The organism is Pseudophaeobacter sp. 1A16562, from assembly GCF_041008785.1.
GTDB lineage: Bacteria > Pseudomonadota > Alphaproteobacteria > Rhodobacterales > Rhodobacteraceae > Phycobacter > Phycobacter gallaeciensis_A.
The window spans coordinates 167,728-222,718 of sequence record NZ_JAXGFT010000008.1 but is presented as its reverse complement, the minus strand read 5'-3'; the positions used below and the strand labels follow the sequence as shown (position 1 = coordinate 222,718).

The window sequence follows — 54,991 nt, the reverse complement described above, 5'->3', positions numbered from 1 at the left end:
GGGTGATCCGGGTGCCGAACCGTCTGGTGAAATCCACCACCGCTGCCCGTCCCAAGGCCGAAGCGGGCAACCCCGACCACATCGGCGCGCCGATGCCCGGCGTCGTCGCCTCGGTCGCGGTACAGGTTGGCCAGCAGGTGCATGAGGGCGACATGCTGCTGACCATCGAAGCGATGAAGATGGAAACCGGCCTGCACGCCGAACGCGACGCGGTGGTCAAGGCCGTGCACGTCCAGCCCGGCGGCCAGATCGATGCAAAGGACCTCCTCATCGAACTGGAATAAGACACAAGGCCCAGACCACAAAAAAACCACAAGCCGCAGCCCCAAAAGGCTGCGGCTTTTTTCGTGCCGCACGCAGGCCGGATCCACTGCCCCGCGAATACGCGACAACGGGGAAAATTCGGCAAGCCTCCTCATTTCGCTGCTGTCAATCTTGATCCTTTGCGGGACCAGCCCAAAATAGCTGCCAGTTTTTATCCAGTTTTCGAGGTTTCCAATGTCTTCAGCGAAATTGACAGCTCCTGTCGGTCAGTCCCCACGCTCCAGTTCCGGGGATGAGGTCAAGAACAAACCAGACGACGTGCTGTTGGTGCGCAGGATGCTGGAGGCCAATAAGATCGGGCCGCTTGGCGCCTCCAAGAAGATGGATACCGGCCTGCTGAAGGCCATCGGCACCTTTCAGAAGAAAAGCGGCTTCAAGAATCCCGACAAGGTCGTCGATCCCGGCGGGCGCACCTTCAAGGCGCTGCTGCCAGCCTACAAGAAGATGAAGGCCGAAGAGGAAAAGGCCGCCAAACAACCCATGATGGAGGTCACCTTCCGCGGCAAGAAGATCCGCTGCACGCCCAAGGAATACGAGAAGGTCAAGCTGGACGTCCTCAAACGGCTGACGCCCTATATGAAATCGGTCCTGCGCAACCATGAAACCGCGCTGGAGACCTATCAGCACTATCTGGACGTGGCTCAGCTGAAAGATGGCGTGCTGAACGCCGTCGCGCAGGTCATCATCATCGAGGCCGGATCGGTCAAGATGCCCGATAACAAGCTCTGTGGCCGCTCCATCCGTGCCAGTGGCAAGCTGGAGCGGGCGATCATGACGAAGGACCTCAAGCTGATCGATGAGGCCCTGCCCGAGGCAGAAAAGGCGATTGGCGCCTTCAACGCGGATCTTTTGCGGTTTCTGAAGGAATTCACCGGCTCTGCCCGGACTACGGCCACAGTTCTGTCCGTCTCCTCGGCCGCCTGTTTTGCCGTCGTAGGGGCGCTGGCCGCCCCGGTTCTGGTGACCGGAGCGGGCATGACGGCTGGCGGCGCGGCTGTCACCTCTGGTGCCGGTGTCGGCCTTTTGCAAAGCGCCAGTCAGGAGCTTGGCAAACATGCCAGCGGTCAGAAGGTGACCGTCTGGGGTTCGATCCAGGCCATGGTGATCGATGGCACCGTCGGCGGGTTGACCGGCGGGATCGGCAGCAAGGTACCGCTCGGCTTTTGCGATGACGCGGCAAAATGGGTCGCACCCAAGCTGGCGTCCAAGGTCGCCTTCCTGTCCACCAAACAGCTTGAGAAATTCATCGCCAATTACATCGCCGGCTCCGGACAAGAGGTGATCAAAACCGTTCTGGGTGAAGCCGTGAAGGAAGTCGGCCGGATCATGAAGACCGGCAAGCCCCCGACCGAAAAGGAATTCCAGGCCATCGTAACCTCACTTCTTTATTCGGCACTTCTTGGCGGGATGGTGAAGAACCTCGGCAGCTTCCAGAAAAAATGGGCCTATAAGAACAAGGATCTTCTGCAGGGCACGATCCTGCCGGAGAGGCTGGCGAAACTGGCCAAGACCAACAACATCCCAAATACGCTCAAGGCCAAGCTCTGGGCTGAGGTGTTGAACAAGGTCAGCGATGAAAGCCTGAAGGTCGGCTATGGCGTGATTCTGTCCCGCGCCACCGGCAAGGAAAGCGAGGCACAGATGACCGATATGGCTGCCAAGGCCGCCGCCAAGGACAAGGCGCTGATGAAACTGGTCGACAACGAACTGGCCAAGGCGCTGAAAAAGCACAAGATCCCGGTCAAATAATCACCTCAACGGATACGCCCCTGGAGCAGTGGGGACCACTCCCCCTGCCCTCGGCATCCCGCCCGCGCTTCCGCGGCGCGCATTACCTCGCGTGAACCCGCTCTGAATCGGCTTCAAAAGCCCCGCAGGATTGTTCAGTATTAAGTTCCAAAAACGAACCCACTTATCACACTGCAATTCCTATGGGGAGGATAGGCCGATGCTTCCGATTACATCACTTTATGCCGGCGGGGCGGCGCTCTTGTTTGTCTACCTGTCGCTTGGCGTCAGTCGCCAGCGGCTGAAACACAAGATTTCCGTCGGAGATGGCGGCAATCGCGCATTACTGATGGCCATCCGCGCGCAGGGAAATTTCGTGGAATATACTGCGCTTGGCCTGGTTCTTCTGGCGCTGAGCGAAGCACAGGGCGCACCTGCACTGGCCACGCATGCGCTGGGGGTGATGTTGCTGGGCGGACGGCTGATGCACGCGGTCGGTTTTACCGCGCGCCCGCAGATCCTGATCCTGCGTCAGGCCGGGATCGTGCTGAACCTTCTGATGCTGCTCGTCGCAGGGCTGGGTTTGATCGCGCACGCGCTTTTCTAAGGTGAAGAGTGGCTGAGCCTAAACGTCGTGCCCCTGCACCGGGGCCGTGACCTCGGGGGCGCTGATCGTTTTAACATAGACCGGCGCGGGCCGGATCGCGCCCGGGTCAACCTCAGATGCGGTTTCCGGGCTCTGTCCCCCCGCGGGCGACAGCGCCTTGGCCAGCGCTATGGTCGCGATCAGCGCGCCAATACGGGCATAGTCGGCAGGTTTCATCTTAGACAGCTCCCCTCTGTTTCTTTTCATCTGTATGAAACGCAGCAGCCCGCAGGTTCCGTCGCAGAAAATGAGAGTTTTTTCCGGGGCGGCACGATTTTCCACTTGCAGCCCCGCGGCGGAATGAATATTTCACCCCTCACCGAATGGCAGCGCGGGCGTAGCTCAGGGGTAGAGCATAACCTTGCCAAGGTTAGGGTCGGGCGTTCGAATCGCCTCGCCCGCTCCATTTGGACCACTAAAAGGCCGCCGCTCTGGCGGCCTTTCGTGTTTTCGGATCCTGGTGTTTTTGGGCCTTGCCAGTTCCTGTCGCCGCAGGGGAAGACGCCGCGAGAGACTTGCGCGGAATCGCCTTTGCGGCTACCACTTCTGCGCAAGGAACAGAGCAAGAACGACAAACGGGGCTGACAGGCAGGATGCTGACATCGGTTGAATTATGCGCAGGTGCAGGCGGCCAGGCCCTTGGGCTGGAGCGCGCGGGCTTTGATCACACCGCGCTCGTCGAGATCGACAAACACTGCTGCGCCACCCTGCGCCACAACCGCCCCACATGGAACGTGCTGGAAGAGGACGTGCGCCGGTTCAAGGAAGAAGCCAGTGATTACAAGGGCATCGACCTGCTGGCCGGCGGCCTGCCCTGCCCGCCGTTTTCCGTCGCCGGCAAACAGCTGGGCGAACAGGACGAGCGCAACCTCTTTGACGATGCCATCGATATCGTCGATGCCACCCGCCCCCGCGCGGTGATGATCGAAAACGTGCGCGGGTTTCTGGACGCGGTGTTCCACGACTACCGCGAGAAACTGAAAGGCCAGCTGTCGAAACTGGGCTATGAAACCGACTGGCGGCTGCTGAACGCCTCGGACTTTGGTGTGCCGCAGCTGCGCCCGCGGGTTGCCATCGTGGCCCTGCGCAAGGAATTCGCCGGGCAGTTCAACTGGCCCGATCCGCTGCCGCACAACCCACCCACGGTGGGCGCCACCCTGCTGGACCTGATGCAGGAACGTGGTTGGCGCGGCGCCGAAGACTGGGCCGCCAAGGCAGATGAAATCGCCCCAACCATCGTTGGTGGCTCCAAGAAACACGGCGGACCGGATCTGGGCCCCACCCGCGCACGCCGCGCCTGGGCCGCGCTTGGCGTCGAGGGGCGCACCATCGCCAACGAGGCGCCCGATCCCTTTCACAACGACATGCCGCGCCTGACCGTCCGCATGGTGGCGCGCATCCAGGGCTTTCCCGACGCCTGGCATTTCACCGGCGCCAAGACCAACGCCTACCGTCAGGTCGGCAATGCCTTCCCGCCGCCGGTGGCCGAAGCGGTGGCCCGCCAGTTGCGCGCCGCGATTGCCAAGCCGAATCTTCATGCCGTGCGGGCCTAAAGCCGCCTTGCCCAATCTGAGCCAAGAGCTGGGCCCGGCGGCCGGGCGGAGCCCAGGATGAAACAGACCCTTCCCGACAGCCTGATTCTGCCCGGACACCCGGATTATGATCTCCTGACCGAGATCGCAGGCGAGATCACCGCCCGCGCAGGTGGCGCGATGGAACTGGCGAGCCGGTTTCCAGCCATGCTGCGCACCTGCATCGACGATGTGATCATGACGCCGAAAACCGGGCGCCGCGCCTATGAGGAACTGGAAAAGACCGAAAAGACCTATATCGGCACCCGCGTCGAGATCGAGCTTCGCGCTCTCTTGCGGCTGCCCCGGGGCCGCCTGGATACCGAGGTTCTGGGCCGCGACATGGATATCAAGAACACCATGGGCAGCAATTGGATGATCCCGACCGAAGCGCTGGATCAAGTCTGCCTGCTGGTGGCCGCGGACGAGGCTCGCGCGCGCTGTTACCTTGGCCTGATCCTGGCGCGGCCCGACTACCTTACTGCCGGGCAGAACAAGGACGCCAAACGCTCGGTCTCGGCCATGGGGTTCGGCCATATCCTGTGGCTGCTGAGGGATCATCCCTACCCAGCGAATTTCTGGCGCAGCCTGCCCGAGGAGACCGTCACCCGGATCTTCTCCGGCGCCACCGGCAACGAACGCATGGCGCGGCTGTTCCGGCTTGTTCAGGGCCGCCCGGTCGACCGCGACGTGGTCGAGGCGGTGGCCCAGCAAAAGGACTTCATGCGCCGGATACGCTCGGACAAAGGACGCGGCACCCGCGACATTCTGGAGCGCGAGGGGATCCTGCTGTTGTCGGGACAATACGATGGCCAGCTGATCCGCGCGCTGGATCTGCCCGCCTGCCCCGCCAGCGCCTTTGTCTCTTGCCAGCCTGAAACAGAGCAGCATCGGCGCATGGCGCTGCAGGCCGGGTTCGATCTGCCCAGGGCGTGAATGCCAACCTCCCCCAGCCATCGGGCGGCTCTGCTTTTTCTGTACCGGCGGGCATAATTTTCCTCTTGCACAGTCTCCGTGAAGCTCCTAAATACCCGCTCATCGAATGGTAGCGCGGGCGTAGCTCAGGGGTAGAGCATAACCTTGCCAAGGTTAGGGTCGGGCGTTCGAATCGCCTCGCCCGCTCCATTCGGATCAAAACAGCCGCCCTCCGGGGTGGCTTTTTGTTTTCCGCTTTCCCGCATTTGACCAGTCATAGAAATCCCCGCAGAGGCGGCATTTTTCCCTTGCAGCCCCCCGCATGATTTCCTAAACACCGCTCACCGAATGGCAGCGCGGGCGTAGCTCAGGGGTAGAGCATAACCTTGCCAAGGTTAGGGTCGGGCGTTCGAATCGCCTCGCCCGCTCCATTTGGACACAAGAGGCCGCCCTTCGGGGCGGTTTTTGTGTTTTTGGCCCTTTCCTCCCTCCCCCTATCTCATAGGCCAATCCCCCCGCTGCCACCTTTTGATCAAATTCCTTTTGACGCCACCTACAAAACGCGCCAATGCTTGCCGCATCCCTGCCCCGTGCAGTCCGCCGTTCCAGCCCGCCCCGCGCGTTTTTCTTCAAAGGAGTTCAGTCATGGCACCTGTCATCTATCCCACCACCAACCTGACCGCGACCGAGCAGATGTGCATTGACCACGCCCAGGGGATCTATGTCTACGACACCGACGGCAAGGAATATATCGAAGGTCTGGCAGGTCTGTGGTGCACCTCGCTGGGCTATGGCAACACCGAGCTGATCGAGGCGATCACCGAGCAGCTGACCAAACTGTCCTTTTCCCACACCTTTGGCGGCAAGACCCACGCGCCGATCCAGGAACTGGCGGAAAAACTGAAGACTATGGTGCCAATCGAGGATGCTTATTTCTTCTTCGGCAACTCCGGCTCGGATGCCAATGACACCCATTACAAGATGCTGCGTTACTACTTCAATGCCATCGGAAAACCGGAAAAACGCAAGATCATCACCCGCGAGCGTGGCTATCATGGTGTGACCGTCGCCGCCGGATCGCTGACCTCCCTGCCCGCAAACCTGGCGCATTTCGACGCGCCCGTTGAGGCTCTGCACATCCTGCGCTCGGACGCACCGCATTACTACACGGGCCGCAAGGGGAACGAGACCGAAGCACAATTTGTCGACCGTATCATCGACAATCTGGAGCAGCAGATCCTTGCCGAGGATCCCGACACCATCGCCGCCATGATCATGGAGCCGATCACCGGCGCCTCTGGCGTGATTGTCCCGCCCGAAGGCTATTACGAAAAACTGCAGGCGGTTCTGCGCAAATATGGCATCCTGGTCTGGGCGGATGAAGTCATCACCGGCTTTGGCCGCACCGGCGCCGATTTCGGCTGCACCACCATGGGCATCAAACCCGACCTGATGACCTTCGCCAAACAGCTCTCCTCGGCCTATTTCCCGATCTCCGCCTCCGTGATCCCCGGCTGGATGTACAAGGAAATGGTTGCGCCCTCGAACGAGGTCGGCGTCTTTGGCCACGGCTACACCTATTCCGGCCACCCTGCCGCCTGCGCCGCCGCCCTCAAAACGCTGGAAATCTATGAGCGTGACAACCTGTTTGATCATGCGGCCGAGGTCGGCGATTACATGCAGGCGCAACTTCGCGAAATCTTCACTGATCACCCGCTGGTGGGCGAGGTCCGCGGCAAGGGGCTGATCGCGGCGCTGGAACTGGTGTCGAACAAGACCACGGGCGCAACCGTGCCCGGCGGCAAGGGCGGCGCCCTTGCAGTCAAGGCCTGCCAGGACGAAGGCCTGATCCTGCGCGCCGTGGCGGGCAACGCGCTCGCCTTCTGCCCGCCGCTGATCATCACAAAGGCGGAAGTGGACGAAATGCTGAAACGCGCCAAATCCGCCGTGGACAGCACCTATGAAGCGCTGAAGGCCGAAGGGCTGATCGACGGCTAAGCCCACCCTCGCGCCCCGGACTGCCCAAAGACCGGGGCGCGATCTCGGCCCTGCCGATCTGCGTCTCTTCTGCTGTATTTTCCCCTTACTCCCGCCAGCGCTTTAACCTGTAACTGAAACCGGTTTGGTATCAGTAATTGCAGGAGACATGCATATGGTTGAGTTGATCTATGAAGGCACGGAACGCTACGTGATGACCCAGAGCGGCATCGGCTGGTTCAGTTTTCATTTCAACCTGAAGGCCGAAGTCACGGACGCATCATCCACCGGGTTTACCCTGATGCGAAATACCGATCTTGGCATTCCCGGCTTTGATCCGATCCCCGACACCTCTCCCGATGTCTACAACGGGACTGGCCTGCAATTCCAAAGCATCACCCGCGACGGCCACAGTATCCTGACGCCGTATTCCGGATTGATCGAGGGCGTCACCGAAACCGGCACCAATTTCACCACAACGGTCACCAATCTCAACATTGATGCAGAAGATTTCTTCCGCGTGTCTGAAACAGACCGCAATCGGGACAATGTGAAATTGTTCAAACAGGTCTTTTCCGGCGATGACTTCTTCGATCTGGGGTCCCGCGGAGACAAGGTCAAAGGCTACAATGGCAATGATGAAATGCTGGGCCGGGGCGGCGGTGACAAGCTTTGGGGCGGGCGTGGCAATGATACCCTCAAGGGCGGCGGCGGCCGTGACCTTTTGCAGGGCGATCAGGGCGATGACATGCTGGTGGGGGGCCGCGGCGCCGACACCTTCAAGTTCAAGGGGCGCAACATCGGCGATGATACGATCGAGGACTGGCGCGATGGGACTGACCTCATCGCCATCAAACACCGCAGCGTTGATGATTTTTCTGACCTGACGCTGACCCAGAATGGCAACGATGCCGTGATTTCCTATCGCGCGGGCAGCATTACCCTGGCCGATACCAATATTTCCGATCTGGACGGGTCGGATTTCCTGTTCTGATTTAAGTCTGCTTCAGGCGCATCGGCACAGGAACGAAAAACGCCTGATCTCCGGCAGGGGATCAGGCGTTTTGCATCAGCAATGCGGACGGCTCAGAAAACCTTGTAGGTCATCGTGGTTAGCGAGCGTTCGATATTCGGGATCACCAGCAGGTGGTCGTTGATGTATTTCCCGACATCCGCGTCCTTGGGGATGTAAAGCTTCATCAGCAGGTCGTATTCGCCGCTAGTGGAGTAGAGCTCGGAATGAATTTCGCGCAGGGCGATATCTTCGGCCACCTTGTAGGTGGTGCCGGGTTTACAGCGGATCTGGATGAAAACGCAGGTCGACATGGGCGCCCCTTCATTGGGTTTTCTTGAGTAACGATTTGGCCGCTAAGCTGGCACGGCGCGCAGGCAGGCGCAATCCCACAGATGCAGCTGCAACAGGGTCTGAGTTTCGACTTACGCGCTCTTGAGTGAGACAGCCCCAGCACCCTATAAGCGCAGCACCAGCCCATGGGCGCCATATGGCCCAAGGGGCAGTTTGACGAAGGATGGCCCGCAGATGCGCAGCGCTCAGATCACCCGCTCCACCGCCGAGACCGAGATTTCGGTGGAGATCAACCTCGATGGTACCGGGGCATATGACAACCAGACCGGTGTCGGCTTTTTCGATCACATGCTGGACCAGCTGGCGCGGCACTCGCTGATCGACATGACCATTCGTGCCAAGGGTGATTACCACATCGACGATCACCACACGGTCGAGGATACGGGCATTGCGCTGGGTCAGGCGCTGGTCGCCGCGCTTGGCGACAAGAAGGGCATCCGCCGCTATGGCGAATGCCACCTGCCGATGGACGATGCCCAGGTGCGCTGCGCGCTGGACCTGTCGGCGCGCCCCTTCCTGATCTGGAACGTAACTCTGCCGACGCCCAAGATCGGCACCTTCGACACCGAACTGGTGCGCGAATTCTTTCAGGCGCTCAGCACCCATGGCGGCATCACCCTGCATATCGACCAGATCCACGGGTTCAACAGCCACCACATCGCCGAAGCGGCGTTCAAGGCCGTGGCCCGCGCCCTGCGCGATGCGGTCGAAACCGACCCGCGCAAGGCAGACGCCATCCCGTCGACCAAGGGCGCGCTCTGACGTCTTTTCAGACCGCAATCAGACCGTGGCGCCCAGCGGCGCGCCACGGCCCCGGCGCAGGATCCATTCCGCGAGCAGCAGATTGGGCACCCAGGCCAGCCAGCAGATGATTGGATAGCTGGCCTCAAACCCCACGGTCGCGACCCCGACGGGCAGGTAAACCCGCAGCGTCACAGCCGCCAACGTCAGTGCGGCAGAGCGGATCATCCAGACCCGGTGCTGCGCAATACGGCGGTTCATCGCATGCCAGATCGCCGTGCCCGTCACCCACAGCCAGAGCAGCGACAACACCCCCAGGCCCGCCGCGGCCACCGGCCCCTCCTCGGTTGTATAGGCCAGCCAGATACCGCTGATCCCGGCCAGCAGGATCGCGACGCCGTATAGACGCCCCAGCCAGCAGTGCAGCCCACGGCGTCGCTGACGGATCCTCGTGGAGAACTGCACCGGCAGCAGTGCCAGCGAGATCGGCGCAAGGCCGATGTGCAGGTAGAGCATCAACGGCCGCTCCGACGCGTGATGCAGCATCGCGGGCATCACCAGCGCGATATCGGCAATCAGGAACCGGTAAGATCCCACCGCGATCAGCACCGCAGACACCCACATCGTCATGACAACCCATCTGGGATAGCCCATCGCCCGGGTTTCACTCGACATCTCATCCCTCCTTGCGCCCTTGGGCGGCTCAAACTTTACACTGTCAAGTTAACATCTGGCAGGTAAACTTGACGCCGTCAAGATGAAGGGCGATACCTGCCGCATGACAAAAGAAGACGTGAAAAGCCGCCACCACCACGGCGACCTGAAGGCCGCTCTGATCAAAGCAGGTATCGATCTCCTGGAGGAAGGCGGCCTCAGCGCGCTGTCTTTGCGCAAATGCGCTGCACGCGCCGGGGTGTCGCACGCGGCGCCCGCGCATCATTTCGACGGGCTGGCGGGGTTGAAACAAGCCATCGCCGAGGAAGGCTTCCGTCTGTTTTCCTCCTACCTGCAAAGCGCCTGCGACAGCGGCGCACAGGATCCCCACGGGCGGGTCCACTCGCTGTGCCGGGGCTATCTGCAATTCGGGCTGGATCATCCCGGCATCCTCGCGGTGATCTTTGGCGACCAGGGACTTGCGGGTCTGGTCCATGGCGGCGGCAAGGAAGAGGCCGACGCCTATCTGACCTTACGCGCGGTGGCCGCGCCCTTTGTGGCGCCCGGTCAGGACCGGTTGGTGGTGGAAACCCAGATCTGGTCGCTGATCCACGGGTTTACCCTGCTCTACCTCGCCGGGGAGTTCGGCAACCCGCCCCCCCCCATCGACGACGGCCCTTTGACGCAGGTGATCGCCCTTCTGGACCGACTGTAGCCTGTAGCGCCCTCTTGACCCCGGGACGGTTTCCGGCCACTTCAAAGACGCAAGACAGGAAGGACCAGGCCCCATGCTGACGGCGATCATCGATTACGAAAGCGGCAATCTCCACTCTGCCGAAAAAGCCTTTCAGCGCATGGCGCGCGAAATGGACGCGGGTGAGGTTGTGGTCACATCCGACGCCGATGTGGTGGCCCGCGCAGACCGTCTGGTGCTGCCCGGCGATGGTGCCTTTCCCGCCTGCGCCGCCGAGCTGCGCGGTCACAAGGGCATCTATGATGCCATGGTCCACGCGGTCGAGGACAAGGGACGTCCTTTCCTTGGAATCTGCGTCGGCATGCAGCTGATGGCCACCACCGGCCATGAATACGAAGACACCCCCGGCCTGGACTGGGTGGGCGGCGACGTTGTGAAGATCACCCCCGAGGATCCCGCCCTGAAGGTGCCGCATATGGGATGGAACGATCTGGTGATCGACCACGATCACCCAGTTTTTGCGGGCATTTCATCTGGCGATCACTGCTACTTCGTGCACTCCTACCATTTCCGCGTCGCCGATCCGACCGAGCGGCTGGCGCATGTGGACTATGGCGGCGATGTCACCGCTGTCATCGGCAAGGGCACCATGCTGGGCATGCAGTTCCACCCGGAAAAAAGCCAGCACGTCGGCCTTCGCATGATCGGCAATTTCCTGACCTGGGCGCCCTGAGCCTCCTGCCCCCGTCATTTTGCCTGCAGCCTAGGCTGCGCTTTTGCGCAAAGACACCGGAGCGCAGCCATAGGCCTTGCGAAAGGCGCGGGTGAAGCCTTCGGGGGAATCATAGGCATAGCGGCGTGCCACCGCCTCGACCCGGTCGCCGCGCAGCATGTCCTGACGCGCCAGCGTCAGCCGCCAGCGCCGCAGATAGTGGATCGGGCTTTCCCCGACCTGCTGGGAAAACAACTCGGAAAACCGTGACAGGGATAGGCCCGCCTCGGTCGCTAGATCTTGCGTGGTCCAGACCCGGCCCGGATGGTCATGCATCGCCACGATGGCGCGGGCCAGCCGCGCATCAGAAAGCCCCGCCAACAGGCCCGGCTCCGCCGTGCCCACCTCGATTAGGTGCCGCAACAGCCGCACCATGGCCGCCTGGCCAAGGCTGGCCAGAATACTCTCAGCCCCGCAGCGGTGCACGGCCAGTTCCTGCTGCATTAGATCGAGCACCGCGCACAGCCCTGTCGCGTCAGCCAAAGCCACATCGACCCGCACCGGCAATGCAGCCACCAGAGGATTATGCTCTCCAGCCCAGTCCACCCGCAGCGCGAGGCTGGGTCCGTCTTCTGCCTGCGGCACCGCCCCACCGGCAAAGAACACCAGTCGCGCCAACGCCCCGTCCGAGTCGGTATAGACACGCAGGTTTGCCGCCTCCGGCGCTGCCACCTCGACCGTCATGCGAAACCGCGCCATCAGGCTCGACAATCTGTCCATCATCTCTCTCCCGTGCAGAGTTCCGGTGTTTTTGTCAGATTTTTCGGATTTTTCAAGCACAAATCCGTTGCACAAGGCCACCACCATCACTCACGGCCGCTTATGCGGCAGCAACATTCATACTCGGAGACCTGCTATGCTGATCCCCCGCCAGAAAACCCCGAACCTGTCCCTGCCGCTGCTCGGCGGCGGCACCTTTGATCTGTCCAAGGCAGACAGCGAACGCGGCACCGTCATCTGTTTTTACCGGGGCCTGCACTGCCCGATCTGCGCCAACTACCTGAAAGAGCTGGAAAAGAAGACCGCCGATTTCGCTGAGCGCGGCGTTGCCACCATCGCCATCAGCGCCGATGGCGAAGAGCGCACCCAGGCGATGGCCGACAAGATCGAAGCCAAATCCCTGCGCTTTGCCTATGATCTGCCGCTGGACGTGGCAAAGGAATGGGGCCTTTACATCTCGACCTCGCGTGGCACTACCTCGATCGGTCTGGAAGAGCCCGCGCTGTTCTCTGAACCCGGCCTGTTCATGGTGACCCCCGAGCAGACCCTCTACTACGGCTCGGTTCAGACCATGCCCTTCGTGCGTCCGCATTTCTCGGAACTGGTGTCGGCCCTCGATTTCGCCATCGCCAACGACTATCCGGCGCGCGGCGAATACACCGGCGCCGTCTGATCGGCCTGCCTGATAGGCCTACCTGATAGTCCGGTCTGACGGAGCAGTCGGACCGGTCCCAGAGATCAACGCGCCGCGGGTGAAGCTTCCAATCTGGCGCGTTGTTCCCGCCGGGCTGCCCTCCCGCAGTCCGGCACCGGCGTTTGCGCTAGGCGAACCGACGCCTTCCCACGCACAACCGCAATTTCCAGCCACCTTTTCTTGACAATTTTTATCTGCCTTTGTAGCACAGCCCTGCCAGGTACCGGACTCTGTGGCCCAATGCCCAGTCACCATGCAGCAGCTCTGCCGCATCCCCGACCCAGCAAATCATTTGAATTTTGCAACGCGAACACGGTCACGCCCGGCCCCATCTGACGCTTGTCATGCGATCAGCGGAAGGTCGGCACAGGAGATGCCATGACGATCACCATCACAACCGGCAACAGCCAGGTTACCGACTTCACCGCCTATATCGAAGACTTCAGCGCCAGTTTCGAATCCGCCGGGCGCGGGGTCTTCTCCAACGGTCTGGGCGGCGATTACGCCGGTGCCGAAGCGCAGATCACCGACACCGCCACCCCGGATGCACAGGCTTATATCCTGCGCGACGACATTGTTTACAGCATGAGCACCCACACGCTCAGCGGGACAGTCAGCGGAATTGAACTGGGTTATGGCGCCACCGCAACCGACGCCGAGAACGGCACTCAGGACATCGCGCTGGAGCAGCTGGATTATTCCATCAAATTCGCCCCCGCTGTCGATGGCGCCGATGCTTCGGCGGCGCTGATCTACGGCATGCTGGACGCGGATTTCGAACCGCTGATCGACCAGTTGAAAGCGCAGAACATCCGCTTCTTCGGCTCCGGTGGCGATGACAGCTTCAGCGGCTATGCCAATGACGATCGGTTGAAGGGCGGCGCGGGCAATGACAACCTGCAGGGCAACCGCGGCGAGGATGTGCTGATCGGCGCCAAGGGCCGTGACACCCTCCTTGGCGGCGGACATGACGACAAGCTGAAAGGCGGTGTTGGCCGCGACGCTCTGAAAGGCGGCAAAGGCGAGGATACTCTGCTGGGCGGCGCCCATAACGACAAACTGTTCGGCGGCTCGCATAACGACGTGCTGAACGGCGGCGGCGGCCGCGACAAGCTGGTCGGTGGCGGCGGCGAGGATACCTTTATCTTCAAAGGCGACTTTGGCCGCGACGTGGTCCGGGACTTCACCATTGGTGAGGACGTGCTGGACCTCTCTGCTCTCACGGGTGAGGCGACCAGCCTCGACGCCTTTGTCGATTCCGCGACCGACACGGGCAGCCGCGTGATCTACGATATGGGCGATGATGGGCAGAACGTCATCATCCTGAACGGCGTCAGCCTGGATGACCTCACGGCGGATGATTTCCTCTTCTGATCACTCCCACCTCTCCGCCAGCTCCCGAATAAGGGGGCTGGCCCCAGCCAATGCTGCACAGCAATCAAACATACGGCAATTGTGACGGCACGGCGATGGACAGGGCGCCCGCTTCGCGGCATATGGAACCGGTGTGAAACCCGTTCAGGCCCCTCCACTTTGCAGATCAGACTGGAAAAATTCGACCATATCGAAGGCCGCCACCGCTATTGCGTGCTGCGGCTAAGCCAGACCCTGTTTGGCGACTGGTGCGTCGAACAGGCCCTGGGTCCGATCGCCGCCCCCGGAGGTCAGGAACGGCGCGCCTATTTCAACCAGCACGCCGAGGCGATGCATCTGTTCGAAACGGTGCGGGACCGGCAAGTCCGCCGTGGTTTTGTGCCGATCCCGGTTCAGCTTGGGCTGCTATGATCCACGTCCCGGCGCATCCATGCGGCGGGAGATCACTTCACCCGTTTCTCAGTTGACCCGGTTCCAGGTCTGTCCCCGGCAGATCAGCCCGCCTGCGACGCACCCCTTGACGGTCAGGCGGTTGCCGTCCAGCGACATCTTGGACTTGTAGGTCTTGTCCGCATCGGGCGCCCAGATCTTACCCCCCGAATAGCTGCCGCCACCATCGGCCTTCATATCCCAGATCAGCTTTTTGCCCAGATGCTCGTAATCCGCCGACACGCCGCCATTTGCGTCATAGGCGGTGGCGATGGTGCCGCAAATACTGGCTCCGCAGGGCGCGATATCCACGTGCAAATAACCACCCTCATCACCCTCTTCGGTCTTCCATTTGCCGGCGACCTGATCGGCCAGCGCACCCGTGGCCAGCGACATGGCCAGCGCCAGACCCAATGTAACTGTCTTCATCTCAAAACCTCCCTGTTTGCCCCACCTTGGCGCGGCATGTGGTTTTCAGGCAAGCTTGACTTTGGGTCGCGTTGCAATCCCGGCGCCGACCGTGCCATAGAACCGGCAAAACCCTGCCGCCAGCCCGGCGGCGCCCATTGATGACAAAGGCCAGCGACATGATCCTTTATCCCGCCATTGACCTCAAGGACGGCCAGGCCGTGCGCCTTCTGCATGGCGACATGGACAAGACCACAGTGTTCAACGACAACCCCGCCGCCCAGGCCCTGGAGTTCGTCGAAAAGGGCTGCGAATGGCTGCACCTCGTCGATCTGAACGGTGCCTTTGCAGGTGAGCCGGTGAATGCCGCCCCGGTCGAGGAAATCCTCAAGCAATGCAAGGTGCCCGCACAGCTGGGCGGCGGCATCCGCGACATGAAGACCATCGAAAACTGGATCGACAAGGGGCTGGCCCGGGTGATCCTTGGCACTGTAGCGGTGGAAAACCCCGATCTGGTGCGCGACGCAGCGCGCGAATTCCCCGGCAAGGTCGCCGTCGGCATCGATGCCCGCAACGGCAAGGTCGCAACCAAAGGCTGGGCCGAGGAAACCGACGTGATGGTCACCGATCTTGCACGATCCTTCGAGGACGCAGGCGTTGCCGCCATCATCTACACCGACATCATGCGCGATGGCGCGATGAAGGGCCCCAACGTGCAGGCCACTGCCGATCTGGCCAATGCGGTCTCGATCCCGGTGATCGCCTCCGGCGGGGTCTCCTCGCTTGAGGACCTTCGAGCGCTGAAATCCTGCGGTGCACCGCTCAATGGCGCCATCTCGGGCCGCGCGCTTTATGACGGCGCCATCGACCTCGCTGAGGCGCTGGCCATCCTGAAAGGCTGATCCCATGGCGCAGGAGCCGGGACAAGGACCAGCCATCGGACGAAATGCGCATCGCATCCTTGCGCTGCTGACCCTTGGCCCCATCCTGCTCTGGGCGCTGGCCTTTGGCGCGGTCTTGTTCCTCAGCACGGTTCTTGGCTGCTCCATCAACGAAGGCTTTGCCGCGCCCTGCCTCCTCCTTGGCCGCGATATCAGCGACACGGCCTATGCGCTGGGAATATTCGCGGCTTGGGGGCCACTTGTCTTTGCCCCCTTTGTCATGGGCGCTGGTCTTTCCTGGGCCATTCTGGCATTGATCGGCGCACTCCGGAAAAGAAAGAGCTGAAGATGCTGAAAACCCGCATCATCCCCTGTCTCGATGTCGCTGATGGCCGCGTGGTCAAGGGCGTGAACTTCGTCGGCCTGCGCGATGCGGGCGATCCCGTGGAGGCGGCCAAGGCCTATGATGCGGCGGGCGCTGACGAGATCTGTTTCCTCGACATCCACGCCACCCATGAAAACCGCGGCACCATGTTCGACATGGTGCGCCGCACCGCCGAGCAGTGCTTCGTACCGCTCACCGTGGGCGGCGGAGTACGCACCAAGGAAGACGTGCGCGCGCTTCTGCTGGCCGGGGCCGACAAGGTCTCCTTCAACTCCGCCGCCGTCGCCAACCCCGATGTGGTGGCCGAGGCAGCCGCGCAATTCGGCAGCCAGTGCATCGTGGTGGCGATCGACGCAAAGACCGTCGCCCCCGGCAAATGGGAGATCTTCACCCATGGCGGGCGCCGCGAAACCGGTATCGACGCGGTGGAGTTTGCCAAGACCGTTGTGGCCAGGGGCGCAGGCGAGATCCTGCTGACCTCGATGGACCGGGACGGCACCAAATCCGGCTTCAACCTGCCCCTGACTCGCGCGATCTCGGACGCGGTGGATGTGCCGGTGATCGCCTCGGGCGGGGTCGGCACACTTGACCACCTTGTCGAAGGTGTCACCAAGGGCGGCGCCTCGGCGGTGCTGGCCGCTTCGATCTTCCACTTCGGCGAATATACCATTCAGGAGGCCAAGGAGCACATGGCCGCCGCCGGTATCCCGATGCGCCTCGGCTGAGAAAGGCCCACCGCCATGACCCTGCTGCACGACCTCGAAACCACCATCCAATCCCGCAAGGGCGCGGACCCTAGCAGCTCCTGGACCGCAAAACTCCTGTCCAAGGGGCCCGAGAAATGCGCCGAGAAGTTCGGTGAGGAAGCCATCGAGGCGATTATCGAAGCGGTGAAGGACGACAAGGCGAAACTCGCCAGTGAAGGCGCCGATGTGCTTTATCATTTCCTGGTGATGCTGGCCGCCCGAGATGTGGCACTGGACGAGGTCCTTGCCGTTCTGGCCGAACGTCAGGGCCTCAGCGGCATCGCAGAAAAGGCCGCTCGCCCCAAGGGCTGACAACACCATCAAAGCAAATGCCCGATCTGATCCGGGTCAAGGGCCGCGCCAGCGGCCGCGCAAGGCGCGGTTCACCCTTGAGGCGGAACAGATCGGATAACACTCGCCATGGCGCTTCAGGGCAGTGCTGCCCCTGAAGCGTTTCTCAGCAGAAAACCGCCGCGCGTCAGCGCGGCGCCCGGCCCAACGGGAGCCTTTATATCTTTGATGTGACGCGCGACGGGCGGGAGCCCCCCAGCGCCCTACAGTTTCGAGGAAATGATACCAGTGGCGAACCCGCCCATGCGGAGTTCACCGAACAGGCGCTGGTATTCGATCTTGGGGCAGCGGTTCTGAATCACGTCGACGCCGCGCGCCTCGGCCTTGGCGGCGGCCTCGGCGTTCTCGACGCCGATCTGCATCCAGATGGTCTGAAGATCCGGGAACAGCTCGAGCGCCTCATCCACAATGGGTGGTACCGCTTCAGAGCGGCGGAAGATATCGACCATATGTACCGGTTCATCGATCTCTGCCAGGCTGGCGCGCACGGTGGCGCCGAACAGCCGCTTGCCCGCGTGGCCGGGATTGACCGGAATCACCCGGTAGCCCTTGAGGCCAAGGTAGCGTGCCACATAGTAGCTGGGGCGCACAGAATTCATCGACACCCCCACCACCGCGATGGTCCGGGTCCGTTTCAAAATCTTGCGCAAAAGGTCGTCGCTATAGCTGGTCATGGCCAGACCCTACTGTGCTGCCGCCGCGTGGAAAAGCCAAATTCGCGGCATTGGGCGACGGAAAACCGACGGCAATAACGAACCGGCCGATGAGCACATCGGCATCCCCAAAAAGAAAAAAGCGCCCGGAAGGGATCCCGGGCGCGAGGTATGGAACGAGGGACAGTGAAAAAGGTCTACGGATGTTCCGTTCCGCAGCCCTGAATTATATGTGGGTCTTCGGGATAGGCTTTTAAAGGGGCTCGATGTTCGGAAGGGTTTTGCAGGGGCTTTGAAGGGCTTACGTCACCAATTGTCGCCGCAGATCCCTTTACTCGGGGTGCAAGGCAGCGGGCCAATGGGCGTCGGCTTCGGCGATCAGCTGCGCCGCCTGTGCCCGCCACCGCGTCAACGCCCCCTCATTGTTCAAAAGGAACAGCCGCCCGTCAACAATCACCCACAGCTGCGGGTCCCCGGCCTTCAACACGCCCCGCGCCATGGCAGAGGCGCAATAGCCACCGAACATCGGTGCATAGGCACGCGGGTTCATTTCAAACCGGATCTGATTGCTTTGAGACGCGAAACGCCAGATGACACCTTTCCACACAACGGAATAGCGTGCCTGCCCCGCCACGGCCTCTCCGACGTCGAAAAAGGCCACCGTGTCATAACCGCCAAGCGCCACCCCTTCGCGCGCCGCAAACAGGGGCGAATCCGCCAGCGCGCCCCGGGGCGGGACGGACAACAGGACGGCAGCAACCAGAACGAACAGGCGCAGAAACAAGAGACGACTCCACAGGATCAATTTGAGATGACCCAATTCTGCCTCATGCGTATCAGGCTGAACAGGCGTGTTACGAATAAGTGAACGCCGTGTGTCTGCGGCCACAGGGCCGGTCTGATCTCATTCGGAAAGGCGTCCGGTAAACCCCACCAGCCTGCCTCAGTCGAAAATATCCTCGATCACGTCAAAGGCCTCAGACAACACCTTTTGAAACATGCTTTTGCGTTTCTTGCGCGGCTTGCTCTTCTTCGGCTTATAGGCGGGTTTCACCGGCGCAGGCTGGTGCGAAATCTTGGACCGCGACGCGGGCACAGCCGTCGCCGGGGTTTTGGCCCCCTTGCCCGGCGCCAGAGGCCGGGCCTTTTGCGCCGAAAGCGGCGCCCCGCAGGTTCCGCATATCAGCGTGGACATGCCACGCCCACCCGGCACAAAGGCCGATTGAACGCCGCAGTAACAACAACTGAGGATCTTACCTCCGGAAATGCTGGAATGTGCGATGCCTACCTCCTGTCCGCTTAGGATCTTTCTCTGGAAGCATATAGGGCGATTGCCGCAGCATTTGAGACGTTGAGCGATCCGAATCCCCCGGCAAAGTCGATTTTCACCAGCTGATCCACGGTTTCCTTGGTCTTTTGCCGCAGACCCGGTCCCTCGGCTCCCAGCACCAGCGCCACCGGGCGGTCCTTGCGCCCTTCCAGCGCCTGTTCGATGGTCTGCTCTGCCTCGCCATCGAGGCCCAGCACGAGAAAGCCCATATTCTGCAGCTCGGTGATGGTATCCGAGAGGTTGCGCATCCGCAGATAGGGCTGACGTTCCAGCGCGCCGCTGGCGGTTTTCGCCAGAGCGCCGGTTTCGGGCGCCGAGTGATGGCGGGTGCCGATCACGGCGCTGGCACCCAGCACCTCGGCCGAACGTAGAATCGCGCCAACGTTATGCGGGTCAGTCACCCGGTCCAGCAGCAGAACCCGCGGCACTTCGGCGCCGATGCAGTTTTCCGCAAGACTGCCCCAGTTGAGCGGTTTCACCTCCAGCGCCGCGCCCTGGTGCACCGAATTGGGATCCAGCGGCGCGTTGAACTTGCGCGGATCGACCACCTCGGGTTCGATCCCGGCGGCAGCGATGGCCTCTTCCAGCTTGTTCTGGGCATTCAGCGTCACGATCAGCCGCAGTTTCTCCCGGCGCGGGTTCATCAGCGCATCGCGCACCGCGTGCAGGCCAAACAGCCAGACGGTTTCGCTCGCGCCTGCCTTCTTGGCCTGTTCCTTTTCGATGACCCACTGGGGTTTCTTGGTGGGTTTCTTCGACATTGCTCTCTCCGACAAAAGGAATTTCAGGCCAGCGCAGAAAACTTGGTATTTTCCTGTTGACGCCCGTTGGTGCCGCTAGTAATCACGCCTCCACGTTAGGTGCAACACTCACCTGACAGTGGGCGACAGGCCGCAAGGTGTGGCAGGGGACTGTAACTCCCTCGCGGAGACGCACGCCTGGTTCGATTCCAGGGTCGCCCACCATCTTCCTCCTTGAAATGATTGATATTTTCATCGGGAACGATGGTGGCATCCGCCCGTATCGGGTCTAGGCCTCCCAATACAGCACTGCCCATCGCTTCAGCTCTGGCAGCCGGTTTTGCCCCGTTTCCAGCCTCATATTCCCCTTCCCCTGCCCCCATAACGGGCATCGGTTTCGGGTCAGATTCCCCTAAAGGCCCCGCCCCCGGCAGGATGAAAAAAGACCCGGTACAGGACCGGGTCAATCTTCAAAAACCACTGATATTCGGCAGTGGGGACCGCGCCCTGAGGCGTCACTCTGCCGGGGTTTTGACCGCCTGCATCACCCAGGCCTCCAGCGCATCAAGATCGGCCTCAGCCGCCTCTGCCATACCGCCGGAGAAATCCTTGAAAGCCTCCACATTCATACGATTGACGCCAGAAACGACCGGGATACCCATGGCGAGCGCCTCGCCAATGACCGGGCGCATGCCGCGGCCATCGGCCTCGTGCTTGCCGAACTTGTTGACCAGCAGCACCTGCGGTGCGGGCGTCTGAGCAAGGCTCTCGGTGACCTGCCCTACCGCCTGCTCCAGCGCACCGGGGTTCAAGCGGCAGCCGCGGGCCTCTGGCCCCAGAGACTGGGAAATGCGGATCACCTCATCCCCCGGCAGCACCCGCACATCCATGTCGCAGAGCTTGTCATCATAGCATTCGGTATTGGTCTGAACGATTCCCGCCAGACGCAGCCCGCGCGTCTGCAAACGCTCGGCCAGCGCGGTCAGCAGCCGGTCGGTGGCGCCGCGTTCAGTGGTCATGACATAGGCCAGGCTCATCGGGAGACCTCACTTGGTTGTGGTTCTGTTCAGCGAAACAGATCCTAGCGCGGTTTCAGGGAGTGGGCCAGAGGGGCATTTGCCGCGCCACCAGAGGGGCAGCGCGGCAAGAAAGGTGGCTTAGAGACCCAGCGCGTGGCGGCGTTCCTCGGCAAAGCCTTGCACGATCCGGTCAGCAATCAGCGCCAGAATCGCCATCGCCGCGCCAGCAGAGATGCCCAGCCCCACATCCGCCTGCCCCAGCGCGAGGTAGATCGACTGGCCCAGTCCGGTGGTGCCGATCAGCGCTGCGATCACCAGCATGGCAAAGGCATAAAGGATGGTCTGATTGAGCCCCAGAAGGATGGTCGGCGCCGCGTAGGGCACCCGCACATCGCGCATCATCTGCCAGCGGGTCGCGCCCGAAGCGGTCGCGGCCTCGATCATCTCGGCGGGTGTCTCGGTCAGACCATGCCGGGTGTAGCGGATCATCGGAACGATGGCATAGGCCATGATGGCGAGAAAGGCCGAGAACTCGCCAATCTGGAACACCATCAGCACCGGGATCAGGAAGACAAACAGCGGGATCGTCTGCAGCATGTCACAAATGGGACGCACTACGCGCCAGACCATGGGTGAGACTGCCGAGGCAAGCCCGATGGCGCCGCCCAGCACCGCGCAGGCAAAGACCGAAGCCCCCGACAGGTACAGGGACAGCAGCGCCCGTTCCCACAGGCCAGACAGCAGGACCGTTATCAGGAGAACCACAGACAGCGCCGCCAGACGCACGCCGCCTGCAACAAAGGACAAAGCCCCTACCCCGACCAGCACAAAGGGCCAGGGAAGCTGCGAAATTCCCGTTTCCAGCATGCCCGTGGCGATCAGGATCACCACACCCAGCGTCAGCTTGCCGCGATAGGCACAGTACAATCCTGCAACGGCGCCTGCAGCAAAGAGCGCAAGGCTCATCCCCGCGGTCCAGACAAAGCCCCAGGTGAAAGGCAGCACCGCCTGGTCAAGCCCGATCCGCAGCGGCAGCAGCACGTAGAACATCACGCCGTTCTTGACGCTGGTCAGCAGCTCGGCATTGGCGCTGGTAAAGGCCGACAGCCCTGCGTCGACACGATCCGCCGTACTGTCGAACAGCGCATAGTCGCCCGGATGCTGCAGCTGGCCGTAAAAGGCCAAACTGACGATTGCGCCCAGCACAAGGATCGCCAGCGACACGCGCCCGTCATAGCTGCGGCGCCTTTCATCGGCGAGCGTGCCGCTCATCCGGTCGATCAGGATGGCAAAGATCACGATCACAAAACCGGCCAGCAGGCTGGCGCCGAACTGCGCCTTGCGCATGGTCAGCAGCACTTCCCAGCCAATATCGTCAAAACCGCCTATGACAGCAGCGATGATCACCATCGACAGGGCCGCCATCAGGCATTGATTGACGCCCACCATGATCTGCGTCGCCGCGGCGGGGATCTCGACCTGGAACAGCTGTTGCATGCGGGTGCCGCCTGCCATGACAGCGGCTTCCTTGATCTCCGGTTCGATCCGCTCCAGCCCCAACATCACGTTGCGAGCCATCGGCGGTGCCGCATAGATGGCCGAGGCGATCAGCCCCACAACCGGGCCAAAGCCGAAAAGCACCAAGAGGGGCGTAAGATAGGCAAAGGTCGGCACCGTCTGCATCACGTCCAGGAGCGCCTGAACCGGCGCCCGCACTCGGGGGTATTCATTGGCCAGCACGCCAATGGCACCGCCGACCAGCAGCGCCAGCGGCACCGAGACCGAGACCAGCGCCAGCGTGTTCATGCTTTCGGGCCAGTAACCCGAAGCGAGCACCGCACCCAGCCCCACCGCAGCCATCAGCGCCATCGCCAGCCCCCCGAGGCGCCAGCCCAGCGCCACCGTGGCCGCGATCAGCAATGGCCAGGGCGTTTCGCTCAAGATCCAGCCTGCGGCCTCCATCGGATAGGCCATCAGAGCAGAAAACATTCGGGCTGCCGGTTTGATCAGGGCCAGAAAGCTCTCCATCCCGCTGCCGACCCAATCGGTCGCGGGCAGCACCCAGCCTTTGGGGAATGAAACAAGCCAAGGCGCGACGCCTTCCAGCGCCAGACACAGAATACCCACCACCAGCGCGCTCAGCGCGGCGCGGCTGCCTTTGCTGAGCGTCATCATGCCGCCGGATCCACCTGCAGGGCCGCCGCCAGATCTGCCGGATTCACCACGCCCAGCAGCGCGCCATTTTCGTCACGCACCGGCACGGGTTCATACAGCTCCATGCAGCGCGCCAGCGCCGCATCCAGCGTCATGTCGCGGCGCAAACCCGGATCGTCGGGGCCATGGGACAGATCCCCGCCGGTTTGCATGACCGAGGCCACATGAGCGTGCTGCCCCTTGGCGACATCCTTGGAGAATTCACGCACGTAGTCATCCACCGGGTTCAGCACGATGTCCGAAGGCGTACCGATCTGCACGATCTTGCCATCGCGCATGATGGCGATGCGGTCGGCCAGCTTCAGCGCCTCATTGATATCATGGGTGATAAAGACGATTGTGGTTTTCAGCTTGGCCTGAATGTCGAGGAATTCATCCTGCAACTGGCGACGGATCAACGGATCCAGAGCCGAAAACGGCTCATCCAGAAACCAGACGGAACAATCCGCCACGAGGGAGCGCGCGATGCCGACCCGCTGGCGCTGCCCGCCGGACAGTTCACGTGGGAAATTCTTTTCGCGCCCGCCAAGGCCGACCAGTTCGATCACCTGCTGCGCCTTCGCCAGCCGGTCTTTCTTGCGCATCCCCTGCACCCTCAGCGGATAGGCGACATTTTCGGCCACGCTCATATGCGGGAACAGGCCGAAGTGCTGGAACACCATGCCCAGCTTGTTTCGGCGCAGCTCGATCAGCCGTTTCGGGCTGGCGGTGCGGATGTTTTCGCCGTCGATCAGAATATCGCCGCCGGTGCCCGGCAAGAGCTGCGAGATACAGCGGATCAGCGTCGATTTTCCCGACCCGCTGAGCCCCATAATGACGAACAACTCGCCCTCTTTCACGTCTAATGTGGCGTCCTGCACCGCGGGCGTCAGCCCCTTGGCGCGCAGCGCCGCGGCAGCCTCTTCGGCAGTTTGAGTTTCAGACAGCGCCTGCTTCAGAGCACTGTCCGCATGGGCGCCGAACACCTGCCAGACATTCTGGCAGGTGATGGCTGGTGTCGACGTGTCACTCACGGCGCTTTGGCTCACTTCAGCGCGGCGTCCACGACCGGACGCCACTTGTCCTCATTGGCCGCCATCCAGTCGGCAACCACTTCCTCGACGCTGCCACCATCAACGTCGATGGCGCCCATCATCGGCTGCTGGTCTTCAACGGCCAACGTGTAGGACGACAGGATCTCATGCGCTGCGGGCCAGGTTTCGGCCAGACCGGACCAACCCGCCTTGAAGATGCGCGAGGGGGCAAAATCGCAATCGTTGACCGCGTTGGGATTCGGGCCCCATGCCGGATCGGTAAAGCAGGCCTCTTCGCCCTCGGGCAGGTCGACGAACTTCACGTCATAGGCGGACATCGCCCAATGGGGTTGCCAGAAGGTGATCAGCAGCGGCGTCTTGCGCTCGGTCGCGGCGCGCAGCTCGACGATCAGCGCGGCCTCGGAACCCGCGGGAACCGCCTTGAAGGGCAGGTCAAGACCGGCCATGCGGTCGGCGCCGGGGGTACCCCAGTCGGCCGGGTAATCCACCAGACGGCCCTGCGGCAGGGTTTCGGCGGTGGCGAACTGCGGCGCGCAGGCCTTCAGCGCCTCCCATGCGGGCAGACCCGGGCACAGCTCAGCCACGTGGGCGGGGTACGCGATGCCTTCCTTGGCGTCGAGTTCCAGATCACCCAGTTCCTCGACGGTGCCTTCGGCGACCTTCTTGGCGTATTCGTCCGACACGTTGGAGGACCAGATTTCCAGCGTCGCGTGGATGTCACCATCCGCGATCGCCTGGAACTGGTTCATCATGCCGGCCGAGACATATTCGACCTTGTAGCCCGCAGCCTTCAGCATCTCACCAGCGATATGAGTGGTGACGTGCTGGCCAGTCCATTCGTTGACCGCCAGTTTGATCGGCGTGTCCACCGCACCCAGATCAGCCGCTGCCGCGGCACCGGAAAGCATGGCAGAAGCGCCCAGCGCCAGTGCAAAAGAAGTTGATTTCATGGATGTCATCCCCGTTCTGTGGGCGCATCAGGCGGACCCGAAGTCCCGCGCCCTTATGTGATTGTGGTCGTCTGGTGTCGCGGACTGCGCAGCCCATCGGCCGCCATCTGCCGTTTCGCCACCGCCGGTCCAAGCCGTTCATCTCAGCGTATTGATGATCCAGTGTGACCGGCTACAGGACAAGGTTTTGCCTTTAATACGACCATTTGTCGAGCATTCACGGCGCTGCCGGCGCATTTTCTTGATTTTCCATTTAAATTTTTGGATGGAAATTCAATTTTGAGACCGGATAACCCGTACCTCCGCCTAGCGATGCGCGCCTCAGAAAGAATCAGGGGCGGCACAGATGATCGGCCGCACCTTTCTAGTTTCAGGTTGTTACAGCACCCGCGCAAGCCGCAGCATCGCTGCGGTCACCGCGCTCAGCTGTTCTGGCGTGCTGATAAATGGCGGCATCGTATAGATGTTATGACCAAAGGGACGCAGGAACACGCCGGTGTCCGGCGCCAGCGCATGGGCGTCATCGGCGGATACCGGATGATCCATCTCGATCACGCCAATCGCCCCCAGCACCCGCACATCCCGCACCCCTGGCAGGTCGCGCGCCGGGGCCAGCTCTGCCTGCATCTGCGCCGCGATATCTGCAATGCGCCCCCGCCAATCCTGCCCGGTCAGCTCATCGATCGCCGCGCAGGCAGCAGCGCAGGCCAGCGGATTGGCCATATAGGTCGGTCCGTGCATGAAGATACCGGGATTGCCGCCACCGATGCCTTCCGCCACCCGGTCATTGGTCAGCGTCACCGCAAAGGAAATATGCCCACCTGTCAGCCCCTTACCGAGGCACAGGATATCCGGCTCAACCGAACAGAAATCGGTGGCGAACATCTGTCCGGTGCGGGCAAAGCCAGTGGCGATCTCATCAAAGATCAGCAAGACGCCGAATTCATCGCAGAGCGCCCGCGCCTGATTGAGGTACTCGGGGTGGTAGAAATACATGCCCCCCGTGCCCTGCACCACCGGTTCCAGGATAAACCCGGCGATGCGGTCCTGCCCGGCCTCCAGCACCCGGCGCAATTCGCCGAGGCCGTTTTGCTCGGGGTCCGGGTTCCAGTCCCGCCCCATCGCCACCGGCGGGCGAGAGACGAAATGCTGAACGCTGAGCGCGCCCTGAAACAGGTGGTGCATGCCGGTGTCGGGATCGCAGACGCTCATCGCCTTCCAGGTGTCACCGTGATAACCCGAGCGCACCGTGGCAAATTCGCTGCGCCCCGGTTGCTCCATGGCGTGCTGGTATTGCACCGCCATCTTCATCGCCACCTCGACCGAGACCGAGCCGCTGTCGCAGTAGAAGATCCGCTGCAGGCTGTCCGGCGTGATCTCCAGCAGCCGCCGTCCCAGCTCCACCGCCGGCTCATGGGTTAACCCGCCGAACATCACATGTGGCAGGGTGTCGATCTGTGCCTTCATGGCCGCCGTGATCACCGGATGCCGGTGCCCGTGCATCATGCACCACCACGAGGACATGGCGTCGATCAGACGGGTGCCGTCCTCCAGCGTGATATGGACGCCTTCCGCTTCCTTTACCAGAAAGGTCCGGCCGGGTTTGGTGACATTGGTATAGGGGTGCCAGAGGTGTTTCTGGTCAAACTCCAGCGGGGTCAGCGGCGGGTTCATCGGGATGTCCTTCCTTCAGGTCAGCGCCATGCGGATGGTGGCAAGGTCGACATACGCGGCGCAGGCCTCGGCCAGCGTCACCGGGGTCAGCGGATCCAGGTGCGGAAGCCGTCCCAGATGCGGCACCTGGCCGAACTGACAGATGGTGTCCTCCACCTCGGGTTCGGGATCGCCACTGAACAGCACGCCGACGACAGGGCATCCCAGATCCTTGAGCGCCATCAGCGAGAGCAGCGAATGGTTGATCGTGCCGAGCCGTGTCGCCGCGCAAAGCACCACAGGCGCACGCCAATGGGCAAAGAGATCGAGAAACAGCTCACGCCGGTTCAGCGGCACCATGACGCCGCCGGCGCCCTCGACGACCAGGGTGCCCGCGCCTTCGGGCAATGCAAACTCGGCCAGCGAGATCTCGCCCCCCTCAGCCTCGGCCGACAGATGCGGCGAAGCAGGCAGCTGCAGCCGGTATGCTTCGGGCAGAACCTTGCGCCCGGTCATGCGCGCCACGAACGCGCTGTCGGTTTCCTCCTCAAGACCGGACTGAACCGGTTTCCAGTAGGTCGCGCCCAGCGCCTGCACCAGTGCAGCGGAAATCACCGTCTTGCCGATGCCGGTGTCGGTTCCGGTCACCACCAATGTGCGGCTCATGGGCGCTGCTCCAGCACCTGTGCCAGATCGGTGAACATTTCCGTCACCACCGATTTTGAAGTGTTGAGCGTGATCGACACCCTGAGCCGCGAGGTGCCCGCAGGGACCGTCGGCGGGCGAATGCCGCGAATGTCATATCCAAGCGCCTGCAGATCCGAGGCCAGCTGCATCGTGCGCCCGTCCCCGCCTGTGATCACTGGTAGGATCTGACAGGCAAAGCCGGTCAGACCGCACAGGCGCGCAGCCTCGGCATGGGCATGATCAATCACCTCCCAGGCACGGTCGATGCGCGACGCATCCTGCTGCAGCAAGGCCAGCGATGCCCGCACCAGCGCGGCATTGAGCGGTGATGGCGCGGTGGCAAAGATGAAAATCCGCCCCTTGTTGATCAGCATGTCGATCAGCACCTTCGGCGCGCAGATCAGCGCGCCCGAGGCACCCAGCGCCTTGCCGCAGGTGTGCAGGCTGATGACGTTGGGCCGATGCGCGATGTCATACGCCAGCCCGCGGCCCTGCGGTCCGAACAGGCCGGTGGCATGAGCCTCGTCCACCACCAGAACTCCGCCGGACGCGTCGGCCAGCGCCATCAGCTCGGTCAGTGGCGCCAGATCGCCATCCATGGAATAGACCGCCTCGACCGCGATCCAGACCTGCCCGATGCCGCCCGCCGCGCGCCAGTCAGAGATCACCCGCGCCGCATCAGCCACATCGTTATGGGCAAAGTTTTGCGTTTCGGCCCGGCCCAGCCGCATCCCTTCTCGGACGCTGGCGTGAATCAGATCGTCATATAGCACCAGATCGCCGCGCTGTGGCAGGGTCGCGAAGATCGCCACATTGGCGTTGAAACCGCCGCCCATGAAGAGCGCCGCCTCACTGCCAAAGAAGGCCGCCGCCTCTTCCTCAAGCTGTTGGTGTTCGCTGTCATTGCCGCGCAGCAGGCGGGAGCCGCCGGCACCGACGGGCACACCCCGCTGCAACGCCGCCATCGCGGCGGCGCGCATTTCATCGCTGGCCGCAAGCCCAAGATAATCGTTCGATGAAAAATCATGCCCCGCCCGGGGGATCAGGCGGCGATAGCGGTCCTGATCCGCAAGAGATGTGAGCAGCGCCTGTTGACGCGGAAACAGAGCCGCGGCGGGATCGGCGGTGGGGTCGGCTGCGGCGATATTCATTCGCCCGCCTCGCCAATCCGCCCTTCGCAATGGGCAGCCATGGCCACCAGACCCAGCCGGTCGAACAACTGCTGATCCTTGTCTTCTTCGGGGTTGTCCGCTGTCAGCAACGTTTCCCCGACAAAGATCGAATTGGCCCCAGCAAAGAAACACATCGCCTGCAGCTCATCGCTCATGTCGGTGCGGCCTGCCGACAGGCGCACATGGCTGTTCGGCATCAGGATCCGCGCCAGCGCGATGGTGCGCACGAATTCGATCGGGTCGAGTTTCTGGACGTCTGCCAGTGGCGTGTCGGCAATCGGGATCAGCATGTTAACCGGCACCGAATCCGGGTGTTCATCCAGCGTTGCCAGAGCCAGCAGCATGTCGATCCGGTCCATCTGCTCTTCGCCCATGCCGACGATGCCGCCCGCGCAGACCTTGATCCCCGCCTCGCGCACCCGATTCAGGGTCTCGATCCGGTCGGCGAATGTGCGGGTGGTGATGATCTCGGAATAGTAACGCTCCGAGGTGTCGATATTGTGGTTGTAGTAATCCAGCCCCGCATCGCGCAGGCGGAACACCTGATCCTCCTCCAGCATGCCCAAGGTCATGCAGGTCTCCATCCCCAGCTCCCGGACCCCATGGATCATCGCCTCCAGCGCCGCCATGTCGCGCTCTTTCGGGCTGCGCCAGGCCGCCCCCATGCAATAGCGCGTGGCGCCTGCGTCCCGGGCCTTTTTCGCCTCGGCGATCACCCGCTCCACCTCGATCAGCTTGCTGGCAGAGAGTTTTGCACCATTGCGCGCGGATTGGCTGCAATAGGCGCAATCCTCGGGGCAGCCGCCGGTCTTGATGCTCAAAAGCTTGGATTTCTGCACTTGATTGGGGTCAAAGGCCTGCCGGTGCACGGACTGCGCCTGAAACAACAAATCCATGAAGGGCTGATTATAGATTTTCTCAGCTTCGGCACGTGTCCAGTCGGTTCTGATCGGCGCAGCATCCAGCATCTGGGACCTCCCATTTCCATTTATAGATTAATTATTCAAGGCTACCGCCTCACTTAACTTTTTTATAGATAATTTAGACCAGCAAATACAAGCCCCGGACTATTAATTTTCAGAACGGTTTTGTTTCCTTACATTTCAGTAACTTAACAAACCCCACCTAACGAAAGACGCGACTGAAGAAACCCTCTTGACGGCGCGGGGGCAGCTCCCCTAGGTGTGAAAGCACGCAGGGGAGTCCCGCCACGGGGACTGAGAGGCTGACAGGACGGGAACACTTCCGGCCGGTGACGCGACCCTTAGAACCTGACCCAGTTGACACTGGCGTAGGAAGCTAGGATGCGCGTCGTTGCGGCCCCGTACAGGTCCAATTCCGCGCTGCCCGAACCGAACGGTAGGTACGACCGTTCCGCGTTTCCCCGTCCAAACCTCATCTGGTGTCTTTTCCGAGTTTTGGCTTCGAGGAGCACCGCATGACCCATCAGAATTCCACGATCGCGCCCAGCGTGACCATCGGCCCGCTGCCCGCATCGCGCAAGATCTACGTGTCCGGCGACATCCACCCTGAGATCCGCGTGCCAATGCGCGAAATCGCCACCCACCCCACCGCGGGCGAGGCGCCCCTGCCAGTCTACGACAGCTCCGGCCCCTATACCGATCCCGATCACACCACCGACATCCGCCAAGGCCTGCCCGCCCTGCGCCGGGACTGGATCCTGACCCGCGCCGATGTGGAGGAATACCAGGGCCGCGATGTGAAGCCCGAGGACAACGGCTTTGTCGAAGGGGACCGGCTGACGCCGGAATTCCCCCAACGCCCGGCCCCGCTGCGCGCCACGGGCGACAGGGCGGTAACGCAGCTGGCCTATGCCCGCGCCGGGATCATCACGCCCGAGATGGAATATATCGCCATCCGCGAGAACCAGTTGCGCGAGACCTCGCCCTGTCATCGTGATGGCAATGATTTCGGCGCCAATATTCCCGACTACGTGACGCCCGAATTCGTCCGCCAGGAGGTCGCCGAAGGCCGCGCCATCATTCCAGCGAACATCAACCACCCCGAGCTGGAGCCGATGATCATCGGCCGTAATTTCAAGGTGAAAATCAACGCCAATATGGGCACCTCAGCGGTGACCTCCTCGATGGAGGAGGAAGTGGACAAGCTGGTCTGGGCGATCCGCTGGGGCGCCGATACGGTGATGGACCTGTCCACCGGCCGCAACATCCACAACACCCGCGAATGGATCATCCGCAACTCTCCCGTGCCCATCGGCACCGTGCCGATCTATCAGGCGCTGGAAAAGGTGAACGGCATTGCCGAGGACCTGACCTGGGAGGTGTTCCGCGACACGCTGATCGAACAGGCCGAACAGGGCGTCGATTATTTCACCATCCACGCCGGTGTGCGGCTGCACATGGTGCCGATGACCGTCAACCGCGTGACCGGGATCGTGTCGCGCGGCGGCTCGATCATGGCGAAATGGTGCCTGCATCATCACAAAGAAAGCTTCCTTTATGAGCATTTTGAGGAGATCTGCGACATCTGCCGCCGGTATGACGTCTCCTTCTCCCTGGGCGACGGGCTGCGCCCCGGGTCGATTGCCGATGCCAATGACGAGGCGCAATTTGCCGAGCTGGAAACCCTGGGCGAGTTGACCAAGATCGCCTGGGCCAAGGATTGCCAGGTGATGATCGAGGGGCCGGGGCATGTGGCCATGCACAAGATCAAGGAGAACATGGACAAGCAGCTGGAGTGCTGCCACGAGGCGCCGTTTTACACGCTCGGCCCGCTCACCACAGATATCGCACCGGGCTATGACCACATCACCTCTGGCATTGGCGCCGCGATGATCGGCTGGTTCGGCTGCGCCATGCTCTGCTATGTGACGCCCAAGGAACACCTGGGCCTGCCGGACCGCGATGACGTGAAGACCGGAGTAATCACCTACAAGATCGCCGCCCATGCCGCCGATCTGGCAAAGGGCCTTCCCGGCGCCCAGCGGCGCGATGATGCTCTGTCCCGCGCCCGGTTCGAATTCCGCTGGGAGGATCAGTTCAACCTCTCGCTCGACCCGGAAACCGCGCGGGATTTCCATGACGCAACCCTGCCGAAACAGGCGCATAAGGTGGCGCATTTCTGCTCCATGTGCGGGCCGAAGTTCTGCTCCATGCGGATCAGTCACGACATCCGTGCCGAGGCGCAGAAGGAAGGCATGGAGGCGATGGCCGCCAAGTTCCGAGAAGGCGGCGACCTATACGTGCCGGTGCAAGACACCGTGGATGCGGAGGACGCGGGGGCATGATCACCATCGCAGGCGCGGGCCTTGCCGGGCTCGCCGCCGCGCATGAGCTGGCCCGGCGCGGGGCCGAGGTGACGCTTTATGAACGCAGCGCCCACATCGGTGACAAAAGCGCCTCCCGCTATGCCGGCGGCATGTTGGCGCCCTGGTGCGAGGGCGAAAGCGCCGAGGAGGAAGTGATCACCCTCGGCAGCCGCGCCCTCGACTGGTGGGCCCAGATCACCCCGGTGGTCCGGCGCGGCACGCTGGTGCTGGCCCCCGCCCGCGACCGGGCCGAGCTGACCCGTTTTGCCCGGCGCACCCGCGCCCATGTGGCGGTCGATGAGACGCAGATCGCCGCGTTGGAGCCGGAACTGGCGGGCCGGTTCCGCGCCGGGCTGCATTTCACGGAAGAGGGCCATCTGGACCCGCGCCGCGCGATCCGGGATCTGGCAGCCCGGGTACAGGAGATAGGCGTGACCCTGCACTGCGGCACACCGGCGCCGTCGCGGGTCACGCTGGATTGCACCGGGATGGCTGCGCCCCTGCCGGGCCTGCGCCCGGTGCGTGGCGAGATGGCGATCCTGCACGCGCCCGGGGTGGAGATCAGCCGCACACTGCGGCTTTTGCACCCGCGCAGCCCCATCTACCTGGTGCCGCGCGCCGATCACCATTTCATGCTGGGCGCCACCATGGTCGAAAGCAGCGCCAGCGGCCCACCCACCCTGCGCGCCCTCAGCGAGCTGATGAATGCGGCCTATACGCTGCACCCCGGCCTGGCCGAAGCGGCGGTGGTGGAGATCGGCGCAGGACTGCGCCCAGCCTTTGCCGACAACCTGCCGGATCTGATCTGGCAGGACGGCACCCTGTACCTCAACGGCCTGTACCGACACGGCTTTCTTCTGGCGCCCGCCATGGCCGCGCGCGCCGCAGACATTCTGATTCCGGAGACTAGTGATGCAGATCATCGTGAACGCAGATCCGCGTGACATCCGCGCCACCACCCTCGCTGCCGCGCTGGAGGAGCTGGGCTTTACCAGTCCGGCGATTGCTACCGCGCTCAACGGGCAATTTATCTCGCGCGCCAAACGCGATGATACAAGGTTAACGGCAGGCGACCGGCTGGAAGTCCTCGCCCCGATGCAGGGGGGCTGAGCGATGCGGCTATATGATGTCGACCTTTCCTCGCGGCTCTTACTGGGCACCGCGCAATACCCCTCGCCGCAGGTCCTGACCGACGCAGTGCAGGCCAGTGGCAGCGAGGTTCTGACCGTCTCCCTGCGCCGTGAAACCGCGGCGGGATCGGGCGCAGGGTTCTGGGACATGCTGCGCCAGACCGGCGCGCGCATTCTGCCCAACACCGCGGGCTGCCACACCGTGCAGGACGCCGTTACAACTGCGCAGATGGCGCGGGAAATCTTCGACACCCCCTGGATCAAGCTGGAGGTGATCGGCCATGGCGATACGCTGCAACCGGATGTCTTTGCCCTGGTCGAGGCCGCGCGGATCCTGTCCGAGGATGGCTTTCAGGTCTTCCCCTACACAACAGAGGATCTGGTTGTCGCCGAACGGCTTGTCGAGGCGGGCTGCGAGGTGCTGATGCCGTGGGGGGCGCCGATCGGTTCCGGTCAGGGGCTGCGCAATCCAGACGGGCTGCGTGCCATGAGGGCGCATTTCCCGGAGGTGCCGCTGATCGTCGATGCCGGGATCGGGCGGCCATCGGATGCGGCGGAAGCCATGGAACTGGGCATGGATGCGGTCCTCTTGAACACCGCGGTTGCCAAGGCGGGCGACCCTGTGGCTATGGCCCGCGCCATGGATCTGGCCATTCGGGCCGGGCGGGCTGGGTTCGAAGCGCAGCCAATGGAGCCGCGTGACATGGCGGTGCCTTCGACGCCGGTCCTTGGTCTTGCAGAGTTGATGTGATGGAACGTTTTTACCTGATTGTCAGCCACGTCGGCCGACTAGAGCTACTGGTGCCCCATGGGGTGAAACTGGTGCAGCTACGCATAAAGGACCAGCCGGATGCAGAAGTGCGCCGCCAGATCGCCCGCGCCCGCGACATCTGCGCCGTACATGGCGCGCAGCTGGTGGTCAACGATTACTGGCAGGCAGCGCTGGATCTCAACTGCTCCTTTGTGCACCTCGGACAAGAGGACATGGAGACGGCCGATTTTGCCGCCCTGCGCCGCGCGGGCGTGCACTATGGGCTTTCAACCCATGACGAGGCAGAGCTGGATCGCGCCCTGTCGCATGACCCGGCCTATGTGGCGCTGGGACCAGTCTATCCGACCCTGCTGAAACAGATGAAATGGGATCCGCAGGGGCTGGAGCAAGTGACCCGCTGGAAGCGCCTTGCCGGTGATACTCCGCTGGTGGCCATCGGCGGGCTGACGCCCGAGCGTCTGCCGGGTGTCTTTGCCGCGGGGGCCGACAGCGCCGCCGTGGTCACCGATATCCAACAGGCCCCTGACCCCGAAGCCCGCACCCGGGAATGGATCAGGGCATGCGCATCATGAGCCAGACCGCAAGATATGCCCGCCAGATCGCCCTGCCCGAGGTCGGCGCCGAGGGACAGGCGCGGCTTTCGGCGGCGCATGTGCTGGTGGTGGGCGCCGGGGGGCTTGGCTGCCCGGTGCTGAGCTATCTGGCCGGGGCTGGTGTGGGCGAAATCACCCTAATGGACCCCGATGTGGTGGAGGAAAGCAACCTGCACCGCCAACCGCTGTTCGATATGGGGGATCTCGGTACGCCAAAGGTAGAGGCAGCCCGCCACCACCTACTACGGGCGCATCCGGATCTGCGGCTGCATGCAGATCCGCACGCACTCGACCCGCTCAATGCGCCTGCCGCCGTGGCACAGGCCGATCTGGTGGTAGATGCCGCCGACAGTGTCGCCGCCTCCTATATCCTGTCCGATTGCTGCAAGGCGCAGAGTACGCCGCTGATTTCCGCCTCGGCGCTGGGACAATCCGGCTATGTCGGTGGTTTTTGCGGCGACGCGCCATCCCTGCGGGCGGTCTTTCCCGATCCCCCGGCCAGCGGCGCCACCTGCGCCAGCGCCGGGATCATGGGGCCGGTGGTGGGCAGCATTGGCGCACTTCAGGCGCAGATGACGTTGAAGGCGCTCTTGGGACATGGGCCCTCACCACTGGGGCAGTTGATCACGCTAGACATGGCGACGCTGACCCCCGGCGGCTTCCGCTTTGACGAAGCGGAAGAGCCGGAAATCGCCCTGCCCTTCATCGCCGCAGCCAACATCCAGCCAGAGGATCAAGTGGTCGAGCTGCGCGATCCGTCCGAGGCATCAGCGCCGGTGACACCGCAGGCCCTGCGCCTGCTGCCACAGGATATTCTGAGTGCCGACCTGCCAGACGACTGCCGGATCGTCCTGTGCTGTCACAGCGGGTTTCGGGCCTGGAGCGCCGCCCGCTGCCTGCAACAGCGCGGCTACAAAAATCTAGCGCTGCTGGCAGCGGGTGCCACGTGATCGAGCCGGGAACTCCGCGCATTCTGGTGATTGCAGGCACGGATTCCAGTGGCGGCGCGGGCCTCACCCGGGACACGGCAATGGCGCAGCGGCTGGGCTGCAGCGTGGCGCCGGTGGTCACAGCCGTCACCGCCCAGACCAGCACCGCACTCACGTCGCTTTGGCCCGTACCGCCCGAAGATATCGCAGCGCAAATCACCGCTGCGCTGCGTGAGGCTCCTGTTCAGGCGATCAAGATCGGCATGCTGGGCACACCCGAAGCTGCCCGCGCGGTCGCCGAGTTACTACCGCCAGAGATGCCGGTGGTTTTGGACCCGGTACTGAAGACGTCTTCCGGAGGGACGCTCGGCGACCTGATCAGCCTAACGCCGTTGCTCCGACGGGTGACGCTGCTGACCCCAAACCTGCAGGAAAGCGCATCCCTGTCCGGGCAGCCCGTGAGCGGGGCGCTACCTGATCTGCAACTACAAGCGAAGATCCTGATGGGCTGGAATGGAAAAACGGATCCAACCGGATCCTCAGTGCAGGTCGCCCATACTTCGGGGCCAAACGCAGTTCTAATTAAGGGTGGCCACGCGAAGGGAGCAATCAGCACCGACCATCTGTTTCAACCGGGGCGGCACAATGCATATCACGCCCCGCGCCTGCCCCACGGGCACCGGGGCACCGGCTGCGCGCTGGCTACAGCCATCTCCTGCCAGCTGGCGCAGGGGCACGCGCTGGAGGAAGCCTGCGCACGGGCCAAGACAGCGCTGACCGAATGGCTGGTTCAGCAGCAAATCGATTAAGACCAGGGGCAGTGGCGACCCGATCCGGCGCTATCCGACCCGCACTTCTTCGGCCTCCGGCATGCGGGCCATCTGCAAAGTGGCCAGCGTCTGGAGAAGGACAGCCTTGCGGATCGGTTTCTGCAGGAAATGATCCATTCCCGCGTCAAGACATTCGGTGCGGTGGCTGTCAAAGGCATTGGCAGTCAGCGCGACGATCACCGGTTGCGAGCCGTCCAGAGCGCGGATTTCCCTTGTCGCCTCGACCCCGTCCAGTTCCGGCATGGACATGTCCATCAGCACGAAATCCGGCATTTGCTCCCGGCAGAGATCAACCGCTTTACGGCCATTTTCGGCCTCCACGCACTCAACAGGAAGGGCGGCGAGGTATTTCTGGATCAGCAACCGGTTGGTGCGGTTATCCTCGGCCAGAACGATCCGGGCGCCGGTCAGGACCTCAGTTGCCACCACAGGTACGGTTTCCGTTTGTGGTTGCTCAGCCGGAGCCTGTTCCGGTTCCAGTTGCACTTCGAGCCGGAAACAAGATCCCTGCTCGGCGGATTGTTTCGGCTGCAGCGAGATTGTGCCGCCCATCCGCTCGGCCAGAATGCTGGAGATGGTCAGGCCAAGCCCGGTGCCGCCAAAGGCGCGGGTCGTGGCCGCATCGGCCTGCGCAAAACGGTCAAAGATATGCTCGGCCTGGCTTTCGGAAATGCCGATCCCGGTGTCCTCGACCTCAACCACGAGCCGGTAGGGCGCCTCCGGATCACTGGTGACCCGCACGACAACCCCACCCTGCGCCGTGAACTTAACCGCGTTGCCCACCAGATTGACCAGAATCTGACGCAAGCGGCCATCGTCCCCGCGCATGCGCTGCGGCAGGCCTTCGTCGATCTCCACCACAACCGTCAGCCCCTTACCGTTGGCCTTGGGCCGCAGAAGGTTCACCGCCTGCACGATACAGGAGCGCAGATCGAAATCCGTCGGGGTGATGTCGAGTTTCCCGGCCTCAAGGCGCGAGAGGTCCAGAATGTCGTTGATGATCTTCAGCAGGGCATTGGAGGAATCGCGGATGGTTTCCACATAAAGCTGCTCTTCATCTGGCAGTTCCGCCTCGGCCAGAAGATCCGCCATGCCAAGGATACCATTCATCGGTGTGCGGATTTCATGGCTCATATTGGCGAGGAATTCCGATTTCGCCCGGTCCGCCTGTTCGGCGTTGAGCTTGGCCTCGTGTAGCTCGCTGTTGCGCTGGGTCAGAGCCCGGTTGGCACGGATCAGCTCTTCGCGCAGGTGCACATCGCCAGAGACATCCCAATCGACCCCGATCATGCGCAGTCTCCCAGAGGCATCGGAGAAGGCGCAGCCCAGCGCCCGGATATGCTTTTGCTCGCCGTTCTCTAGCAAGATGCGGTATTCCGAGAGGTAATTCTTGCCATCGTGCGTAGCGCGCCAGAAGGTTTCCACGGCTTGCTGGCAATCGTCCGGATGCAGGCACTTCTTCCACTCGGAGAAATTGATTTTCCCGTTCAGCGCCTCGATCCCATAAAGGTCGGACATGCGCCGATCCCAGATCAGTTCACCGGTCTCCGCGTCCAGCTCCCAGATGCCGATCTTGGAGGTCTCAACGGCAATCTCCAGACGCCGGGAAAGGGTTTCCAGATCCCGTTCGCGGCGTTTGAGTTTCTCGATCGCGTGGCTGCGGGCATCGGCCATGCGGGTGGCAAGCGCGGTGGGCACAAGGACCAGCAGCCCGCCTGCGAGCAGCAGCAACCGCAAGGTCCAGAGGTTGTCCGGCATCACCTCCCAACCGCCCTTCGGCGTGGCGGCCAGCACCCAATTGCCTTCGGCCAGCGACACATCGGTGCGCACCGGGTTGTTTTCCATCACCTCTTCGGAGCCAAAGAACTGACCGCCAGCCGCGCCCTTGCCGTCTTTTCCAAGGATCGCGATATCGAGGCCCAGATCCGGGTCGGTTAGACCAACGGTCTCGTATAACCCATCGGCACTGATGACTGCTGACAAAATACCCCAAAAGCGCAAGGGACCGTCCTGCGAGGTAAAAATAGGGAAGCGCGCCACGAAGGCCTCGCCGCCCTGTACCAATTTGACCGGTCCGGCCAGAACGATTTTGCCAGTATCGCGGGCCTGCTCAGCGGCCGCGCGCTGCGCCTTGTGCTGGTTGTAATCAAGACCTAGTGCAGCCTCGTTGCCCTTCAGCGGGTGAATGAGGGAGATCACCAGATCGGGCGCGGCGGCAAGATGGGTAATCTGCCCGTCCCGCCCGATCATCTGCGCACTCAGATCGGAAAACCGCTGCTGTGTCATGTCCGGCTCGGTCGACATCACTGCAACCAGGCCCTGCACCAACTGAATATCGGCATTGAGCGCGCCCTCAAGCCGGGATCGGATCAACCCGACCTCGCTTTGCACATCCGCGCGCAGACGCTGGCTGTAGATGGTGGAGTTCTGCTGCTCGGCAAATATCGAGGCGCCGACTAGTACCACAATGGTCACAAGCACCGACAGGTAAGAGCGATTGGACACTCCCCTGGCCACACGGCGCAAATCTGCACGTGTATTGGAACTCACGACCATCAAAAGCCTCTTAAAATTGCAATGGGTGCCGCAAAACAACCGGCAATTCCCCTTATGGCCTTAAGTGGTTCAATAGCTCTTAACGGTAGAAATATAAACATCCCCGTTGCACCTTCACCCTACCCAACGGACGTCCGCTCTCCTTTTGGCGGTACGCCATCTGGCCGCCGCAACAGCACAGCCGCCCCCTGGGAGCAAGGACAATATGGCTGAACACGCGCTCCCATGCCGATAAAACCTGTGCAAAGTGACCCAAGGGAAACACCGACAAAAAATACAGTCCGCGGTCGCGTGCCGGAAGGAACGGTATTCCCGTAGTTGAATCAAATCCTTACCCGAGCGTTATCCATCCCTTTGCGAAAAACAACATATATGATTTTGAAAATTTGTACTTCCCCGCCTAACATATTCAAGAACCTGCAGGAGGAAGCGGGTTCGGAACTGTCGCAAGACAGGTTTAGGGAGGAAAAAAATCATGTCAAAAATCGTAACGCGCCGCGGCGCGCTGACAGGTCTTGCCGGTCTGGGTGCAGCGGGACTGGCCGCACCCCATATCGCAACGGCGGCGAGTCACACAAAAACCTGGAAGGTGCAGACATCCTGGCCGGGCGGTGCAGGTCTGCAGATCTTCAAGGACTGGTGCGGTAGCATCGTCGAAAAGACCGGCGGTGAGCTGGCCTTTCAACCCTTTGGCGCCAATGACGTCGTCGGGGACTTTCAGCTCTATGACGCGGTGAAGAATGGGGTTCTGGACGCGGTGAACCCCTTTACCATCTATGCCCAGGGCATCATCCCGGCGGCGGTGTTCCTGTCGTCCTTCCCGCTGGGGCTGCGCAACCCGCATGAATATGACGTGTTCTACTATGGGCTTGGCGGCCTTGATATGGCGCGCGAGCTCTACAAGGCGCAGGGCATGCATTTCGTCGGCCCGATCCACCACGGCCCGAATATCATCCACTCCAAGGTTCCGATCCGCTCGATCGACGACTTCCGTGGCCGCAAGATGCGCCTGCCCGGTGGCATGGTCGCCGAGATCTTTACCGAGATCGGCGCCGAAACCACGGTTCTGCCCGGTTCGGAAATCTTCCCGGCGCTGGAGAAGGGTACCATCGACGTGGCCGACTACGTGGGCCCCGCAGTGAACTACTCGCTCGGCTTCAGCCAGGTGACCGACTATATCGTCATGGGTCCTCCGGGCTTCATGTCGCTCTACCAGCCGGTGGACATCATGGACCTGACCGTGGGCATGGAGAGCTGGAACGCGCTGTCGCCGCAGATGCAGCAGTTCGTCGAAATGGAGACCCACGTCTATTCCGACATGCACCACGCCGCGATCCAGGCCGCCGACCAGGAAGCCTGGAAAAAGTTCGAGGCCGACGGAACCGAGGTTACCCGCCTCAGCCAGGACGATGTGGAGCTGATGACCGAAGTCGCCGTCCCGGTCTGGTACAAATACGCCAACCGCGACAAATCCAGCGCCCGCATTTTCAAGACCATCCTCGACTACATGCAGTCCGGCTCGCTTGGATATGTGGACCCGGCCCTGACCGAAGGCATGTCGCTGGATCTGTAATCAGACCCCAGGCGACGCTGACCAATGCGGACCCGCACATCGCGTGCGGGTCCGTTGCTCTGACCTCAAACAATCAAAAATAACGGGGGACCCCATGCCCAGCCTCGATGTCACCTTGCCCCATTGGGCCTATTGGGTGGGACTGATCGTCTTTCCGCTGGTGGCCATGGTCCTGGCCAGGAGGCCACGGACCGGCCCCAGCAAATATACCAACGCGCTTGGCTATTTCATTCTCGTGACCGGCGGCATGCTGGGTCTGCACCGCTTCTATCTGCGCAGCCTGATGGGCCTGGCCTTCATCCCGGTCTTCATTCTGATCCTGATCTCGAACTCCAACGGCCAGGAAGCCCGCAGCGTACTGTCGGATGCCTCCAACGTGGTGCGTCAGGCGGAACGGACGCTGGAGCGCGAAACCGGCCGGATCGAAGCCGCCGAGGCGGACCTGCCCAAGATGCGCGCGGATCTGGCCGAGGCCGAAGAAGGCACCTTTGCCAAACGCCGCGCTGAAAAGAACATCGCCCGCGCCGAACAGCGGCTGAGTGACGGGCGCGAAAGGATCGCGCAGGCAACCGAGGATCTGAAAACCGCCACCCCCGCGCTGGAAGTGGCAGGCGACAATCTGGCCTTCTGGAACAAGGTCGGCGCCTATGCGCTTTATGTGCTGCTGGCGGCGATGCTGGTCGATGCGGTGCTGATGCCGGGGCTGGTGCGCCGCGCCAATCAGAACCTGCCCGAGGAAGAACCCGAAAGCGAAGCAGAAAAGGCCCTGCGGGAGCTGGAAGAATCTGAGCGGGTCGAGGATTCCAGCCATGTGTCGACGGGCTGGACCGGCTGGATCGACCGGACATCCCTGATGGCGGGTGAATTCGTCAGCTATTGGGCGGTAATCGCGGTCTTCGTCTATTACTTCGAAGTGATCAGCCGCTATGTCTTCGGCTCGCCCACCAACTGGGCGCATGAGGCGATGTATCTGATGTTCGGCATGCAGTACCTGATTGCCGGCTCTTATGCGATGCTGACCGAGGCGCATGTACGCGTCGACATCTTCTATGCGCCACTCAGCCGTCCGAAACGGGCCTGGGCGGATCTGTTTACCTCGATCTTCTTCTTCATCTTCGCCTTCACCCTGCTCTTCACCGGCTACAAGTTCGCGCTGGACGCGAACGCGGTGGCGACCGGCAACGGGGTCATCTCGGAATGGGCGCGCGGCAATATCGGATTTGGTGAAATGCTGGGCAGCATGAACCTGGCGCAGTGGACCGATCCGAATATCCGCTGGGGCGAAATCAGCTTCAATGAATGGGAAATCCCGCTGTGGCCGATGAAATGGGTCATGGTGATCGGCGGCCTGCTGTTGGTTCTGCAGGGTATTTCCAAGCTTGCGCAGGACGTGCGCGCAATCGTGAAGGGGGCCTAAGACATGGGTCTGGAAATCGGAATTGAGTGGCTGACACTCATCATGTTCGGCTCGCTGCTGGCGCTCTTGCTGGCGGGGCTACCGCTGGCCTTTGTCACCGGCGGTCTGGCCTGCGTGTTCCTCTATGTGCTTGGCGATGAGAGGGCACTAAATATCGTGCCCAGCCGGATCTTCCCGCTGATGACCAATTATCAGCTCTCGGCGATCCCACTCTTTATCTTCATGGCCTCGATGCTGGAACGGGCCGGGATCATCAACGACATGTTCGATGTGATCTACAAGGTGCTGGGCGGCGTCAAAGGCGGCCTTGCCGCCGCGACCATCATCGCCTCAACCGTTCTGGCGGCCATGGTGGGCGTCATCGGCGCCGCAGTGGTGACCATGGGCATCATCGCCCTGCCCGCGATGCTGAAACGCGGCTATGATCCGAAGATCGCGATGGGGTCTATCATGGCGGGCGGTACGCTCGGCATCCTGATCCCACCGTCGATCCTGGCGATCATCTATGCCGTGGTGGCCGAGCAATCGGTGGGTGAGCTGTTCATCGGCGCGGTGTTTCCGGGGCTGATGCTGTCGGGCACATATGTGCTCTATGTGATCCTGCGCTCTACGATCAATCCCAAGCTTGGCCCGCCGATCCCGGTGGAAGAACGCGTCAGCTTTGCAGAGAAGATGCGCCTGATGGGCAATATGTCGGCGCCTATCGCTCTGATCGTCATCGTTCTGGGGGTGATCTTTACCGGTGTTGCTACCCCGGTTGAGGCGGCCGGCATCGGCACCTTCGGTGCCTTCATAGTCGCCGCCATCCACCGAAAGCTGGACTGGCAGACCGTGCGCGAGGCTTCGATCGGCACGCTCAAGGCCAGCGCCATGGTGATCTGGATCATGTTCGGCGCCACCATCTTTGTCGGTCTCTACGTCCTCGAAGGCGGCCAGCAGTTCGTGCAATCGGCGCTGGAGGCAACCGGCTTTGGTCCCTGGGGTATCCTGATCATCATGATGATCGTCCTGGTGGTACTTGGCATGTTCCTTGACTGGGTGGGTATCCTGCTGCTCTGCGTGCCGATCTTTGTGCCGATCATCAAGGCGATGGGGCCTGAACCCTTTGGCCTCACCTCCGAGGCGGATCTGGTGCTGTGGTTCGGGGTGCTCTACCTCGTCAACATGCAGATGAGCTTCCTGTCACCGCCCTTTGGCTATGCGCTGTTCTACCTGCGCGGCGTGGCTCCGGCAGAAATCCCGATGACGGATATCTTCAAATCGGCGCTGCCTTTCCTTGGCCTGCAGATCCTCGGCCTGATCCTCTGCATGGTCTTCCCCGAGATCATCACATGGCTGCCGCGCCTGGTTTACGGCTAAGCAAGACTGCCGCCCAACCGGCCAAGACACCCAACCATGAGCCGCTCCGCCCCGGGGCGGCTCATATTTTTGTGACTTTGTGCCCTTGCGGCGCATTGTCTCTGCCAATCCCCGGCCCAGCAGAGAAGCACGACCTGCTTTATCCCTCAAAATCAGCTGGTTGAATGTGTTCTTGGCCAGATTTCACGCCGCAAAAGCGCCCGCACAGACCATGACCGCAGTTCCTGTTCCAGCAAAGGAGTTTCAAATTTCGCTTGCCATACCCATCTGCTAGGGTATCGGGACAATCAAGAAGCAATAATACAGCAGGCGCATGACCGACACGACCGACCTACAAAGCACCCCCCGGGGTGCAACTCCTGCACGCGACTGGGTGAAAACCCTTGCCGGCTACCGGGATCCCAACCAGCTGCGCAGCGCCTTTGAACTGGGTGCAACCGTCATTCCCTTCGTGATTCTCTGGGCGCTGGCCTGGTGGAGCCTGTCGGTCAGCTACTGGCTGGCCTTCGGCATTTCCCTTTTCAACGCCGCCTTCCTGCTGCGGCTCTTCGCCATTCAGCACGACTGCGGCCATGGCGCCTTCTTCCCCAACCGGACCTTCAGCGACTGGATCGGGCGCGTCATGGGGGTTGTCACATTGACGCCCTATGATGTCTGGCGCCGCACCCATTCGGTGCACCACAGCGCCACCGGCAACCTCGACAAACGCGGCATGGGCGACGTCCACACGCTGACCGTCGCCGAATACCGCGCGCTTGGTCCGTTTCAGCGCCTTGTCTACCGGCTGTATCGCAATCCACTGGTGCTGTTCGGCCTTGGCCCCAGCTATCTGTTCCTGCTGCAAAACCGGGTGCCGTTGGGACTGATGGACAGTGCGAAATACTGGGTCAGCGCCATGCTCACCAATCTGGCCATTGCGGCGGCGCTGCTGACGATCTGGTATTTCGGCGGCTGGCAACCGTTGCTGCTGATCTTCCTGCCGACCACCCTGCTGGCGGCCACCATCGGCGTCTGGCTGTTCTACGTGCAGCACCAGTTCGAACATACCAACTGGGACAGCAACGAAGACTGGCAGCTGCATGACTCCGCCCTGCACGGCAGTTCCTACTACCAGCTGCCCGCCGTGCTACAGTGGTTCAGCGCCAATATCGGCATCCACCACGTGCATCACCTTTACAGCCGCATCCCGTTCTACCGGCTGACCGAAGTGCTGCGCGACCATCAGGAACTGGCCGAAAGCAACCGCATGACCATCCGCGAAAGCCTGGCCAATGCGCGGCTGCACCTCTGGGACGAAGACAGCCGCCGCCTGTTGTCCTTTGCCCAGGCCCGCCCTCTGCTGGCGGCGGCCTGATCCGGGTCAAAGCCACCCTGTAACCGCGTCTTTCATGAGCAAAGACGCGGTTCACTCAGCTTAATACTCCGAAAACTCTCGCTATTTTTCCGGATCGCCGGAAACTCTCTGTTTGCAACGCGCATGCCAGGGTTTTCCGATCTGTGGACGTGGGGTCTGATCAACATGCATCAATTGCTCGAAAAAGAAGAGGCTGCGCTGCGGCGCAGGGCATTGTTCCGGCTGCTGCGCCGGTTCGATTTCGACGCGCCGGAATTCAAGGGAGAGGCGATCTCTGATCCGGTGCCTGCCAGCGTCAGCGCGGCAGAGTATCAGCCAGCCTCCCCGCCCTGTTCGTATCCGCGCAAAGGCACAGTCCCCGGCGAAGGAGCCGCTGCAACAGCTGTTGCAGGTCCTGCCTCATGGCGCCTTACCGCCCCGGCGCCCGGTCGCGAAACAGGGTCACCACCAGCAGGCCCGTAAGGATCATCACCACGCCGGTCAGACCGCCCGGCGTTACCGCCTCTCCCACCACTATGGTGGCGAGGAACCATGCGGTGACCGGCTCGGCCAGCGCCAGAGTAACGGCGGTGGATGCGGTGACCCGGGTCAGCCCCCAGGTATAAAGCGCATAGGACAGCGCCGTGGCCCCAACGCCAAGGAATACCAACCCGGTCCAGGCGGAGGGCCCCGCCAGCCAATCGAGCGGCACCATGAACAGAACCGGCGCAGTTACCAGCGCCGCAACGGTAAAGGTCGAAGCCGCGATCACGGTCGAAGGCAGCGTGCCGCCCATGCGACTGGTGGCCAGCGAATAGGCCGCATAGCAGCCACCCGAGAGCAGCGCCAGGATAACCCCCGACAGTGCGCCGCCCTCGCCTGCGCCCGCATAGCCCAGAAGACCAACGCCCAGAACCGACACCCCCTGCCCCATGAGCCGCAGAGGACCGGACCTGCGCCCCTGCGCAAACCGCTCCCACAGCGTGGCCCAGATCGGCGCACTGCCGATGGCGACCGCGGTACCGATCCCGACCCCGGCCAGCGCGACCGCGTAGAAGAACAACAGGTTGTAGCTGCCGATCGCCACACCGGCGAACAGGACACCCGGCAGCGGCAGATGCCGCAGGTCCAGTCGGTTCTTGGGTTGCATCAGTGCCAGTATGCACAGGGCACCGGCGCCGAACAGCAGGCGCAGCGCCCCCACAGCAAGCGGATCACGGCCCGCAGGCAACAGGGCCTGCACTGTCCCGGTGGTACCCCAGAGCATCGCTGCCAGGATCACCGCCCCCAGCCCCATCCATCTGAAAGACCCCATGTCCGCCCCTGCGTGCTGCCTCTGCACGATCTATCGCCGCAAAGCCCGCAACTTGCAACGCAGAGCCGCCCGCGCAGGATCCCCGGCACAAAGAAAGGGCGCAGGTCAGCGACCCACGCCCTTTCGTACCCCATCGGTTCTGGGATTGGGGTGTTATCCGCCGTGTTTGGCAATCAACGCCTTGGCCTGTTCAATCAGGGCTTCTCCGTCGATGCCCTTGCTGCCGACCTCATCAATCCAGCGGGCGATCACAGGCTGCGCCTTTTCTTTCCAGCGGGCCACTTCGGCCTCGTCCAGAACGACGATCTCATTGCCCTTGTCCTCGGCGATTTCGCGGCCCGGCGCATCGCGCTCCAGCATGACCTTGGCAGCAAAGGCCGAAAGTTTCTGGCCCGATTCCGCGTCGAGAATAGCCTTCAGATCATCCGGCAGGGCGTTGTACTTGTCGCGGTTCATCACCAGCACGATGGTCGCGGTATAAAGCGCCTCCTTGCCACTGAACTCGGTGTGGTGTTCCACTAGATCGGTCAGCTTGACCGCCGGAGTGACCTCCCAAGGGATCACGGTGCCGCTGATCACGCCCTTGGAGAGCGCCTCGGGAATGGCGGGGAGCGGCAGGCCAACTGGGGTGGCGCCCAGTTCCTTCAGCATATCGGTGATGATCCGGGTCGGACCGCGCAGGGTCTGCCCTTCCATGTCTTCCAGCTTGCTCACACCGCTTTCGGTGTGGATCACCCCGGGGCCATGCACCCAGGCGCCCAGCACCTTGACGTCCTTGTACTCGCCTTCCTGTAGATCGGTTTCAACCAGTTCCATGAAGGCCTTCGAGGTGGCCACCGGATCGGTCATCATGAAGGGCAGTTCGAACACTTCGGTCTTGGGGAAGCGGCCGGGCGTATAGCCCACCACGGTCATCACCATATCAGCGACCCCATCAGCCGCCTGATCCATCAGACCCGGCGGGGTTCCGCCCAGCGACATGGCATCGAAATGCTCAATCTTGATCCGCCCGCCAGAGGCTTCCTCCACCTGCGCGCCCCAGGGTTTCAGGATCATCTTTGGCACGGTGGCGGGGGGCGGCAGGAACTGGTGCAGCCGCAGCGTCACCTCCTGCGCCTGTGCCATCAGTGGTGACAATGCGGTGGCCGCGGCAAAAAACGCGGCGCCCAGCAGGGTATGTTTCATCATGTTTCCTCCCAGATGATGATGAAGACCGGGGCGGCATTAGATCACCGCCCCTTTGTTATACGTGTGTGGCTGTCAGTTCAGCGTGACCGGCAGGTTCCGGGGTCCGCGGAAGCCGAAGCCGTAGAAATTGACTGGCTCGCTGTCCGACAGGGTCATGTTGGGGAAGCGGTCGAACAGCATCGGCAGCATGATATTAGCCAACATGCGCCGGGCAATATGTGTGCCCTGACAGAAATGCGGTCCGTTGCCAAAGGCCTGATGCGGCTTGCGCTCGCGGAAGATGTTGAAGCTTTCGCCATCCTCGAAAATCTCTTCGTCGCGGCAGGCCGAGGCCTGAATGGTCATCACCGTATCGCCCTTGGGGATCAGGTGTCCGCGGATCTCGGTGTCCTCCAGCACAAGGCGCGAGCTGGCCTGAATCGGTGCAACCCAGCGCACCCCCTCCTCAAAGGCCTGGCCCCATAGCGCCTTGTCCTTTGCCTCGGCCAGTTGTTCAGGGTTGGTGAAAAGGCCGTAGAGGATGGTCAGCAGCGCATCGCGCGGCTCATTGATGCCGCCGCCGATGGCAATCTTGATATTGGAAAAGATCTGGCTTTCGGGGATCGGATCCTCGGCATTCACCATCACAGACAGGGCGCTGGGGTTGGGATCGGCCTTGTGGCGCGGGATCGCAGCACGGAACAGCGCATCCATTTCATCGTTCGCCGCATCGCACTGGGCAAACAGCTCATCGGTGAAGCCGAAGTTGCCGGCCCCGTCGATCAGGATCTGGCTCCAGCGCTGCATGTCATCGTCGCTGGCTTCGGGGATACCCAACAGGTGTTTCAGGCAACGTGCCGCAAAGGGGCCCGCCAGCGCCGGGAACAGGTCCACGGTTTCGCCGCGTGGCAGCCCCGCGACGAAATCCTCGGCAATCTTGGTATAGATACCCTCCCAGCAACCCTTGATATTGCGCCCGGTAAAGGTCGGCGCCATCGCCTCGCGCTCCCGCGCGTGTTCGGCGCCATCCTTGCGCATCAGCGTATGCGCCCTGAAGGCCCGCTGCATCGGCGTCTTGGGATCGTTGGAGCTGAAGATGCCTGGGTTGTCTTTGACGTATTTGGTGTCCTCGGCGCGGGTCAGCATGGTGCGCCCCAGCGATTTCACCCGCACTACGGGCGCTTCCCGGCGCAGGCGCTGGTAAATCGGATAAGGATCCAGGGTCAGGTCCCGGATCGTAATCGTCTCCTCCTGCGGTGCCTGTTGCAGCATCGAAACCGTCATCTTCTCCTCCCCGAGTGCGACGTGATCCGAACGAGCCTAAAAGCTCCGGCCAAAATGAGGCAATCCGATTTTGTTGATTTTGAACATGCAATTTTTCAATACAAGAGGTGTACAAACGGGTTAGACTGCGAAAATGAAATCCAATCCCGATCCACTCAGCATTGATTTCGCTGCTTTGCGCACCCTGCGTCTAGTGCATGGCTACCGGTCGTTTTCCCGGGCGGCCGAGACGCTAAACATCAACCAGTCGACCGTTAGCTATACCATCGACCGGCTGCGCCGCGCCTTTGGCGATCCGCTGTTCGTGCGCCAGGGCGGGCGCATGGTCTCGACCGAGCGCTGCGAGGAAATCGTCGCCACCTCCAGCCGGATGCTGGACGAGGTGCTGCAACTGGCCGAACCGCGCGCCTTTGACCCTGGAGAGGCAGAGGCCGAGATCACCATCTCCTGTAACTACTACGAACGCGCCACCATCCTGCCGCAACTGATGCGCAACCTGCGCCGCAGCGCGCCGGGGCTGCGCATTTCGATCCTGACCTCGACCGTGGAAGGCAAGCAACATCTGGACCGCGGCGAAAGCGATCTTCTGATCGGGCCGGTACGGATCGAGGGCAGCAATTATTTTCGCCGCACGTTGCTGAGCGAACATGCGGTCATGGTGATGGCCCGCGATGCCCCGCCGGACCGCATGCCGCGCTCCGAAGCGGAATTTCTGGCCGTGCCGCAAGTGGTTGTGAACTATGGTGATTCCTGGCGGTCCCGATTTCTGATGGAAATCGCGGCGGCAGGGAAATCGCTCAACCAGGTGATGTCGATTCCCAGCCCCGCCACCCTGCCGGAGTTGCTGGAAGGCACCGATATGATCGCTACGCTGCCCTCGCGGCTGGCCGAACATTTCAAGGATAGGGTTCAGGCCGCGCCCTGCCCCTTTCCCGGCCAGTTCGAAATCGACCTGACCTGGACATCGCGCACCCATCATTCAGCGATGCACGTCTGGCTGCGCGACCAGATCGCCCGCGTCTGTTGACCCGCGCGACCTTGGGTCATCAGCGCATCCACAGACCTTCGGATTTGATGCGGTTGCGGATCGCCTGTTCACGCCGTGGCAGGTTCGCCTGATCAAACAGCGCACGCACCTTTTCGCCCCGCCCCTGATAGATCATCCGCTTGATCGGCTCGTAGGTTTTCAGCACCTTCTTGATCCAGTTCGGGGCCGATGCCTCGTGCAGGACCTTGATGACGCGATCGGTTTCGCGCGCATAGAGCAGCGGAAACAGCCGATAATGGCAGCTGGTCTGCCCATCAAGATACCCCGAAGGCAACGCATCGCGCCCACCACCAAAGGAATGGATCACCAGAGGCAGCGCGATCTGATCCAGCCAGGGATCCAGCGACTGGCCGACCAGTTCGACCGGCAGATCATCCCGGATCGAGGTGGCATATTCGGCAAAGCGCGCGCCAAACCGGCGCGGGCAAGCGCCGTAGAAGAACCCGGCGTTGAAATAAAGATAGCGCCGCCAGTATCCCTCGGGCTGCGACAGGTCGAGGCTGCTTTCGAAATCGAGCCCGAAGCGGTCATAAAGTGCCCGCCAGATCCCGGTATAGCCCGGCCCATACAGCGTTGGCTTGGGCCAGGTCCCTTCGCAGCGCGAAGAGGCCGAGGGGCGGCTGAAATCGAACGGCACCTCGGAGAGCTCACCGGTGATCAGCGTGTCGCTATCGAAAAACACGAATGGCTCGCCCTCGGGCAATGCCTGCAAGGCCTCGATCTTGTTGCCATAGGCATAGTTTTCCCCGAACAGCTGACTGTCAAAGGGCAGGATCTCTGCGCCAAGCCTTTCCAGCACCGACAGAACCTGCTGGCTGCGCAAAGACGGATCCTTTTTCCACAGCGGACCGGGCCGGGGCGTAGCCACGAACAGGCGGCCTGTGAACCCGGGCGAGGCATGGCGGAGCGAGGCCGCAAACAGGATCGCCTCGTATTGCAACCTGCCGTTCTGAGCGACGATTACGATGTTGAAGGGCGGCTGCTCTGCCATCTGAAACCTCTTTGCCCGCCTGCTCAAGATGGCTGTGCGGGGTGCATTTCTTCAGTATAATCCCATGCAGACAGGGTCAAAACTATTCTGCCCCACCGGGCGTGCTGGCTCTGGACGCTGTTGCAAAGGGGGCGTCTTCGCAATGCTCTGCTATGCTAAATGGCCCGTTTTGTTGAAGGCCCTCATGTTGAAGGAAAGAGTATGATGTTTACCCCCCTGTCCCGAAGTCTGCTGGTTCCGCTGGTCTGTGCCCTGACACTGGCCACGCCCGCCTTGGCAGATCCTCCCTTCACCACCGCGGCAGAGGTCAAGCCGATCCTGGCAGCCACCCGCACGAACTGGATCTCGGTCCGGGATTTCAACGGGCAGGATCTGGTCTATGTCACCCACCTTTGGTCCTGGCGCTGCGGGCTGGCACGGATCCGGCTATCGATCAACGATGGCGGCCCGGAAATCTGGCCTCTGCCGCCCTGCCATCTGGATCAGGCCGCCCCGAACGCCATTCATGAGGAAGACGGCCTGCCCTACCGCGCCTTTGCCCCAGGCAGCGTCGAGACGATCACGATCGAGCTTACCTATGATGATATGACGGTCGAGACCCAGACCGTGAACCGGCAAGGGCAACCGGCCAGCCCCTGAGCAGACGGGCCCCGGGCCAATGGCCCCGGATCAGGCCGACAGCAGGGTCACGCCGGGGATCTGTGCGATCTGTTCCAGATCTTCCTCATAGAGGTCTGACAGGGTGTCCATCAGATCCTCGGTCCAGCCCGGCAGATCGATTTCCTCTTCGATCGCCTCGTCGATGGCATATTTGCCCAGGAAGGCGGCGATCACCCGCTGTTTATGCGCCTCGGTCATGTCCCGGTGTTCATGCAGATAGGCGCGCAGCCGTTTCATGCCTTCGGTGGACATGATCGAGGACAGCAGATCCATACCTCCCGAAATCCGCTCTTCCGAATTAAAGCCCATCATCTGCCGCAGGATCTGCGCCCAGTTCAGCGGCATATCCTCGTAACACCAGACGGTTATCGGCACATCCGGCACCGCGGTACGCAGGCGCAGCAGCAGGTTCGACCAGCGCAGGGCCACCGGGTCGCTGCTTTGCAGAACCTGATCGACACGCTGCGGACTGGCATCCGCCAGAAGGGTCGGCAACAGGCTGCCGGGATCGCGCAGCCCCATATGGATTTCCAGCTGATCTTCCGGGAACAGCCGCGCAAGCGCCCCCATACGCATTTCCGCCTCGGGGTAGAAATTATGCCCCTCAAGTGCCTGACGCTGCGAGCCGAAGAAATGCGGGTTGGACAGGATCACCCGGTCTGCATGTTCCTGCTCCAGGATCGAATCCCAAAGGACCTCCCCCGAATCCGGCGCCGGAGTTCCAGTCAGAAGCGCCCCCATGCAATCCTTCAGCAGGTAGCGGTACTTGCCGGGACCGGGAATAGCGACACCGCGTTTCGCCGCCGCTTCCTTGTTGTTCAAAAGTGTCTTCAGCAACCGGTCTTCTTCGGTGCCATGTGCACCCACGTGGAGGATGACCTGCATGAAATCGGGGCCTTGCTTGTGCGATGATTTAACGGGTTAAAGGCTTACTCCGCCTGCGTTCAAAGGTCAAACGAGGCGCCCCTATGCCCTGCAGGCCCGCGCGGCCAGTGGCCTGCACAAACCAGACGCAGGAATTGCACATTGCTTGCGTTTTCCATCTTGCAGGCTGCGCCCAATATCGCTAATTCCCCGGCAGCGCCCCTATAGCTCAGCTGGTAGAGCAACTGATTTGTAATCAGTAGGTCCGCGGTTCGAGTCCGTGTGGGGGCACCACTCCTTCATCTAAGATATTGTTTTACGTTAGTTTTTAGCCTGATCAAGGCGAGGCGCAGAACAAATTGGAGACCATTTCGCACAGCTATGTCTTCGTGAAGGAAGGTATCTACTACTTACCCCCCATATGCCGGTGGGCCTCCGACAGAACTACTCTTCGGGAAAAATCTCCTACTCCCTGCGGACCAGGTCCCGCGTCATCGCTCTCTCCCGGGCAAACAGGGCTGCCTGCAAACTCCACGAATTCTGGTATCGCCTCCGCACTCAGGATGCGGACCTCCCAGGCAACCACTTTCTTCGGCATAGTCTGACCCCGCAAGCTCCCCTCTCGTCGGCAGACGCCTCTGTCACGTATGATGTTCTGACGCTGTCGGAGGCGATGTTGACGTATCTGCGTCTCAAAGGTCAGCCGTGAACGGATCGTTCTCCTTGTCGGTTCGGTAGCATGGGCATCGCAGAGGGGCTATGGCCGGACCTATCACGCGCTGTACTCTCCCCTGTCCCGCACAGCATTCAGAGCAAAAACATCTCAGCGCCGGACCGCGATCAAATGGACACCCCATGCCGATCGGGCCGGTCTGAGCGCCGAGACACGCGGCAGCAGTCAATGAAGCATTCACAGCTTCGTTAGTTCAGCTTTACCCTTTGTTAGACGCGTCTGCGCAATATGGGATCAATCGCATTTGCCTCAAATAAGGAAATCTAAAAGTTGGCCGAAAATCAGATGCCGCATTCGCCTCAGGACAACACCTCTCAGGCTGCGCACGGCGCAGAGAAACTTGTAGAGCTCGCAAAATCCATGCCTCTGACCGATGGGGGCCGCAGGACGTCGCAGATGCTGTCCCAGGCCCTTGCGCTTGATCCCCGGAACCACGAGGCGCAGATTTTCCAGGAACGGCTGCACCAGATGTTCGTGCCGCGCTGGCATTTCCCGATGCTGGCGGATACGGCCCGCAACAACGCCTATGCCAAGGCGATCGCAGCGAAGGTAAAACCGGGCGATGTGGTGCTGGACATCGGCTGCGGCGCCGGTCTGACGGCGATGCTGGCCGCGCGCGCCGGGGCGAAACACGTCTACACCTGCGAACAACAGCCGCTGATCGCCGAGGCCGCAACCCGCGTCATCGCTGACAATGGTCTCTCTGACCGCATCACCGTGATCCCGAAATGGTCGCATGAGATCGTAATTGGTGAGGACATGCCAGAAGCGGCAGATGTGGTGATTTCGGAAATCGTCGACACGGTCCTTCTGGGCGAAGGCGCGCTGGCAACACTGACCCATGCCATGGGCGCTCTGGCCAAGCCCGAGGCGCGCGCCATCCCCGAACGCGGTACCCTGGTGGCGCAAGCCGTGGAAAGCGATCAGTTGCTTGATCTGTGGCGCCCGCAACGGGCGGAAGGCTTTGATCTCAGTGCCTTTCACCACTTTGCCCGCGTTGCGCAGATCACCCCGAACGATTTCGCGGCCTGCAACCTGCGCCCGCTGGGGCCGACGACGGAGCTGTTCCAATTCGATTTCACCCGGCCCAGCCTCAAACCGGCCCGCACCACGGCGGATCTAACCTGCACGGAAGCAGGCACGCTCCAGGCTGTGCTTGTTAGCTTCGAGATGGAGCTGGCTCCGGGAATCCGCGTCGACAACGGACTGGCCTCTGACGGCCACTGGGGCCGGACAGCCTATTTGCTGGATCAGTCGGCCAAGGCCTGGCCCGGGCTGCAGGTTGCCGTGACCGCCCAGCACGATTCCGCACAGCTGAGCCTGTCGGTCCATGAGGACGAGCTGCGCACACAAGTAGCCGATCAGGCTGCCGTTTGGATGCACCCGGCCTGGAACCTGCGCCCCGCACCGCAGGCGGATGCCGCTCTTGCCGCCGATGCCGCCCCGATCTGGGGGCAGACCTCTCCCACAGGTATCGAGCATCAGGGCCCCTCTTTCCACTAGGCCCGCGTCTCACGAAGAATGCCCCCATGCAGCGCCGCGGCCCCCGCCCCGGCGCTGCATTCACTTGGACCGCATATGTTACGGAGCCAATGCCAGAGGCTCCATCCCCTTCTCAGGACGGCCTCCCCGGCAAAGGCCAGGAATAATTTCCCACGACCTGCGCGGGTTGCAGGTAGCCTGTCCCGATTTCACCGGTTTGCGTTGTGTGGGCGCCCGTGCTGCCCTAAACCTGTGGCAAGTCACGATTTCAGGGAGAGAGACATATGACCGATGCCCCCAGCTACGGCTTTGATACATTGCAAATTCATGCCGGCGCACGACCCGATCCGGCCACTGGCGCCCGCCAGACCCCGATTTACCAGACCACTTCTTACGTCTTTCGCGACGCCGACCATGCGGCCGCTTTGTTCAACCTGCAGGAAGTCGGCTATATCTATTCGCGCCTGACCAATCCCACGGTCGCGGTGCTGCAAGAACGTCTGGCCACGCTTGAAGGCGGCGTCGGCGCGGTTTGCTGCTCTTCCGGCCATGCGGCGCAAATCCTGGCCCTGTTCCCGCTGATGGCGCCGGGCTGCAACGTGGTTGCCTCAACCCGGCTTTATGGCGGAACCGTCACCCAGTTCAGCCAGACCATCAAACGCTTTGGCTGGTCGGCGACCTTTGTCGACACCGACGATCTGGACGCCGTGCGTGATGCCATTGATGAGAACACCCGCGCGGTGTTCTGCGAATCCATCGCCAACCCGGGCGGCTATGTCACCGACATCCGCGCCCTGGCCGATGTGGCCGACGCCGCGGGGGTGCCGCTGATCGTCGA

At 62.1% G+C, this 54,991-nt stretch carries 56 protein-coding genes and 5 tRNA genes (1 of these 61 cut by a window edge); 38 read left to right on the top strand and 23 right to left on the bottom strand.

Annotated elements, in window-relative coordinates; genetic code table 11:
* The 3 genes from SM764_RS13440 to SM764_RS13430 all read left to right on the top strand — a co-directional run.
* A partial coding sequence (locus tag SM764_RS13440; RefSeq protein ID WP_369002005.1) for a biotin/lipoyl-containing protein occupies positions 1-284 on the top strand: 284 nt, incomplete at its 5' end.
* A gap of 214 nt (positions 285-498) precedes the next feature.
* Positions 499-2,073 carry a hypothetical protein gene (locus tag SM764_RS13435; protein WP_368948351.1) on the top strand — a complete coding sequence of 525 codons (1,575 nt, stop codon included), beginning with the start codon at positions 499-501 and terminating at the stop codon, positions 2,071-2,073.
* A 199-nt stretch (positions 2,074-2,272) separates the two neighbouring features.
* On the top strand, positions 2,273-2,659 hold the full coding sequence (locus tag SM764_RS13430; protein ID WP_274834958.1) for an MAPEG family protein: 387 nt from the start codon (positions 2,273-2,275) through the stop codon (positions 2,657-2,659).
* 18 nt (positions 2,660-2,677) lie between these two features.
* On the opposite strand, the gene SM764_RS13425 is transcribed toward SM764_RS13430, so the two are convergent.
* Positions 2,678-2,875 (bottom strand): hypothetical protein, encoded by a 198-nt coding sequence (locus SM764_RS13425; RefSeq protein WP_274834960.1) that lies wholly within the window; start codon positions 2,873-2,875, stop codon positions 2,678-2,680.
* A gap of 154 nt (positions 2,876-3,029) precedes the next feature.
* Here SM764_RS13425 and SM764_RS13420 point away from each other — a divergent pair.
* The 7 genes from SM764_RS13420 (at position 3,030) to SM764_RS13390 (ending at position 8,155) form a co-directional block, all read left to right on the top strand.
* Positions 3,030-3,104 (top strand) — tRNA-Gly (locus SM764_RS13420).
* A gap of 187 nt (positions 3,105-3,291) precedes the next feature.
* Positions 3,292-4,251, top strand: a complete 960-nt coding sequence (locus tag SM764_RS13415) for a DNA cytosine methyltransferase (RefSeq protein ID WP_065273031.1) — start codon at positions 3,292-3,294, stop codon at positions 4,249-4,251.
* Positions 4,252-4,308: 57 nt separating this feature from the next.
* Entirely contained in the window at positions 4,309-5,205 is an 897-nt protein-coding gene (locus SM764_RS13410; RefSeq protein ID WP_065273030.1) for a NaeI family type II restriction endonuclease, read from the top strand.
* Positions 5,206-5,319: 114 nt separating this feature from the next.
* Positions 5,320-5,394: transfer RNA gene (locus tag SM764_RS13405), tRNA-Gly, on the top strand.
* A 146-nt stretch (positions 5,395-5,540) separates the two neighbouring features.
* Positions 5,541-5,615 (top strand) — tRNA-Gly (locus SM764_RS13400).
* Between the two features lie 214 nt (positions 5,616-5,829).
* A complete protein-coding gene (locus SM764_RS13395; protein ID WP_274837707.1) occupies positions 5,830-7,182 on the top strand; it encodes an aminotransferase in 1,353 nt (450 codons plus the stop codon).
* Between the two features lie 154 nt (positions 7,183-7,336).
* Positions 7,337-8,155, top strand: coding sequence for a calcium-binding protein (locus SM764_RS13390; RefSeq protein ID WP_274834966.1), 819 nt, complete (start codon positions 7,337-7,339; stop codon positions 8,153-8,155).
* A gap of 92 nt (positions 8,156-8,247) precedes the next feature.
* Here SM764_RS13390 and SM764_RS13385 read toward each other — a convergent pair whose 3' ends face one another.
* Positions 8,248-8,487 (bottom strand): Lrp/AsnC family transcriptional regulator, encoded by a 240-nt coding sequence (locus SM764_RS13385; protein ID WP_065273027.1) that lies wholly within the window; start codon positions 8,485-8,487, stop codon positions 8,248-8,250.
* A gap of 214 nt (positions 8,488-8,701) precedes the next feature.
* On the opposite strand from SM764_RS13385, the gene hisB reads away from it, so the two are divergent.
* Positions 8,702-9,289: an imidazoleglycerol-phosphate dehydratase HisB gene (gene hisB, locus SM764_RS13380; protein WP_274830035.1), complete on the top strand. Its 588-nt coding sequence runs from the start codon at positions 8,702-8,704 to the stop codon at positions 9,287-9,289.
* An 18-nt stretch (positions 9,290-9,307) separates the two neighbouring features.
* On the opposite strand, the gene SM764_RS13375 is transcribed toward hisB, so the two are convergent.
* Complete coding sequence (locus SM764_RS13375) at positions 9,308-9,943, bottom strand: DUF2306 domain-containing protein (protein WP_369002004.1); 636 nt, start codon at positions 9,941-9,943, stop codon at positions 9,308-9,310.
* A gap of 103 nt (positions 9,944-10,046) precedes the next feature.
* Here SM764_RS13375 and SM764_RS13370 point away from each other — a divergent pair, with 103 nt between their 5' ends.
* Both SM764_RS13370 and hisH read left to right on the top strand, forming a co-directional pair.
* Positions 10,047-10,637, top strand: coding sequence for a TetR/AcrR family transcriptional regulator (locus SM764_RS13370; RefSeq protein ID WP_369002003.1), 591 nt, complete (start codon positions 10,047-10,049; stop codon positions 10,635-10,637).
* Positions 10,638-10,710: 73 nt separating this feature from the next.
* Complete coding sequence (hisH, locus tag SM764_RS13365) at positions 10,711-11,349, top strand: imidazole glycerol phosphate synthase subunit HisH (RefSeq protein ID WP_274830038.1); 639 nt, start codon at positions 10,711-10,713, stop codon at positions 11,347-11,349.
* Positions 11,350-11,379: 30 nt separating this feature from the next.
* Here the strand turns inward: hisH and SM764_RS13360 are convergent, their stop codons facing one another.
* Entirely contained in the window at positions 11,380-12,108 is a 729-nt protein-coding gene (locus SM764_RS13360; RefSeq protein ID WP_369002002.1) for a helix-turn-helix transcriptional regulator, read from the bottom strand.
* A gap of 136 nt (positions 12,109-12,244) precedes the next feature.
* On the opposite strand from SM764_RS13360, the gene SM764_RS13355 reads away from it, so the two are divergent.
* The 3 genes from SM764_RS13355 (at position 12,245) to SM764_RS13345 (ending at position 14,587) form a co-directional block, all read left to right on the top strand.
* Entirely contained in the window at positions 12,245-12,781 is a 537-nt protein-coding gene (locus tag SM764_RS13355) for a peroxiredoxin-like family protein (protein WP_065273024.1), read from the top strand.
* A gap of 399 nt (positions 12,782-13,180) precedes the next feature.
* The gene (locus SM764_RS13350) at positions 13,181-14,176 is read left to right on the top strand and encodes a calcium-binding protein (protein WP_369002001.1); all 996 of its coding nucleotides are present in this window, start codon (positions 13,181-13,183) and stop codon (positions 14,174-14,176) included.
* 159 nt (positions 14,177-14,335) lie between these two features.
* Positions 14,336-14,587, top strand: a complete 252-nt coding sequence (locus tag SM764_RS13345) for a WGR domain-containing protein (protein ID WP_274830041.1) — start codon at positions 14,336-14,338, stop codon at positions 14,585-14,587.
* Between the two features lie 48 nt (positions 14,588-14,635).
* Here SM764_RS13345 and SM764_RS13340 read toward each other — a convergent pair whose 3' ends face one another.
* Entirely contained in the window at positions 14,636-15,034 is a 399-nt protein-coding gene (locus tag SM764_RS13340) for a DUF2147 domain-containing protein (protein WP_274830042.1), read from the bottom strand.
* Positions 15,035-15,192: 158 nt separating this feature from the next.
* Here SM764_RS13340 and hisA point away from each other — a divergent pair, with 158 nt between their 5' ends.
* Genes hisA through SM764_RS13320 form a run of 4 tightly spaced genes read left to right on the top strand, consistent with a single transcriptional unit; the run spans position 15,193 to position 17,337 of the window.
* Positions 15,193-15,915, top strand: coding sequence for a 1-(5-phosphoribosyl)-5-[(5-phosphoribosylamino)methylideneamino]imidazole-4-carboxamide isomerase (gene hisA / locus SM764_RS13335; RefSeq protein ID WP_274833024.1), 723 nt, complete (start codon positions 15,193-15,195; stop codon positions 15,913-15,915).
* Between the two features lie 4 nt (positions 15,916-15,919).
* Positions 15,920-16,240: a hypothetical protein gene (locus SM764_RS13330; protein ID WP_369002000.1), complete on the top strand. Its 321-nt coding sequence runs from the start codon at positions 15,920-15,922 to the stop codon at positions 16,238-16,240.
* A gap of 2 nt (positions 16,241-16,242) precedes the next feature.
* Positions 16,243-17,004 carry an imidazole glycerol phosphate synthase subunit HisF gene (gene hisF, locus SM764_RS13325; RefSeq protein WP_274868177.1) on the top strand — a complete coding sequence of 254 codons (762 nt, stop codon included), beginning with the start codon at positions 16,243-16,245 and terminating at the stop codon, positions 17,002-17,004.
* A 15-nt stretch (positions 17,005-17,019) separates the two neighbouring features.
* A complete protein-coding gene (locus tag SM764_RS13320) occupies positions 17,020-17,337 on the top strand; it encodes a phosphoribosyl-ATP diphosphatase (protein ID WP_065273020.1) in 318 nt (105 codons plus the stop codon).
* A gap of 242 nt (positions 17,338-17,579) precedes the next feature.
* Here SM764_RS13320 and SM764_RS13315 read toward each other — a convergent pair whose 3' ends face one another.
* The 4 genes from SM764_RS13315 to rlmB all read right to left on the bottom strand — a co-directional run bounded on the left by SM764_RS13315 (position 17,580) and on the right by rlmB (position 20,120).
* A complete protein-coding gene (locus tag SM764_RS13315; RefSeq protein WP_369001999.1) occupies positions 17,580-18,050 on the bottom strand; it encodes a CoA-binding protein in 471 nt (156 codons plus the stop codon).
* Between the two features lie 310 nt (positions 18,051-18,360).
* Positions 18,361-18,849 (bottom strand): YHS domain-containing (seleno)protein, encoded by a 489-nt coding sequence (locus SM764_RS13310; protein ID WP_369001998.1) that lies wholly within the window; start codon positions 18,847-18,849, stop codon positions 18,361-18,363.
* Between the two features lie 123 nt (positions 18,850-18,972).
* Complete coding sequence (locus SM764_RS13305; protein ID WP_274833000.1) at positions 18,973-19,224, bottom strand: hypothetical protein; 252 nt, start codon at positions 19,222-19,224, stop codon at positions 18,973-18,975.
* Between the two features lie 104 nt (positions 19,225-19,328).
* Positions 19,329-20,120, bottom strand: a complete 792-nt coding sequence (rlmB, locus tag SM764_RS13300; protein WP_065273016.1) for a 23S rRNA (guanosine(2251)-2'-O)-methyltransferase RlmB — start codon at positions 20,118-20,120, stop codon at positions 19,329-19,331.
* Positions 20,121-20,240: 120 nt separating this feature from the next.
* Between rlmB and SM764_RS13295 the strand changes: the two genes are divergently transcribed.
* A tRNA-Tyr gene (locus SM764_RS13295) sits at positions 20,241-20,324 on the top strand.
* A 290-nt stretch (positions 20,325-20,614) separates the two neighbouring features.
* Here the strand turns inward: SM764_RS13295 and SM764_RS13290 are convergent.
* From SM764_RS13290 to bioB, 8 genes are all read right to left on the bottom strand, one after another.
* Positions 20,615-21,136, bottom strand: coding sequence for a DUF2478 domain-containing protein (locus SM764_RS13290; protein ID WP_274830050.1), 522 nt, complete (start codon positions 21,134-21,136; stop codon positions 20,615-20,617).
* A 120-nt stretch (positions 21,137-21,256) separates the two neighbouring features.
* Positions 21,257-23,293, bottom strand: coding sequence for an ABC transporter permease (locus SM764_RS13285; RefSeq protein WP_369001997.1), 2,037 nt, complete (start codon positions 23,291-23,293; stop codon positions 21,257-21,259).
* A complete protein-coding gene (locus SM764_RS13280; protein WP_369001996.1) occupies positions 23,290-24,345 on the bottom strand; it encodes a quaternary amine ABC transporter ATP-binding protein in 1,056 nt (351 codons plus the stop codon). Before SM764_RS13280 ends, SM764_RS13285 begins: the two co-directional genes overlap by 4 nt.
* An 11-nt stretch (positions 24,346-24,356) precedes the next feature.
* The gene (locus SM764_RS13275) at positions 24,357-25,316 is read right to left on the bottom strand and encodes an ABC transporter substrate-binding protein (RefSeq protein WP_065273013.1); all 960 of its coding nucleotides are present in this window, start codon (positions 25,314-25,316) and stop codon (positions 24,357-24,359) included.
* 378 nt (positions 25,317-25,694) lie between these two features.
* Entirely contained in the window at positions 25,695-26,990 is a 1,296-nt protein-coding gene (bioA, locus tag SM764_RS13270) for an adenosylmethionine--8-amino-7-oxononanoate transaminase (RefSeq protein WP_369001995.1), read from the bottom strand.
* A 15-nt stretch (positions 26,991-27,005) separates the two neighbouring features.
* Positions 27,006-27,635: a dethiobiotin synthase gene (bioD, locus tag SM764_RS13265; protein ID WP_369001994.1), complete on the bottom strand. Its 630-nt coding sequence runs from the start codon at positions 27,633-27,635 to the stop codon at positions 27,006-27,008.
* Positions 27,632-28,807, bottom strand: coding sequence for an 8-amino-7-oxononanoate synthase (locus SM764_RS13260; RefSeq protein ID WP_369001993.1), 1,176 nt, complete (start codon positions 28,805-28,807; stop codon positions 27,632-27,634). The genes bioD and SM764_RS13260 overlap by 4 nt, the downstream gene beginning before the upstream one ends.
* A complete protein-coding gene (bioB, locus tag SM764_RS13255; protein ID WP_369001992.1) occupies positions 28,804-29,796 on the bottom strand; it encodes a biotin synthase BioB in 993 nt (330 codons plus the stop codon). The genes SM764_RS13260 and bioB overlap by 4 nt, the downstream gene beginning before the upstream one ends.
* Before the next feature lie 470 nt (positions 29,797-30,266).
* Between bioB and thiC the strand changes: the two genes are divergently transcribed.
* Genes thiC through thiD form a run of 7 tightly spaced genes read left to right on the top strand, consistent with a single transcriptional unit; the run spans position 30,267 to position 36,350 of the window.
* The gene (gene thiC, locus SM764_RS13250) at positions 30,267-32,096 is read left to right on the top strand and encodes a phosphomethylpyrimidine synthase ThiC (protein WP_369001991.1); all 1,830 of its coding nucleotides are present in this window, start codon (positions 30,267-30,269) and stop codon (positions 32,094-32,096) included.
* A complete protein-coding gene (locus tag SM764_RS13245) occupies positions 32,093-33,061 on the top strand; it encodes an FAD-dependent oxidoreductase (protein WP_369001990.1) in 969 nt (322 codons plus the stop codon). The genes thiC and SM764_RS13245 overlap by 4 nt, the downstream gene beginning before the upstream one ends.
* Positions 33,030-33,227 carry a sulfur carrier protein ThiS gene (thiS, locus tag SM764_RS13240; RefSeq protein WP_347509634.1) on the top strand — a complete coding sequence of 66 codons (198 nt, stop codon included), beginning with the start codon at positions 33,030-33,032 and terminating at the stop codon, positions 33,225-33,227. The genes SM764_RS13245 and thiS overlap by 32 nt, the downstream gene beginning before the upstream one ends.
* Before the next feature lie 3 nt (positions 33,228-33,230).
* Positions 33,231-33,998, top strand: coding sequence for a thiazole synthase (locus SM764_RS13235; protein ID WP_369001989.1), 768 nt, complete (start codon positions 33,231-33,233; stop codon positions 33,996-33,998).
* Positions 33,998-34,591, top strand: coding sequence for a thiamine phosphate synthase (locus tag SM764_RS13230; protein ID WP_369001988.1), 594 nt, complete (start codon positions 33,998-34,000; stop codon positions 34,589-34,591). Before SM764_RS13235 ends, SM764_RS13230 begins: the two co-directional genes overlap by 1 nt.
* Positions 34,588-35,562, top strand: coding sequence for a ThiF family adenylyltransferase (locus SM764_RS13225; RefSeq protein ID WP_369001987.1), 975 nt, complete (start codon positions 34,588-34,590; stop codon positions 35,560-35,562). The genes SM764_RS13230 and SM764_RS13225 overlap by 4 nt, the downstream gene beginning before the upstream one ends.
* On the top strand, positions 35,559-36,350 hold the full coding sequence (thiD, locus tag SM764_RS13220; RefSeq protein ID WP_369001986.1) for a bifunctional hydroxymethylpyrimidine kinase/phosphomethylpyrimidine kinase: 792 nt from the start codon (positions 35,559-35,561) through the stop codon (positions 36,348-36,350). The genes SM764_RS13225 and thiD overlap by 4 nt, the downstream gene beginning before the upstream one ends.
* A gap of 30 nt (positions 36,351-36,380) precedes the next feature.
* Here thiD and SM764_RS13215 read toward each other — a convergent pair whose 3' ends face one another.
* Positions 36,381-38,876, bottom strand: coding sequence for an ATP-binding protein (locus SM764_RS13215; RefSeq protein WP_369001985.1), 2,496 nt, complete (start codon positions 38,874-38,876; stop codon positions 36,381-36,383).
* A 526-nt stretch (positions 38,877-39,402) separates the two neighbouring features.
* Here SM764_RS13215 and dctP point away from each other — a divergent pair.
* The 4 genes from dctP to SM764_RS13195 all read left to right on the top strand — a co-directional run bounded on the left by dctP (position 39,403) and on the right by SM764_RS13195 (position 44,630).
* Entirely contained in the window at positions 39,403-40,500 is a 1,098-nt protein-coding gene (dctP, locus tag SM764_RS13210; protein ID WP_065273001.1) for a TRAP transporter substrate-binding protein DctP, read from the top strand.
* A 94-nt stretch (positions 40,501-40,594) separates the two neighbouring features.
* Positions 40,595-41,917: a TRAP transporter small permease subunit gene (locus tag SM764_RS13205; RefSeq protein WP_369001984.1), complete on the top strand. Its 1,323-nt coding sequence runs from the start codon at positions 40,595-40,597 to the stop codon at positions 41,915-41,917.
* Positions 41,918-41,920: 3 nt separating this feature from the next.
* On the top strand, positions 41,921-43,276 hold the full coding sequence (locus tag SM764_RS13200; RefSeq protein ID WP_065272999.1) for a TRAP transporter large permease: 1,356 nt from the start codon (positions 41,921-41,923) through the stop codon (positions 43,274-43,276).
* A gap of 313 nt (positions 43,277-43,589) precedes the next feature.
* A complete protein-coding gene (locus SM764_RS13195) occupies positions 43,590-44,630 on the top strand; it encodes a fatty acid desaturase (RefSeq protein ID WP_368948328.1) in 1,041 nt (346 codons plus the stop codon).
* A gap of 409 nt (positions 44,631-45,039) precedes the next feature.
* On the opposite strand, the gene SM764_RS13190 is transcribed toward SM764_RS13195, so the two are convergent.
* The 3 genes from SM764_RS13190 to SM764_RS13180 all read right to left on the bottom strand — a co-directional run bounded on the left by SM764_RS13190 (position 45,040) and on the right by SM764_RS13180 (position 48,375).
* The gene (locus SM764_RS13190) at positions 45,040-45,924 is read right to left on the bottom strand and encodes a DMT family transporter (protein WP_369001983.1); all 885 of its coding nucleotides are present in this window, start codon (positions 45,922-45,924) and stop codon (positions 45,040-45,042) included.
* Between the two features lie 153 nt (positions 45,925-46,077).
* Positions 46,078-47,109, bottom strand: coding sequence for a TRAP transporter substrate-binding protein (locus SM764_RS13185; protein ID WP_065273778.1), 1,032 nt, complete (start codon positions 47,107-47,109; stop codon positions 46,078-46,080).
* A gap of 75 nt (positions 47,110-47,184) precedes the next feature.
* Positions 47,185-48,375, bottom strand: coding sequence for a cytochrome P450 (locus SM764_RS13180; protein ID WP_065272995.1), 1,191 nt, complete (start codon positions 48,373-48,375; stop codon positions 47,185-47,187).
* Between the two features lie 133 nt (positions 48,376-48,508).
* Here SM764_RS13180 and SM764_RS13175 point away from each other — a divergent pair, with 133 nt between their 5' ends.
* The gene (locus tag SM764_RS13175) at positions 48,509-49,402 is read left to right on the top strand and encodes a LysR family transcriptional regulator (RefSeq protein ID WP_065272994.1); all 894 of its coding nucleotides are present in this window, start codon (positions 48,509-48,511) and stop codon (positions 49,400-49,402) included.
* A gap of 19 nt (positions 49,403-49,421) precedes the next feature.
* Here SM764_RS13175 and SM764_RS13170 read toward each other — a convergent pair whose 3' ends face one another.
* Positions 49,422-50,414, bottom strand: a complete 993-nt coding sequence (locus SM764_RS13170) for a GT-B fold glycosyltransferase domain-containing protein (protein WP_369001982.1) — start codon at positions 50,412-50,414, stop codon at positions 49,422-49,424.
* Positions 50,415-50,615: 201 nt separating this feature from the next.
* Between SM764_RS13170 and SM764_RS13165 the strand changes: the two genes are divergently transcribed.
* Complete coding sequence (locus SM764_RS13165; protein WP_369001981.1) at positions 50,616-51,053, top strand: hypothetical protein; 438 nt, start codon at positions 50,616-50,618, stop codon at positions 51,051-51,053.
* 30 nt (positions 51,054-51,083) lie between these two features.
* Here SM764_RS13165 and SM764_RS13160 read toward each other — a convergent pair whose 3' ends face one another.
* Positions 51,084-51,959 (bottom strand): hypothetical protein, encoded by an 876-nt coding sequence (locus tag SM764_RS13160; protein ID WP_368948322.1) that lies wholly within the window; start codon positions 51,957-51,959, stop codon positions 51,084-51,086.
* A gap of 197 nt (positions 51,960-52,156) precedes the next feature.
* On the opposite strand from SM764_RS13160, the gene SM764_RS13155 reads away from it, so the two are divergent.
* The 4 genes from SM764_RS13155 to SM764_RS13140 all read left to right on the top strand — a co-directional run.
* Positions 52,157-52,232, top strand: a tRNA-Thr gene (locus tag SM764_RS13155).
* A 127-nt stretch (positions 52,233-52,359) separates the two neighbouring features.
* Positions 52,360-52,647, top strand: a complete 288-nt coding sequence (locus tag SM764_RS13150) for a DUF6538 domain-containing protein (protein ID WP_369001980.1) — start codon at positions 52,360-52,362, stop codon at positions 52,645-52,647.
* Between the two features lie 309 nt (positions 52,648-52,956).
* A complete protein-coding gene (locus SM764_RS13145) occupies positions 52,957-54,174 on the top strand; it encodes a class I SAM-dependent methyltransferase (RefSeq protein WP_490363081.1) in 1,218 nt (405 codons plus the stop codon).
* A gap of 263 nt (positions 54,175-54,437) precedes the next feature.
* Positions 54,438-54,991, top strand: partial view of an O-acetylhomoserine aminocarboxypropyltransferase/cysteine synthase family protein gene (locus tag SM764_RS13140; RefSeq protein WP_274830073.1) — the beginning only. It continues 739 nt past the right edge of the window; the window shows 554 of its 1,293 coding nt (coding positions 1-554); the start codon lies at positions 54,438-54,440; its stop codon lies off the right edge, out of view.

What these genes read in the sequence shown, in the direction of transcription:
- SM764_RS13435 (WP_368948351.1), top strand. Translation starts at nt 499, where the DNA reads ATGTCTTCAGCGAAATTGACAGCTCCTGTCGGTCAGTCCCCACGCTCC.
- SM764_RS13430 (WP_274834958.1), top strand. Translation starts at nt 2,273, where the DNA reads ATGCTTCCGATTACATCACTTTATGCCGGCGGGGCGGCGCTCTTGTTT.
- SM764_RS13425 (WP_274834960.1), bottom strand. Translation starts at nt 2,875, where the DNA reads ATGAAACCTGCCGACTATGCCCGTATTGGCGCGCTGATCGCGACCATA.
- SM764_RS13415 (WP_065273031.1), top strand. Translation starts at nt 3,292, where the DNA reads ATGCTGACATCGGTTGAATTATGCGCAGGTGCAGGCGGCCAGGCCCTT.
- SM764_RS13410 (WP_065273030.1), top strand. Translation starts at nt 4,309, where the DNA reads ATGAAACAGACCCTTCCCGACAGCCTGATTCTGCCCGGACACCCGGAT.
- SM764_RS13395 (WP_274837707.1), top strand. Translation starts at nt 5,830, where the DNA reads ATGGCACCTGTCATCTATCCCACCACCAACCTGACCGCGACCGAGCAG.
- SM764_RS13390 (WP_274834966.1), top strand. Translation starts at nt 7,337, where the DNA reads ATGGTTGAGTTGATCTATGAAGGCACGGAACGCTACGTGATGACCCAG.
- SM764_RS13385 (WP_065273027.1), bottom strand. Translation starts at nt 8,487, where the DNA reads ATGTCGACCTGCGTTTTCATCCAGATCCGCTGTAAACCCGGCACCACC.
- hisB (WP_274830035.1), top strand. Translation starts at nt 8,702, where the DNA reads ATGCGCAGCGCTCAGATCACCCGCTCCACCGCCGAGACCGAGATTTCG.
- SM764_RS13375 (WP_369002004.1), bottom strand. Translation starts at nt 9,943, where the DNA reads ATGTCGAGTGAAACCCGGGCGATGGGCTATCCCAGATGGGTTGTCATG.
- SM764_RS13370 (WP_369002003.1), top strand. Translation starts at nt 10,047, where the DNA reads ATGACAAAAGAAGACGTGAAAAGCCGCCACCACCACGGCGACCTGAAG.
- hisH (WP_274830038.1), top strand. Translation starts at nt 10,711, where the DNA reads ATGCTGACGGCGATCATCGATTACGAAAGCGGCAATCTCCACTCTGCC.
- SM764_RS13360 (WP_369002002.1), bottom strand. Translation starts at nt 12,108, where the DNA reads ATGGACAGATTGTCGAGCCTGATGGCGCGGTTTCGCATGACGGTCGAG.
- SM764_RS13355 (WP_065273024.1), top strand. Translation starts at nt 12,245, where the DNA reads ATGCTGATCCCCCGCCAGAAAACCCCGAACCTGTCCCTGCCGCTGCTC.
- SM764_RS13350 (WP_369002001.1), top strand. Translation starts at nt 13,181, where the DNA reads ATGACGATCACCATCACAACCGGCAACAGCCAGGTTACCGACTTCACC.
- SM764_RS13340 (WP_274830042.1), bottom strand. Translation starts at nt 15,034, where the DNA reads ATGAAGACAGTTACATTGGGTCTGGCGCTGGCCATGTCGCTGGCCACG.
- hisA (WP_274833024.1), top strand. Translation starts at nt 15,193, where the DNA reads ATGATCCTTTATCCCGCCATTGACCTCAAGGACGGCCAGGCCGTGCGC.
- SM764_RS13330 (WP_369002000.1), top strand. Translation starts at nt 15,920, where the DNA reads ATGGCGCAGGAGCCGGGACAAGGACCAGCCATCGGACGAAATGCGCAT.
- hisF (WP_274868177.1), top strand. Translation starts at nt 16,243, where the DNA reads ATGCTGAAAACCCGCATCATCCCCTGTCTCGATGTCGCTGATGGCCGC.
- SM764_RS13320 (WP_065273020.1), top strand. Translation starts at nt 17,020, where the DNA reads ATGACCCTGCTGCACGACCTCGAAACCACCATCCAATCCCGCAAGGGC.
- SM764_RS13315 (WP_369001999.1), bottom strand. Translation starts at nt 18,050, where the DNA reads ATGACCAGCTATAGCGACGACCTTTTGCGCAAGATTTTGAAACGGACC.
- SM764_RS13305 (WP_274833000.1), bottom strand. Translation starts at nt 19,224, where the DNA reads ATGTCCACGCTGATATGCGGAACCTGCGGGGCGCCGCTTTCGGCGCAA.
- rlmB (WP_065273016.1), bottom strand. Translation starts at nt 20,120, where the DNA reads ATGTCGAAGAAACCCACCAAGAAACCCCAGTGGGTCATCGAAAAGGAA.
- SM764_RS13290 (WP_274830050.1), bottom strand. Translation starts at nt 21,136, where the DNA reads ATGAGCCTGGCCTATGTCATGACCACTGAACGCGGCGCCACCGACCGG.
- SM764_RS13285 (WP_369001997.1), bottom strand. Translation starts at nt 23,293, where the DNA reads ATGATGACGCTCAGCAAAGGCAGCCGCGCCGCGCTGAGCGCGCTGGTG.
- SM764_RS13275 (WP_065273013.1), bottom strand. Translation starts at nt 25,316, where the DNA reads ATGAAATCAACTTCTTTTGCACTGGCGCTGGGCGCTTCTGCCATGCTT.
- bioA (WP_369001995.1), bottom strand. Translation starts at nt 26,990, where the DNA reads ATGAACCCGCCGCTGACCCCGCTGGAGTTTGACCAGAAACACCTCTGG.
- bioD (WP_369001994.1), bottom strand. Translation starts at nt 27,635, where the DNA reads ATGAGCCGCACATTGGTGGTGACCGGAACCGACACCGGCATCGGCAAG.
- SM764_RS13260 (WP_369001993.1), bottom strand. Translation starts at nt 28,807, where the DNA reads ATGAATATCGCCGCAGCCGACCCCACCGCCGATCCCGCCGCGGCTCTG.
- bioB (WP_369001992.1), bottom strand. Translation starts at nt 29,796, where the DNA reads ATGCTGGATGCTGCGCCGATCAGAACCGACTGGACACGTGCCGAAGCT.
- thiC (WP_369001991.1), top strand. Translation starts at nt 30,267, where the DNA reads ATGACCCATCAGAATTCCACGATCGCGCCCAGCGTGACCATCGGCCCG.
- SM764_RS13245 (WP_369001990.1), top strand. Translation starts at nt 32,093, where the DNA reads ATGATCACCATCGCAGGCGCGGGCCTTGCCGGGCTCGCCGCCGCGCAT.
- thiS (WP_347509634.1), top strand. Translation starts at nt 33,030, where the DNA reads ATGCAGATCATCGTGAACGCAGATCCGCGTGACATCCGCGCCACCACC.
- SM764_RS13235 (WP_369001989.1), top strand. Translation starts at nt 33,231, where the DNA reads ATGCGGCTATATGATGTCGACCTTTCCTCGCGGCTCTTACTGGGCACC.
- SM764_RS13230 (WP_369001988.1), top strand. Translation starts at nt 33,998, where the DNA reads ATGGAACGTTTTTACCTGATTGTCAGCCACGTCGGCCGACTAGAGCTA.
- SM764_RS13225 (WP_369001987.1), top strand. Translation starts at nt 34,588, where the DNA reads ATGAGCCAGACCGCAAGATATGCCCGCCAGATCGCCCTGCCCGAGGTC.
- dctP (WP_065273001.1), top strand. Translation starts at nt 39,403, where the DNA reads ATGTCAAAAATCGTAACGCGCCGCGGCGCGCTGACAGGTCTTGCCGGT.
- SM764_RS13205 (WP_369001984.1), top strand. Translation starts at nt 40,595, where the DNA reads ATGCCCAGCCTCGATGTCACCTTGCCCCATTGGGCCTATTGGGTGGGA.
- SM764_RS13200 (WP_065272999.1), top strand. Translation starts at nt 41,921, where the DNA reads ATGGGTCTGGAAATCGGAATTGAGTGGCTGACACTCATCATGTTCGGC.
- SM764_RS13195 (WP_368948328.1), top strand. Translation starts at nt 43,590, where the DNA reads ATGACCGACACGACCGACCTACAAAGCACCCCCCGGGGTGCAACTCCT.
- SM764_RS13190 (WP_369001983.1), bottom strand. Translation starts at nt 45,924, where the DNA reads ATGGGGTCTTTCAGATGGATGGGGCTGGGGGCGGTGATCCTGGCAGCG.
- SM764_RS13185 (WP_065273778.1), bottom strand. Translation starts at nt 47,109, where the DNA reads ATGAAACATACCCTGCTGGGCGCCGCGTTTTTTGCCGCGGCCACCGCA.
- SM764_RS13180 (WP_065272995.1), bottom strand. Translation starts at nt 48,375, where the DNA reads ATGACGGTTTCGATGCTGCAACAGGCACCGCAGGAGGAGACGATTACG.
- SM764_RS13175 (WP_065272994.1), top strand. Translation starts at nt 48,509, where the DNA reads ATGAAATCCAATCCCGATCCACTCAGCATTGATTTCGCTGCTTTGCGC.
- SM764_RS13170 (WP_369001982.1), bottom strand. Translation starts at nt 50,414, where the DNA reads ATGGCAGAGCAGCCGCCCTTCAACATCGTAATCGTCGCTCAGAACGGC.
- SM764_RS13165 (WP_369001981.1), top strand. Translation starts at nt 50,616, where the DNA reads ATGATGTTTACCCCCCTGTCCCGAAGTCTGCTGGTTCCGCTGGTCTGT.
- SM764_RS13160 (WP_368948322.1), bottom strand. Translation starts at nt 51,959, where the DNA reads ATGCAGGTCATCCTCCACGTGGGTGCACATGGCACCGAAGAAGACCGG.
- SM764_RS13150 (WP_369001980.1), top strand. Translation starts at nt 52,360, where the DNA reads ATGCCGGTGGGCCTCCGACAGAACTACTCTTCGGGAAAAATCTCCTAC.
- SM764_RS13145 (WP_490363081.1), top strand. Translation starts at nt 52,957, where the DNA reads ATGCCGCATTCGCCTCAGGACAACACCTCTCAGGCTGCGCACGGCGCA.